Raw genomic sequence first — 57,671 nt, 5'->3', positions numbered from 1 at the left:
GCTGGAAGCGCTGGGTGACAAGACTGACCGCACGGCCACCGAGATCTCCACCCGCAAGGAAGAGAAGGCTGCCGTGCTGGCGCCCACGCTGGAGTCGATCACGGACGAAGTTCTCGACCCCGTGATCGTCCGCGTGTTCCGCCTTCTGGAACGCGCCGGCCGCATCCCGGACCCACCGCAGGTGCTGGCGGACCTGCCCCTGAAGATCGAGTACACCAGCATCCTGGCGCAGGCGGCCAAGGCCGCAGCAGTCGGCTCCATCGAGCGCACGGTGCAGTTCGTTGCCGGCGTCGCCCAGGCAACCGGCGATCCCTCGGTGATGGACAAGCTGGACGCGGACCAGGTAGTCGACGAGTACACCACTGCGGTCGGTGGTCCTGCTTCGATCATCCGCAGCGACGATGCGGTGGCCAGTATTCGTGCCGATCGCGCCCAGCAGCAGCGCCAGCAGCAGCTCGCGGCGGCCGCGCAGCCGCTGAAGGACGCAACCCAAGCACTGAAGACCGCCAGCGATACGGTGCCCGAGGAAGGCTCGGCGGCCCAGGCGCTGATTGACGCCATGCAGGGTGCCGCATGAGCAGGCCGGGGCGTAGCCAAGAGGACATCGACCAGGAACGGCGCGAGCACCAGCTGGCCGCGCTGGAGCTTCGCCAGCTGCGCGAGGACATCCGCAGCGTACTGGCGGAGCCTGTCGGCCGCCGCGTGGTCTGGGCGTTCCTGCAAGCAATGGGCGTGGACGCCAGCGCCTTCAACACCAACGCGATGGCCCAGTCCCGCGCCATCGGCCGGCAGGAGGCCGCCCTGTGGTGGCTGCTGGCAATCCGTGACAACTGCCCGGAGCGCGAAGCTCAAATGCGCGCTGAGGCCAACAGTGCACTGAAGCGGCTGCAGTCGCAGCTGCAGCAACCCGAGGAAAGTGAACATGTCGACTGAAACCGCCACCGAGACCAGCACCCAAAATTCTGGCGACGGCGAGGGCAAGACCACCACCAGCACCACGGAACAGCAGGGCACCGGCGGCAGTGGCCAGCCGGCAACCGAGGGTACGGGGAACGGAGGTGATGCGAAGGGCACCACCAGCACGGGCACCAAGGACGAAGGCGGCGAGGCCGGCAAGTCCAAGGGCGACACCAGCGATGGCGCACCGGAGCAATACGAGGCGTTCAAGGTGCCGGAGGGATTCACCCTCGAAGGCGACCGCCTCGGGCAGGCGACCGAGTTCTTCAAGGCCAAAGGTTGGACGCAGGAACAGGCCCAGGAGGCCGTGGACCTGTATACCCAGATGGCCGGACAGGACGCGGCGGCACTGCAGCAAGCCGTGGAGGCTCAGCGCCTGCAGCAGCTGGAACAGTGGGGCGTGGATGCCAAGCAGCAGCTGGGCGCCAAGTACGACGAAACTGTCGGCCTGGCCACCACCGCGGTAAAGGCCATCAACGACCCCGGGCTGACCAAGGCGTTCAACGAACTGGGCTGGGGCAACCACCCGACCATGATCAAGGCGTTCGCCTTCTTCGGCGAGTTCCTTCGCGACAGCAAGGTGGACGGTCTGGGCGGTACCACCACCAGCGGCACGCAGAGCACCGGTGACCGCATGTACCAGTATGCCGACCGCCCGGCCGCACGCCAGCGCGACTGAGCCAACACAACAACCCATCCCACGGCCGCCGATTGGCGGCTTTTTCGTATCCAGAGGACTGAACAATGGCAACTCTGACCCGTGATGTTCCGAACATCACCGACATCTCCACCCGCTACACCCAGGACGGCAAGCCGCTGCCGATCGCGGAGATCCTGACCAAGCGCAAGCCGGTCTTCCAGGACATCCCGTGGGTTGAAGCCAACACCACGAACGGTCATCGCATCGGCGTCGAAACGCAGCTGCCCGAGGCCGTTCTGCGCAAGCTCAACGCTGGTGTGAAGCCGTCGACCGGTAAGGCCGCCGACATCACCGAAGCCACTGCCGAGTTCGCGTCGCTGGGCCAGGTCGACAAGGTGCTGGCTGAGCTGTCGACCAACGTCTCCGACTTCCGCGTGAAGAAGAACGGCCGCCACATCGAGGCGATCGGCCAGAGCTTCGAGTCGCAGTTCTTCAATGGCTCCAAGATCCAGTCGGCCGGATTCGTGGGCCTGAAGGAGCGCTACGCCAACGCCACCGGTGACCTGTCGCGCCAGATCATCAAGCTGTCGGGCACTGGCAGCAACCTGACCTCGATCTGGGTCGTTGGCTGGGGCGATGACTCGGTGTATGGCATCTACGCCAAGGGCACCAAGGCCGGCATCCAGCACACCGATTACGGCGACGAGCTGGTCGACGACGACAACGGCGGCAAGTACCCGGCCTACCGCGACTGGTTTGCGCTGCAGGCTGGCCTGGCGGTTGAGGACCCGCGTTGCATCGCCCGCGTGGCGAACATCAAGGTCAGCAATCTGAAGGTCGATCCCGAGCCGAACACCGAGCTGGTGCTGATCAACGAGCTGATCAAGGCGACGCACCGCATCGAGCGCCTGGAGAGCTTGAACACGGTGATCTACGTCAACCGCGACATTTACGAGTGGCTGGACATCCAGGCCAACAACCGCCGCATCCTGGCCCTGAAGCAGACCGAACTGAACGGCCAGCCGGTGAACACCTTCCGTGGCATCCCGATCCGCGTCAGCGACGCGCTCGCCTGGGACGAATCCGCCGTCGCGTAACTGACCGACCCCGCTTCGGCGGGTGCCGAAAGAAAACCCACAAACCTGGAGCAAGATCCATGTCCCACATTGACGCACGCGCCGAGTTCTCCTCGGCGCAGGCGGTCACCGCGACCGCCATTTCGACCAACGTGATGAACCTGAAGGGCACCGGCCTTGCGCCGAATGCCACCGAAAACTTGGGCGCTCCGGCGATTACCTATCTGGTGATCGTCGCCACCCAGGCTGCAGCAGCGGCAGGCGCTGCCACCGTCGTCGCGTCCCTGGAGTCGGCCGACAACGCCGCCCTGTCCACCAACCCGAAGGTGCACTACGCCACCGGCGCCCTGGCACTGGCCGACATGACCGCCGGTGCGGTTCTGGCGGTCGTGCCGCTGCCGGCGGGCGACTACAAGCAGTATCTGGGCGTGCGCTACACGGTGGCGACCGGACCGCTGACGGCTGGTGCCTTCAACGCGTATCTGACGCTCGACCCGAGCATCTGGCGCGTGTACGCAGACGGCAAGCCGACCACCCCGGCGTCCTGATCGCACCACTGGCAACACAAGGCCGCCTTCGGGCGGCCTTCTTCTTTCTGGGTGAGCCATGACCTCCCAAGTTGAAATCTGCAACCTGGCCTTGGGCAAGCTGGCCCAGGACATCACGATCACCTCGCTCACCGAGCGCTCCAAGGAGGCGCGCGTGTTCTCGCGCCTGTGGGAGCCGATGCGCGATTTGGTGCTGGCCGACCGGCTGTGGCCGTGGGCGATGAAGGCCCAGCGCCTGGCCGTCGCCGCTGAGGCACCGATGCCGGGTTGGGAGATCCGCTACGCCCGTCCGGCGGATTGCATCACCGTGCTGGCCATCACCGACGACCAGGGCATGCGCGCTGGCCGCCGCCTGTCGCGCTGGTGCGCGCCGCAGTTCCGCCAGTGCCATGGCATCCAATTCGAGCAGGCGATGGGCACGGACGGCACCTCGCTGTTGTGCGATCAGGCCGAGGCCTATCTGATCTACGTCGCACGCGTTGAAGACCCGGAGCGCTATCCGGCGCATTTCGTCGATGCGCTGGCCTGCAAGCTGGCCGAGGAATCGGCACCGACGATCATCGGGGCAAATGGCTTCTCCAATAAGTCGGGCCTGAAGCAGCTGTACCAGCTCGCGCTCAGCCAGGCCGCGGCGCATGACTTCAACGAGGCCGACGAGGACGAGCGCCAGCCGTCCATGGCCCAGATGGTGAGGGGCTGACCATGGCACGCCTGCTGCAACCGTCCATGTCCGGCGGCGAGCTGTCGCCCGGGCTTCAGGGCCGCGTCGACCTGGTGCGCTACGCCATCAGCCTGAAGACCTGCCGCAACGTCATCACCAAGCCCACCGGCGGCGCGGAGAAGCGCCCGGGCTATCTGTTCCGCGGCGGCGCCAAGCATAACGACCGCGCCACCCGCTTTATCCCGTTTATCTACTCGACCACGGTCAAGTACGCGATCGAGATGGGCGACGGCTACATGCGGTTCTGGGTAGGCGGCGCGCTACTGCGCAACGGGGCAGGGGAGATCGTCGAGGTGGCCACGCCATACACCGGCGAGGACATCTACAAGGTGCGGCACACGCAGTCGGCCGACGTGCTGTTCCTGGTGCACCCGTGGATCCCGCCGAAGGAGCTGCGCCGCGTTGCCGTCGACCAGTTCGAACTGCGCGACTTCGAGTACCGGCGTGGCCCATTCCGCCCGTTCAACAACGACGAGGCCGCGCTGCTGGCGGTGTCCGGTACCCAGGGCGTGGTGACCGTGACCACCAACGTCCCGACCTTCACCGCGGAGATGGTCGGCTCGCTGCTGTACGCCGAGGAAAAGGAACTGCGCTCGGTGAAACCCTGGGTGGCGGCGGAGAAGAACGTGCTGCTGGGTGCCCTCCGCCGAAGCGACCAGAAGGTCTACCGCTGCGTGAGCGTCCCCGTGTTGACCGGCCTGGAAGGAACGCCGTACTACGTTTGCGGCAGCGTGCGCCCCGTGCACGACAGCGGCCGTGCGTTCGACGGCCCGCAGGACGTGAAGTTCGACAACGTTAACGACTACGCCGTCGGGGTCGAATGGGAATACGTGCACGGCGGGTTCGGGATCATGAAGATCACCGCGTTCACCAGCGCGTTCGAGGTCACCGCCACGGTGATCGAGCGGATCCCGGACAGCATCGTGGGCAACGTGCCGCCGCCGGTGGCGGGTCCGTGGACGTTCAGCGGCGACGGCACCACGAAACAGTTCTCCATCCCTGGCGCGACCAGCAGCAGCTACCTGGACTACCAGGTCAAGATCGACGGCGTGCCGGTTCAATCCAATCCGTACTACCCGGGTGGCAGCGGCACTGGCGGCACCAGTGGTGGCGGTATCGGTCGCGGCGGCAACGTCGCGCAGGAGGCTCAGTAATGGCACAGGGCTGGACGATCGATCCCGGCGCGGACCTGATCAACTTCTACGAGGCACCGCCGACCGGCACCAACAACATCGCGGTGACGCAGTACGCTGCCGGCGCTGTCGGTGGCACTGACGTCTGGGCTGTCGGCGCATGGTCGTATCGCTACGGCTACCCCGGTGAGGTCGAGTTCTTTGGCGACCGCCTGTGGTTCGCCGGCAGTCCTGGCGATCCGCAGACCGTGTGGGCGTCGAACATCGGCGATTACCCCAACTTCGGCCGCAGCTCGCCGATCGTCGACAGCGACGCGGTGTCGTTCACGATCAACGCGCGCCAGGTGAATGCGATTCGCGACCTGGTTCCGCTGGACAGCCTGCTGGTGCTGACGACTGGCGGCGAGTGGAAGGTCACCGGCGGGCAGGATTCAGTTGTGACGCCCAGCACCATCGGCATCAAGCCGCAGTCCGCGTATGGCACCGGCGACCTGCAGGCGCGGGTGCTGGGCGAGTCGGCGGTGTTCCTGCAGGCGCAGGGCCAGCGTGTACGCGATCTGGCTTACCAGTTCGAGAAGGACGGCTTCCGCGGCAACGAGATCAGCATCTGGGCCGATCACCTGGTGCAGGGCTACACGTTCCGCGGCATCGAATACAGCACGGCGCCCTGGCCGATTCTGTGGATGCCACGCACGGACGGTGTGCTGATCGGCTGCACGTATATGCCCGAGCAGGAGGTCACTGGCTGGCATCCGCACGAAACCGACGGCCAGGTGCTGGACGTCTGTTGCCTACCTGGCGAGATCGAAACCGAGGTCTACCTGCTGGTGCGCCGCCTCATCAACGGCGAATGGGTCCAGTACGTGGAGCAGATGGCGCCGACCCGGTACGACGATCCACTCGACTGGAAGTATGCGGACAGCATGCTGACCTACGACGGCCGGCGTCCGAACGGCTCGTCGATGACCCTGACCAGCACCGATGGGTGGAACGAGGGCGCAGTGATCACGGCCACGACCGGCGCGGCAATCTTCAGCGGAGCGGGGGACGTGGGCAACATTCTGCGGCTGGCAGCTGGCGATGAACACGTGCGCGTGCGGGTCATGACTGTGGTGTCGCCCACGGTCGCGATGGTGGAATCGATTGGCTCAGTGCCGCTGGCGCTGCGCGGCGTCTCTGTGCAGGACTGGACCTACCAGCGCTCGGCGATCGCCGGCATGGGCCATCTGGAGGGCAAAGCCGTGGTGGCCCTGGTCGACGGCAACGTGCAGAAGGATCTGCAGGTGGTCGACGGCAAGGTGCAGCTGCAGCGCCCTGGCGGAGTGGTGCACATCGGCCTGCCATACACCGCCCACATCGAGACGCTGGAGGTGAATGCCAACGGTGGCGACCCGCTGCGGCCGATGAAGAAACTCGCCTTCGAGGTAGCGCTGCTGGTGCGCAATACCCGCGGCGTCTACGTCGGCACCACGCTGGACACGCTGGATCCCATCGCACAGCGGGAGTTCGAGAACTACGACGAGCCCACGGGTGCGTACACCGGCGTCCTGACGAAGAACATGTCCTGCCGGTGGGGCGTGGACAGTGGTCACTTCCACATCATCAGCGACGACCCGCTGCCGATGGAGATCCTGTCCTTGATGCCACAGGTGGTGGCGTCCTGATGAAGATCACCGCAGAGCTGGTGCCGGCAGAGGCTGGGCACATCGAAGTAATCGCGGCCGCGGCACGGCCCGCAGATGTGGTCGAGCTATGGGCATGCGGCCGCACCACGCCGGCGGAGGCCCTGCAGCGCGGCCTGGCCGGGAGCGCTGAGGCATGGACGGCGATGGTGCGCGGCGTGCCGGTGTGCATGTTCGGGGCCACGCCTTACTCGATCCTCGGCGGCATCGGCACGCCCTGGATGGTCGGCTCGACCGGCCTTAACCCGCTGTCGGTCCAGAAGGAGCTGCTGCGCCTGTCCCGCCCGGCGCTGGCACGCATGCAGCAGGCGTTCCCCTCGATGCTGTTCAACGTTGTCGATCAGCGCAACGAAGCCGCACAGCGCTGGTTGCATTGGCTGGGCTTCCACTTCCTCGCGCCGGTGCCGGTCGGACCGGACAGCGCCCCTTTCCTTCCGTTCTACTGGAGCGCCGACCGTGCATAGCTTCCGCCACCAAGATCACGGGTACATCAGCCCGTGCCACATTCCGCTGAAGCGCAGCGGGGACGACTGCTCCCTCGACCGTGATGGATATTCTCGGGCCAGCTCCGCTGCCGACAGATCGCAGCGCATGCATCGTCTGGTCTATCAGCGCCTGCACGGCCAGGTGCCGGACGGAATGGTGCTGGATCATCTGTGCGGCAACCGTGCCTGCTGCAACCCGGCGCACCTGGAGCCCGTGACTCAGGCCGTCAATGTGCGTCGCAGCCGCCTCGCGCAGCTCTCGCCCGAGCAGGTGGCCCGCATCAAGGAACTGCGGAAGGCCGGCATGCGCCCCACGGCGATTGGCCGGCTGTTCGGCGTGACCCAGAGCCATGTGTCGCACATCTGCTCCAACCGCTACTGGCGCACCGACGGCGCTCCGTCCTATCGAACCATCAAGCTGCGGCAGGCCAAGGCCTGCGCCGGGCAGTAAGGAGAAAGTGTCATCTGCAACCCAGCCGTAGCACTCATTGCTGCCACGCTCGTCACCGGCGCCTACCAGGCGAACGTGCAAAACCAGCAGGGCAAGGCCAACGCTCAGATCGCCGAGAACAACGCGATGCTGGCGCAGCAGGACGCCGACGCCAGCAACGCCCTGGCCACCCGCGAAATGGAGCAGCAGTCCTGGCGCACGCGCATTGCGCTGGGCCAGCAGCGCGCCGCGATCGCCGCCAACAACATCGACCCCACGCTCGGCACGCCAGCGGAGATTCTGGGCGAAACCGCGATGTTCGGTGAGGTCGATCAGCAGACGATCCGCATGAACGCTGCGCGGCAGGCCTGGGGCTTCAACGCACAGGCCCAGAACCAGCGCACCCAGGGCGAGTTGGCCCGCTGGAGCGGCAACGCACAGGCGACCGGTACGATCCTGGGCTCGCTTGCCAGCGCAGCCAGTATGGGGATCGGCGGTATGGGCAGGGCGGGGGCGGCCGGTGCTGGGAACCTGTCGTCCCAGGCCAACAGCATCACCATGCGCAACAACGCGCGCATTTCGCGCGGTTGGGGGCTGTGACATGGCGACCATGATCCCCCGCACCAGCGGGCCGCAGGTGCAGGCCGAACTTGGCCCACAGGTCCGCAACACCGCACAGGTCGACCTGTCGCCGCTCACCCGAACCGCTGGTGCGGTTGGCCAGGCGGCCGCCGATCTGTTCCAGCAGCAGAAGCAGCGCGCCGACCTGACCGCCGTCATGGAAGCACGACGCGAACTGTCGGACTGGGAGGGCGCCACCTTTAACCCGGCCAATGCCGACGGCATCGCCAAGTACAAGGGCAGGGAATCCCTCAACGCCCCGCCAGCGCTGCTTGGTGATCTCGATCAACGCGTATCCGCAATCCGCGGCCGTCTGTCGCCGGACCAGCAGCAGCGCTTCGATCAAGTCGCTTTCAGCTTCCGCGATTCAGTGCAGACCCGCCTCAACGGCTATGCCGACCGCGAGTACAGCATCTACGAGAGGGAAGAACAAAAGGCTGCACTCGACAACATCGGCCAGGACGCCGTCAGCGCCGGCATGTCCGGTGACTTTGGCCTGTCCGACACGCGGCTACAGGAGGCCATCGGCATTGCGGCAGCTGCGGACGCTGCGAACGGATTGGGCCCCGAGGCCATGAAAGCCAGCGAGCGCGGCGTCGTATCGTCCGTCCGCAAGCAGATTGCAGCGGGACTGGCCACCCGTGATCCGTTTGCGGCAGAGGACTACTACCACCGCTATGCGGACCAGATGACGCCAGAGGACCGTGCGCAGGTCGAGCGCACGCTCTACCCGGTGGTGAAGGACCGCGCCGCCTACGAGCTGGCGCAGTCGCTGGCCGATGGTCGTGGTGCTGTCGAGCCACTGCCGGCGCCGGCTTCGCGGGGCGTGCCTTCGGCCGCGGTGGCCAAGGCGATCGATGACGCAGCGAAGGCCGAGGGACTGGATGCAGCCGGCCGCGCGGACCTGTATGCACTGGCTGAGCAGGAATCTGGCTTCCGACCGGGAGTGGTGAACCCCGAGGTTCTGGACGACGGCGACCAGGCCACCGGCCTTTTCCAATACCGTGCCACCAGTGCCGGCGGCATCGACCGCAAGGACGCTGCGGCGTCTGCCCGTCGCGCTGCTCGCGAGTACAAAGAGCGGCTGGCCAAGGGTGGCCGGGCCTTCGCCATTGCCGCGCACTTCGCAGGTGAGGGCGGTGCCGACGCGGTGGTGAATCGCGGCCGCTCGGCGCAAAACCCGAAGACGGCGCTGTACGTGCGGCAGGTCATGGGCCGCTCTGCACGCTGGGCATCCACCGCAGGGCAGGGTGCTGCATCCGGGGCACCGGTCGCCGCCGGCGCGACTGCCGCACCTTCGACGCTGGCGGATGCCATTGCAGCGATCCCGCGCACGATGCCGCCGGATCAGCGTGCTGCTGCTGAAGGCTATCTGCGCGACATCTACGCGCAGCGCAAAGACAGGCTGGAGCAGGCGAAGAAGGCTGCGGCCATGTCGATCTACGACAAGGTGGCTGCCGCAGGCGCGAGCGTGCCGCTGTCGCAGGTGCTGGCGCCGGCCGAGCTGGCGCTGATGGGACAGGACCCGACGCTGTATGAGTCGGTAAATCGCTATCGAAAGATCGTCGCCGAGGGAGCGACCGTGCAGGACGATCCCGCGACGCTGGAGAACATTCAGCGCATGCAGGCGCTGCGCCCCAATGAGTTCGCCAAGCTGCCGCTCGGCCAGTACGCCGACAAGCTCAGCGGCAAGACCCTGAAGTCATTGGCTGAAGACCAGACGAAGGCGAACGACCCGTCGAAGCGCGCCGACTGGATGACCGACAACGAGCGCCTGGAGCGCGGGTTCCAGATGCTTGGTTTCGGGAAGGACACGGATGTGTCGGGCAGCGGTTCTCAGGCCAAGAACGCGCCGCGCGACGCACTGCGAGGCGAGTTCCGCATCGCCTACCAGAATGCACAGACCGAATTTGTGCAGTCCACTGGCAAGAAGCCGACCCCTGAGCAGGCGGACGTGCTGCTGTCGGCCACGGCCAGGCAGTTTGCCCAGAACCTTCAGGCTGGCCGACTCGGCGCGATCCAGGAGAAGGACGGGAAGTTCAAGAACAACCCGAAGGTGAAGGTGGGTCTCTACAGCAGCGCAGCGCAGTTCGACCTGAGGGTTACGCAGGAAGAACGAGACGAAGCGCGACAGACCTACATCGCGAAGTATGGGCGCAACCCGACCGACGCCGACATTACCCGCGGCATCATCAAGCAGAGGGGCAGCAGCAAATGAAGGACTGGGACACCGTTTGGGACGAGGTGGAGGTCGAGCGCAAGACTGCCCTGCGTGCCGCCTACACCGGCACCAGCCAGAAGCCGGAAGAAGCCGCGCGCGCGAACCAGCTGTCGGACCAGCTTGGCCAGCCCTTCGGCGTGGTGGCGGCGAACCTGGGCGATTACGAGCAGGACGCCCGGCGGCAGGAGATCGACGACGCCGGCCGGGCATCGCCGCACGTGGGCGACTTCCTGAGCGATCCGCGACGCATGGCACTGGCCAGTGACGAAGCCCCGAAGCTGGCCACCTATGCCAACGCGCTGGTGACTGGTGAGGCCCGTGCCACCGCCGAGCCGAACATCTTGGAGCAGGTCATCGGAGGCATCGTCAGCGGCTGGCAGCGCGGCAAGGCCAATGCGCTCTCGCTGCTGCCGGATGGCCCTGCGGTCATGGATCCGGCGACCGGCCGGCTGACCTTCGACCGTTCGGCCGAGGAAGCGGCGCTGCGTGCTGACCAGGAACGCCGGGCACAGGCCGCGGACGTGACCAGCGCCAGCACCGAACGCGGGTTCCAGGCCTTCGACCGGGCGAACAAGGCGGGCAGCTTCACCGGTGCTGTGCGGGAACTGGCCGGCGGCGGCTCCGACACGCTGGGCGCCATCGCCGTCACTCTAGGACAGTCGATCGGCATGGGCGCACCGGGCCTGGCACTGACTGCGGCCACCGGCGGCGGTAGCCGTGTGGTGACCGCTGCCTCGGCCGGCACCGGTTCGGGCCTTACCGAGTTCGGCGCCAGCATCGCCGACGCCATGCAGGACGCGAAGGTCGACCCTACCGACGCCTATGCGGTAGGTCAGTTCCTGCGTGACCCGCAGAAGATGGCCGCCGCACGCGACAAGGCCGCCAAGCGCGGCGTGGCCATCGGCGTGTTCGACGCGCTGACTGCCGGCGTGGCTGGCCACTTCATCAACAACGCCCGCCGCAGCGCATCCTCGGCCATTCTTCGCACGGGTGCCGAGGCCGGCGTGCAGCTGGGTGGCGGCGCCGCCGGCGAGGCCACGGCGCAGCTGCTGACCGAGGAACGCCTGAAGTGGGGCGACATCATCATGGAGGGCCTGGCCGAGGTCCCCACCGGCGCGGTCGAGGTGCATGCCAACTACCGCGCCGCGCGCGCGTCCGGGCAGGTGCGGTGGATCAACGAGCGCCTGGACCAGGTGATGCAGTCGGGCCGGAGCAACGACCGCCTGCGCGCCGCCACCGAGCTTGCAGGAGAGCTGAAGCTAGGCGAGCGCTCGCCGGAGGACATGAAGGCGCTTACCGCGCAGGTGGCGGGCGAAGACGCGCGCGTGTACCTGGACGCGGAACAGGCACAGACGCTGTTCCAGTCCGCACCGCAGGTGCTGCAGGACATGGTCGGCGGTGAGTCGGCGCTGGCGGAGCAGCTGGCCACCGGCCAGGTGGTGATCCCAATGGCGGAGTGGATGGCCGCCGTGCCGCGGCTACCGAACCGCGACGAGATCCTGCGCAACGCGCGCACCACTGCCGACGGGCTGTCGCCGGCAGAGCTGGAAACGCTCGACATCGATGCCATGGCCCGCGAGCTGGGTGTGCCGCTGGATGCACCTGCACCGGACGCGACCGCGGCGACCGCCCGCGCACAGGTGCAGCAGTCGGTCATGGCGCAGCTGGTCGGCACTGAGCGTTACACCGCGGCGCAGGCCGAGAGCCAGGCGCAGCTGTGGGGCGCCATGTTCGGCCGGCTGGGTGAGGTCACTGGGCAGGATCCAGTGGCGCTGTACGAGCGCTACGCGGCCGGCATCGATGCTGCTGAAGCGCCGGTAGAGGGTGCCGAGGCGCAGCCGCGCACGCTTAGGCAGCGCGGCATGGATGCACTACGTGGCCTGTTCGGCCGGCCGCAGGTCGCTACCGACGCCCGTGGCCAGCAGGTCATCGAGCGCGAGGGCAGCGCCTACGTGCCGCGCGCGGGGCAGTGGCTGCTGGCCGACGACCAGGGCCAGGCCCGTGACTTCCTCACGCTGGACCAGGCTCGCACTGAAGCCGAGCGCACCGGCGGCGAGATCGTGCAGGACGACCCGATCGAAGGCCAGCGGCAGACCTGGAGCGTGGCACTGCCGGATACCGCTGCGCGCGAGGTGTTGGCCGGAGACATCCTGTTCCAGCCGACCCGCACCGACGAAGTACCCACCGGCCTTGCGCCCGACACACCGGTGCCGGTGATCGAGCTGGAGCCGACCACCGGGAACCCGGCCGAGTGGTTCGCCGAGTCGAACGAGCTGATGCGCACCCAGCAGGACGGCATCGAGGTCACTGCGCCGGACGGTCAGCCTGTCCGGTTCGCCTCGCGTGGACGCAAGAAGGTCATGTCCAAGGGTCGGCGGGATCCGCTGCGCCAGGCAGTCGCCCGCGAGCTACCGGCGCTGGTGGAATCTGCGCCGATCCATTCCACCTCGGTGGATACCGATGACAAGACCGTGTCCTACGCCTATGCCGCATCGGCTGTGCAGTACGACGGCCGCGTGTATCCGGTGCGCCTGGTGTACCGCGTCGGCAATGATGGTGTGCGCCGCGCCTACGATTTCGAGGGCTTTGAAATAGGAAACCCCGACGGCCTCGGCAGCGAATCGCTGCGCCAATCGGGGTCTGACGTCGGTGCCATGGAGCGGGCCGGCACGGCCGAGTCCGAGTTGCGTACCCGCGGTCTGCCGACGTCGGCGCTGACGCTAGCAGAGGTTCTGCCGGCTTTCAACGCCCGGCCGTTCTTCCAGTCATCCGAGGCGGCTCCCCGGGGCCAGATTCAGATTGGCCCGGGTCGATCCATGCAGATCAGCCTGTTCAGGGGGGCGGACCTGTCGACCTTCCTGCACGAATCCGGGCATTTCTTCCTGGAGGTCTACCGCGACTTGGCCGCCGCTGAAGATGCGGCGCCGCAGATCCGCTCCGACTTGGACAGCCTGCTGAAATGGTTCGGCGTCGAGTCGGCGGACCAGATCGGCGTCGACCAGCACGAACAGTTCGCCCGGGGCTTCGAGGCGTACCTGGGCGAGGGCAAGGCGCCGACGCCGGAGCTGCAGTCGGTGTTCAGCCAGTTCAAACAGTGGATTCTCGGCGTCTACCGCAGCCTGCGGAATCTGGATGTGGAGCTGACCGACGAAGTGCGCGGTGTGTTCGACCGGATGCTGGCCAGCCAGGAAGAAATCGACGCGGCGCAGGCACGGGTGGGCTTCGAGCCGATCGCGCGTGATCTGGCCGAGGCCCAGGCGCTGGGGATGACCGAACGGCAGTTCTCCGACTACCAGGCGCAGGTTGCTGCGGCGCGCGAGCAGGCCGAGGTCGACCTGATGGCCCAGCTGCAGGAAGCGGATGCACGGGCACGCGAGCGATGGTGGAAGGACGAGCTGGCCACCATCCGCGGCGAGGTCGAGGCGGAGGTCGAGGCCACGCCCATCGTGCGTGCCTACCGTGTGCTGACCGGCCGCAAGGAAGCCGGCGGCGAGCCGGTGCCCGAGCAGCTGCAGGGCCTGAAGCTTGACCGCGCCGTGCTGGCGGCTACCTACGGCGACGGCCTGCTCGACAAGATGGGCCGTGTCTACGCCCGCAAGGGCGGCACCCATCCCGAAGAGGCGGCCACCCTGCTGGGCTTCAGTTCCGCCGACGAGCTGGTGCAGGGCCTGTGGACGGTACGGCAGACCCTGGCCGGCGTGAACGCGGAGGCCGATGCGCGGATGCAGGCCCGCCACGGCGACCCGATGACCGACGGAACGCTGCCGCAGCGCGCACTGGATGCGGTCCACGGCAGCCGGAAGATCCAGCTGCTGGAGCGCGAACTGGGCGTTCTGGCAGACCTGGCAAAGGAGCCCCGGCCGAACCGGCGCGAGCTGAAGGCCGTTGCGCAGGCGCTCCTGGCTGAGAAGACCGCGCGCCAGATCCGACCGAACGAATACCTGGTAGCCGAGCGAAAGGCTGCCCGCGCGGCGGCGCAGGCGGCGGCCAAGGGGAAGTTTGCCGATGCCCTGCAGGCGAAGCGGCAGCAGGCCCTGAACGCCGTTCTGTTCGCCGAATCCCGCGCCGTGCAGCAGGAGGTCGAGTCGAAGGTCGGCTATATCCGCCGGCAGATGACGCCGCAGGCCCGCGAGCGGCTGGGCAAGGCCGGTGCCGATTACTTGGAGGCCATGGACACCATCGCCGACACCTACGAGTTCCGCGACGTGTCCGGCCGGGCCGTTGCGCGCCGCCAAAGCCTGCGGCAGTGGGTGGAAGCTCGCCAGGCCGAGGACGATCTGACCGCCGTAAGCGACGCGCTGCTGGCCCGGGTCGAGGCGGAAAGCGTAACGAACTACGCCGACCTGCCGATTACCGAGTTCCGCGAGCTGCACGACGCGGTGACCAACATCGCGCGTCTGGCCAAGCTGAAGAACAAGCTGCTGAGCAACAAGGACCAGCGCGACTGGGAGAGCGCGCAGGCAGAGCTGGCCGGCGCCATCCGCGGTGCGATCGCGGAAGGCAAGCCGCTGCCGCTTTCCGATGCGGACCTGACGGCGATGCAGAAGGTGGGCGCGACCTACACCGGCCTGATGGACTGGGTGTTGCGGCCGGAGACCGTCGTGGAGTGGCTGGACGGTGGCGAGACCGGGCCGTGGCACGACTTCCTCTGGAACCAGGCCGAGGCGGCGCAGCAGCAGCGGATTGAGCTGCGCAACCGCGTCGGCGGCATGCTGGAGCAAACGATGAAGGCGCTGACGCCGGCGCAGCGGTCGGACCTCAACCGCCTGGTGTACGTGCCAAGCCTGGGGCGTTCGCTGTCGAAAAACACGATCGTGGCGGTGGCGCTGAACATGGGCAACGCCGGCAACCGCGACAAGCTGATGCGCGGCGGGTTCATCGGCAAGAACGCCGAAGTGGTCCAGTTCACCCCGCAGAACATCGCGGAAATGCTCGGCCACCTCACGCCGGCAGACGCGCAGATGGTGCAGGGCATCTGGGATGCGGTGAACAGCCTATGGCCGGACATCGTCGAGCAGCAGCGCCGACTGTCGGGTGTCGCGCCTGAGCAGATCGAGCCGATGCCGCTGATCTTCACCGCTGCCGATGGCTCGACGGTCAGCCTGCGCGGCGGCTACTACCCGGCGGTGTACGACCCCCGGGCGGGTGCCGGCGGCGTCAAGCAGGCGCGCGCGGCTGAGGAACAGATCATGGGCGGCACCTTCAGCCGTGCCATGACCAGCAAGGGCCACACGAAGGAGCGCACCGAGTACGCAGCGCCGATGCTGCTGGACTACCACCGCGTTCTGTCGCGCCACCTCAATGACGTGATCACCGACGTTTCGCACCGCGGCTACGTGAAGCAGGCGCTGCGGGTGCTGGAAGACCAGGAGCTGAAGAACCTGATCCAGCAGCGGCTGTCGGAGGGGGCCTACCACTCGCTCTACGGCAGCGTGAAGAACGCGGTGCGCGGCGCGTCGGTGTCGGAGCCAGGCTCCAGCATGGCCGAGAAGATCGGCGATGCCGTGCTGACCAACACCGCCGTGGCTGCCCTCGGCTTCCGCTTGCCGCTGGTGTTCGCCAACACCGTGGTGGCACCCATCCAGGCGGCGGCGCGCGTTGATCCGAAGTACCTGGCCACCGGCTATGCGGCGTACTACCGCAGCCCGGGCAAGATGACGGAAATGATCCACTCGTTGTCGCCCTTCATGGAAGAACGTGCCAACTCGCTGGATTCCTCCTATCAGGTGGTGCTGGGCAAACTGTCGGGAAAGCGTGGCATCCGGGCTGCTGCGATGAAGATGGCCATGGAGGTGCACCGCTGGACGGTCCCGCTGGCCGAGCGCGCCATCTGGCTGGGCCGCTACCAGCAGGCCCAAGCGCAGGGCGTCAGCATCGACGAGGCGGTGCGCTTGGCCGACAAGTCGATCCGCACCACCCAGCAGGCCGGTGCGCCGAAGGATCTCAGCGCTGCCGAGCGTGACCCGCGCTACAAGTGGGTGCGCATGTTCATCGGCCCGATGATCATCATGAACAACCGCCTGCAGGAATCGGGCCTGCGTGGGCTGTACCTGGGGCGCGTGCAGTCCCCGGCCCGGGCGTTGGGCACCTGGCTGTCGGCTGGTGTGTTATCCAACGCGGTGTTCGAGCTGCTGATGATGCGCGGCCCGGATGGTGGCGACGACGACGAAAAGGGCTGGGACGACTGGAGCGCTTGGCTTGCACGCAAGACTCTGCTGTTCCCGTTCCAGACGATCCCCCTGCTGCGCGATGTGGCCGGTGGCATCGATGCGGCGATTGAGGGAAAGCCCAGCATGGGGCGCCCTAATCCAATCGTGGATGCCGGCGTTGCGCTGGCGAAGTTCGGCCAGACGGCATGGAAGGAGGGGCGCGACTGGATCGCCGACGACGACGAGCCCGACGCGGAGAAGCTGATCAAGACCGGCGTGCGCGCTGCCGGCCCGCTGACCGGAATCCCCAGCAATCAGATGCTGACCACCGGCGAATACCTCTACGACGTTGGTACCGGCCAGTACACCCCAGACAACCCAGCAGAGGCGGCCGCATACCTCATGTACCGCCGACCCAAGGACGAGCAGTAATCGACCACGCCCAGCCCCGCAGATGCGGGGCTTCTTCTTTCTGGAGCCGATGCACCCATGACCATTTCCGCCAATGACCGCCGCAAGACCTACGTGGGGAACGGCGTCGCCACCGCGTTCAACGGGCCGAGGGCGTTCCTGTCCAGCCACATCCAGGTGTTCACCGGCACGCACCCGGTCTACAACCTGGTGCCGGCGGCTCAGTACACCGTGACAGGGCTGCGGGCGAACGCCAGCACGATCACCTTCAACGCTGCGCCTGCCTTGAACCTGGACATCTTGATCCTTCGTACGGTGCCGCTCGATCAGCCAGCCGACATCACCAACCAGGGTGCGTTCCTTCCGGAGATCCACGAAGACGCCTTCGACTACCGCGTGATGCAGCTGCAGCAGTTGATGGATAGCGGCATGCAGCTGGTGCAGGACCCCAGCACCGGCGAATTTGTGTGGGACGCAAAGGGTAACCGGATCGCCAACGTGGGCGATGCCACCGCCGATGCCGATGCGCTCAATCTCCGTTCTGCCCTGATGCTAATCGAGCGGGTACTGGGCGGTGGCGGCAGTGTAGGTGTCACGCCGAAGTTCTGGGAGTTTGATGGCGATGGTGAAGTGACCGACTTCCCTCTGGCCGGCGCGGACGTGCTGGATCCCCTGTTCTATGACACCGCCGCGGAGCTGGCCGCAGGCGTGGGCAATTACAAAGTGTCCCGGCCGGTGGATGCCAACGGCGTTGGGGAGTTCATGATCGTGCCAGGCACGGAAGGGGCGCCGCCAGCCATCCGCTTTAATCCGCCGCTCGGCGACGGCGTGCGTGGCTTCACGACCCTGCGCGGCTACGCCCGCCCGTGGATTGGCCAGCCCCCTGTCTACACGGTTGCGCCACGGATCGTCAGCATCACCGGCAACACCATGCTGGCCGGGGACATGCACAACACTCTGATCCTGGCCAACTCGGCCTCGCCGATCACCCTGACCATCCGGGCGAATACCGGTGGCAGTGCGGACTGGAAGGAAGGACAGTTCTTCTCTGTGCTGCAGGTTGGCGCCGGTCAGGTGACGCTCGTTGTGGAAGGAGGCGGCCCGATCACGATCCCGCCGAGCTTCCAGGCCAAGACCCGTGCACAAGGCTGCATCATCAGCGGCACCTGCCTTGCGCCTGATGCCGACGCATGGGTGGCCGCGGGTGACCTGCTGCGGGTGGCCGCGGCGGTCGACCTGCAGTGCTTCGACCTGATCGACCGTTCCGCGCTGATCAGCGCCAATATCGCCGCTGGCACTGGTAAAGACAGCCTGATCCTGCCCTATGGCCTGGTGCTGGATACGGTGGCCAATGGTGGCATCTACGCCACCGTGGCGACCGCGCAGGCCACCGGTCTGGTACTGACCGTGGACGTCAACCGAAACGGGACCAGCATCCTGTCCACGAAGCTGACCTTCGACAACAACGAGCGCAGCACGCTAACTGCGGCAACTCCCCCTGTGCTTGTACCCGGCGGCGAGATTCTGGCGAAGGGCGACGAGATCACCATCGACGTTGACCAGATCGGCACCGCCAACGCCAAGGGTCTGCGGGTGTACCTGGTCGGTCAGAGGGCAAGCTGACATGACTGCACGCATTTACGATCGGCCTGATCTGGATCAGTCCGTTTCTCGCCTGGGACTGTACGTCTCCGGTCAGTTTTCCAATGGAAAACCAAGGGTGGCCTACGAGGGAAGGCTGCAGATTCACAATGCCGTTGGGGCGTGCACTGTGAGACAGATCGACGGAGACTCGCTGCCGCTCGGCCATCGATTGTATGTCGATCAAGCGACTCGAGAAGTTGTGCTTGCTTGGCCTGACTACGAGACCAATGCTGCGCCTATCGCAAATCCAGGCTTTGAAAGCGGGGCAACTGCATGGGAGGCTGGTGCCGGATGGGTGATCGCGACGGAGAATCCTCCGAGCGGAATGTGGGCTGCCGGCTATAACAACAACCGAGGGGAGTCGGTCATCTCGAGCACCTCGAGGTATCCGGTCTACCCCGGACAGGTCACCAACGCGAAATGCAAGGTGCGCCAAGGGGCTTCATCGGAAGGCAACGCAGGAGCGTCTGTCCTGCTGGAATACCGAAACCAGATCGGGGATGTGGTGGCCCGCTTCGAGGGCAATCGTGTCATGTCGGCAAGCAAGAATCGTGTGTACGACTCGAACGTCAGAGGGGTTGCGCCGGATACCGCTGATTCAGTCAATGTTGCTGCAAACGGAATTCGCTATCGCGAGAACAAGATTCTTTTTGTCGATGACTTTGAATGGGATCACGTTGTCGCGGCCGCCGGTGTTGGCCAAGACAGCCTGTTCCAGATAACCCTGCAGGTGTCCGATTCCGCAGGAAGATCGGCAATATGGAAAGGTTCGGTGCGGGTGGTAGATGTTCTTTACTGGAATCCAACGGATGCGCATCCGCTGGTGGTGCTGAGCGACCAAGATCGCCGCATGGAGGCCGTGAACAACAATCCAGTCAGTGCGATGGGTGGTTCTGTCAGGGCTTACCAGGCTCGCAGCTCAGGGCGCCGATACGTCGAGTTCGAATGGGCCCGATTCAATGATGCGGCGAGGGCATTCGCTGGATTGTTCAGAGCGAACACAAGTTTGTCGTTGTTCCCGGGTGACTATCCCACGGCAAACGACTGTAGCGGCGTGTTCCAGAACGGGCAGTTCATGGTTGTAGGTACTACGAGTTTCGACTCAGGGTTCGCTCCCACTGCGGGGTCGAGAGTGGGCGTTGCCATTGACTTCGGTACGGGCCGGGCGTGGATCAGGCTTGATGGCCATTGGTTCAGAAATGCGAACCCACAGAATACGCCGGGCGGTCTGTTCGGAAATGTAGTACCGGCTGGCGATCTTTTCCCCGCTGCGTTTGCTGAGGATCGTGCGGCGGACCTTTCGAATCAGATCAGATTGCTTGTAAAGGCGGAGGAAATGCTTTTCCGGCCGGACGGGTTCATGGCGTGGGGTGAGTAGGCGGTTGCACGGTCGAGCCTGGCTCGACCCTGGCCGAACGGTTCAGGGAGGTGGCCGGCTCGTTCGCAGGATCTGAGACGGCCGGCCGTATCCTCCCTGCCATGCCGCTCCCCGCCGATTTCCGCTGGACGACCAGGTCTGCCAGCCTCCCGAATGACTCGTTGACCGTGATCGCCTGCCACAGCGTGTGGGTGGTGGCTATGGCCCAGCGGGTGAACGACGGGATCTGGATCGCCTCGCTGGACCGGCATCGGCATGGCCCCGGCGGGCCGTTCCGTTGGTGCAGCAACTACGAGCAGGGCCGGGCAGGGGCCGAGCTGTGGGTGGCCAGGCACGAGGACAGGCTGCGGGAGGATGTGGCCAAGATCCTGACATGGCAGGAGAAGGTCCGGGGGAACCGGCTGGCCAAGGCTGACCAGGATCCGCCTTTCGGCTGGATTGGGTAGGGGCTTTGGGGCGCTCCGCAACGAGAAACGGCGCCAAGCCACACAAGGGTTTCAGGGCGCCGTTGCAGATGGTGTTGCGGAGCGGGAATCAGGGTGAAAGCCTTGTGCCGCAATGGTTCTTCGTCAGACTTTTAATCTTTTGGTCGAAGGTTCGAATCCTTCACGGCCCACCAATTGCATCAACGACTTAGGCGCCCTTGCGGCGCCTTTTTCATATTTCCGGAAAAACTAAGTGGTTCCACGCTCGAGCACGTGCAGCTTATGAGGCGGTTGAACCACCGGCAGTTCGTGGTCGTATCGCTGTCGCATCTCTTCGGTGACGTGACCACATGCGGTCTTGCGGCCGCCTTCGGTGACGCCCCGATGTTGTGGCCCACAAGGCCAAACGCTTGGCCTCGGATGTGACCGACGCGGATACCTCGGTGATGACGCGCTGGAGCATCCCCCCCAGTGGGTGAAGCTACCTGCCTGCGCCGCTGCTTGCCTATATCTTCATTTCCCGTCTGAAGAATCAAAATTCTGCCGACATTGGCGGAATTCCTCCGCATGTGCCACTACCCATGTCCACATGGGAATCATCAGTACAAGAAGGTCCTTGCCCAGCGCTGTGATGCTGTACTCCACATGTGGCGGTACTTCGTGGAAATCCTGCCGGCTGATCAACCCGTCACGTTCCAATTGCCGGAGGGTGCGCGTAAGCATGCGCTGGGTGATTCCCTTCATCCGTCGCGCGACCTCGGCATGACGCAGCGTTCCATACACGCCAAGCGCATGGATGATACCCAGGGACCATCGGCTACCGGCGTGCGCTAAAACCTCCCGGCGCAGTCCATCTTCGTCCTCGCTCATCCCGTCACATATGGCTTGAGAGTGCCTTAGGAGTTCTTCCGGACTCATGAACGGTGCGGTCGGTATCATCGATGTGCCTTCTTACGTGTGGGCCATTAGGCGAGCAGAATCGCCGCCATCGTACACACACAAGGCGATTTCCATGTCATCTCATATCAGCACTACCCCCTCTCGGTCGATCCTGGTGCTCGGCGCAGGCGAGCTTGGAATGCCTGTCATCCGGAACCTTGCACGTTTGGCCGTAAGTCATCCAGGCACACGGATCAGTGTGATGCTACGGGCGACGTCGATCGACTCAGAACTGCCGGAGAAGCAGCGGGTGGTCGATGAAATCCGCGCCTTGGGGGTGAATATCGTTGCTGGCGATCTGGTAACTGAATCAGTAGAAGCGTTGGCGGCTACCTTCGCGCAGTTCGACACAGTGATTGGATGCACCGGCTATGCCGCAGGCCGCGATACGCCAATGAAGGTTGCGCGTGCGGCGGTGAAGTCTGGTATTCCCCGCTACTTCCCTTGGCAGTTTGGTGTCGATTTCGATGCCATTGGGCGCGGTGGCCCCCAGGATCTGTTCGACGCCCAGCTGGACGTGCGAGAGTATCTGCGTTCGCAGACTGCGATGGATTGGGTGATCATCTCCACTGGGATGTTCACCAGCTACCTCTTCGAGCCCGACTTCGGCGTGGTCGACCTGATTGGGCATAAAGTGAACGCCCTGGGCTCGGCGAGCAACGCTGTCACCTTGACCACGCCGGATGATATCGGCGCAATGACAGCGCGCATCGTGTTCCACACACCTACTATCCGCAACGAGATCGTGTATCTGGCAGGCGACACCGTCCGCTACGGTGACCTTCCGGATATTCTGCAGAAGGCGTTCGGCGAACCTTTCGAGCTGACGGTCTGGGGTGTGCCCCAGCTCATGCAGGAACTGGCTAACGACCCGGGCAACATGATCAAGAAGTATCGCGCGGCCTTTGCCCAAGGGAGGGGCGTTGCGTGGGATGTGGAGCGAACCTTCAATGCGAAGATCGGGGCCGAGTTGCAGGGCGTGCAGGCGTGGCTGGATTCCAACGTGCAGCGCTCCTGATTTGCCGCTGGATTGTGAGGAGGCGCCTGGGCGCCTTTCTCATTGCCGTTCCCGACCGCACGCTCACGATGGTTGTACGTCGCGGCACACCAGTTCGCCAACGGCTCGGCAACCGACGTCAAACGGTGGAGTCTTGGTCGTGGATCCCGTGCATATCGCTTGAGACGCCGGAAAAATTGTCGAGTGAGCTTAGGACCTGCAATGGTTCCACGCTCGATGGGCGGAAAAATAGAGCGGCGCAACCGGTTGTTTTCAAAGGAAGCGCCAGCTTTCATTTAATCTTTTGGTCGAAGGTTCGAATCCTTCACGGCCCACCATTGCATCCAATGACCCAGGTCATTCAGAAAGGCACCGCAATGCGGTGCCTTTTTTGTGGCGCTCGTCCAGGTCAACTACTTCGTCCGCGCATTCTTCGCTTTAGCCGCCGCCGCGTCGGCAGCCTCCTGTGCGGCCGTTGCTGCCGCATTCGCAGAACGTGCCGCCTCCGCTCTTGCCGCCTCGAAATAGGTGAGCCGCTGCAGACTGGTTCTGCGTTCCAGTTCCATTGCTGCGGCGAAGCTCTCCGGATGCTTTGCAGCACAGGCCTCCTGCACCAGTTGCACGGCACGATCAGACAGCCCGGGCTGGATGTTGCCGAGCAGGCAATCGGCATACGGTACGGGCGCGGCCGGGCTGGCGGCCAGCGCGGCGATGAGCACGGCACTCAACATGCAAACCTCCTTGTAGGTTTCGAAGGGACTGGCGACCAGCCCGTCCCAAGTATGGACCGGCTCTGGGTACAACGGCGGGTACGCCGGCCGGATATCCCGGCACACCCATTCCGCCAGCCTGCGGCAGGCAAAGAACAACCCATCGCCCCCCCTTCATCCAGATGGCAGTCGGGCGTGGCCATCGACCGGCAGCGCTCAGCGGCGTGCAGCATTTCCGCCACGGTCAGCATGCCAACGGCGGCACGCTTCTCGCGTGCCATCGCGGATGCGCTTGAGGCATCCCCAGAATGCGCATCCACGCATGGCGTGGATCTACTTTCGCCTGAGGACAATCGCTGCGATGACGGCTGCGATGCCGACCGGGATCAGGACGACCGCCAGAAGAATGATCCAGTGCCAAATGCTGAAGCCCCCCATGTCCCAACTCCTTGTAGGAAACGACGAATGCTAGCAAACGCGATTGCAGTCATTTCCCGATATAGTTCAAGCATCGCGCAGCGCCATAGCATACGTGCAGGCATGCCGAATCGGCCGACGCCTTGGCCTTGGCGTTATGCTCGGCACTTTCCCAGGATGGGCCGCTCCATGCGCTTGATCGTGCTGTCGCTGTTGTTGTCCGCTGTCTCCGCCGCGCCGTTGATGGCCGCCGAGCCGGCGCCGTCCGCACAGGCCGCCGCCGCAACCCCGCTGGTCATCGGCGAGACCTTCACCATTGAATCGAAGGCGCTGGGCGAAACCCGCCGCATCAATGTCTACCGCCCGCAGCCGTGGGGCCTGGACCCGAAGGCACCATTGCCGGTGCTGTACATGGCCGATGGCGGCATCGGCGAGGACTTCCTGCATGTGGCAGGGCTGGTGCAGGTGCTGAGCGGCAACGGCAGCATGCGTCCGTTCCTGCTGGTAGGCATCGAGAACACCGAGCGCCGCCGCGACATGACGGGCCCCAGCAGCGACCCGCAAGACCAGAAGATCGCGCCCCGCATCGGCGGTTCAGCGGCCTACCGCAGCTTCCTGCGCGATGAACTGATGCCGCAGGTGCGCCAACGCTACCCGACCACCGACGAGCGCGCGCTGATCGGTGAATCGCTGGCCGGCTTGTTCGTGGTCGAGACGTTGCTGCAGGAGCCGACACTGTTCAACAGCTACATCGCGCTGGACCCCAGCCTGTGGTGGAACCGGGGCACGATGTTGGCCGCTGCGGCCAAGCAGTTGCCGGCGGTGACGCGTGCGCAGCCGCGCGTGTTCCTGGCCAGCAGTGGGCAGCCGGAGCTGGCTGCGTCCGCCGCGCAGTTGGCCACGCTGCTGCAGCAGGCGTCGCCGTCGCCGCTGGTGAAGTACCTGCCGCTGCCGGAGGAAACCCACGCCACGATCTATCACCCAGCCGCCTTGCAGGCGCTGCGCACGCTGTTCCCGGCACCGCCGCCGGCGTCGCCCTGATCCGGCGTGGCACTGCACCGCACGACGTGTGAGGATGCGGTAGCGGCGCCACCTGAGGGCGTCGCCCGCAACGGGAGAGCGTGGATGCAGCGTGTGCGTGGATGGAGTGTGGCGGCCTGCCTGGCCGTGAGTGGCTGTGCGATGTCGGTGGCACCACCGGCAACGCAGAGTGAAGTGAAGGAGGGCGCGGCAGCCGCTGCGCCAGGCGTGGTGCTGCCGGATACGGAAGCGTTGCGCATACATGACCCCGTGGGCCGCGACTATCCGATCTGGGTGGCGCTGCCGGCCGACTATGCGGCGCATCCGGAAAAGCACTATCCGGTGCTGTACGTGACCGATGCGCTGTACAGCTTCCCGCTGGTGCGCAGCGTGCGCAATCTGGTGGGGCAGCAGGGCGTCAACATCGAGGATTTCATCCTGGTCGGTCTGCCGCCGCAGGAAGGCCTGACTTCAAAGCAGAGCCGCTCGCGCGACTACACGCCCAGCAATCCGGCGCGCACGGTCGATGGCTATTACAGTGATGACGTCACCTACGGCGGTGCCGCGCACTACCGTGATTTCCTGGCGACACAGGTGCTGCCGATGGTCGATGCGCGTTATCGCACCGATCCCGCCCGGCGCATGTTCGCGGGTCATTCCTATGGCGCGCTGTTCGGCGCCTATGTGCTGACCACACAACCGGACATGTTCAGCACCTACATCCTGTCCAGTCCTTCGCTGTGGTTCGACCAGCTTCTGCTGCCGCGCATGCAGGATGCCGCTGTGGTTCCGGCTCAGCCTACGCGCGTGCTGCTGTCGGTGGGTAGCTACGAGACGGACAAGCCAGGGCCACGTTATTCCACCGGCAACGACATGCTGAGGCAGGCCGCGGACTTCACTGCCCAGCTGAAGCGCACGGGGCGCAAGTTGAAGGTGGACAACGTGGTGATTGACGGCGAGGACCATCTCACGGTCTACCCGCGGGTGATCACTCGCGCACTGCTGGAGGTGATGCCGGGTGAAGGGCCGTACACCGGCGGTTGATAGGGGGGCTGCATCCACGCATGGCGTGGATCTACCGGTGGTGTTGACGTGGATCCATGCCGAAGAGAAACGGAATCAGTAGATCCACACCAGGCGTGGATGATTGCCTCAGGCCGCGCTGGCCTGCGGCGGCGGTATCAGCGTGGCATCCGCTGCGTGCCGGAAGCACAGCCGGATGGCATCGAGCAGCTCGCTCATGCTGTACGGCTTGGGCAGGAAGTGGATGCCGGCGCGCAGCTGCGGCAGCACGCGGTGCTGGTCCATGCCGGAGGTGACCAGGATCGGCAGCTGCGGCAGGTGCTCACGCACGCGGTTGGCGGTTTCGATGCCGCTGATGCCGCCCAGGCAGACGTCGGTGAACAGCAGGTCGAACGGTTCGCCGGCGTTGAGCAGGCCCAGTGCGGCCTCGGCGCTGCTGACAGCGGTGACCTGGCAGGCCTGGCTTTCCAGGGCGAGGCGACTGAGTTCCTGGGTTTCCTCGGCGTCCTCGATCAGCAGGACGCGCGGTTCCACAAAGCGCTTGGACAGCAACATGACGCGGCAACTCCGGACAACAGGGGGAGCGAAAGGCGCGCAAGTATGCGCAAGCCGGTAGTGATCCCGGCGTGCACGGCAAGCTAAGTGGGCGTTACAGCTGTCTGCGTCGCTGGCGGCGCACGTACCAGGCCAGGATTGCCACCGCGAGCAGGGCGGTGCCGATGCGCAGGCTGGTGGCCTGCCAGCCGAGCGCGACGGCGTCATCAAGGCTGAACACATTCCAGGCCAGGTTCATCGAAACGTGCAGGACCAGGCCGCACCACAGGGTGTCACCGTCGAGGTGGTCGAGCCAGGCGAAGATGAAGCCGCCGAGGGCGATCACCGCGCCGACGAACAGCGCGATGCCGCCACCGTCGAACCCACCGAAGCCCAGCCAGTGCACCATGCCGAACAGCAGCGCCTGCGGCAGCGCGAGCAGCGGCCACGGACCACGCACGATCTTCACCAGCAGCACGAAGCCCAGGCCGCGGAACAGCACTTCCTCGGCCAGTGGGAACAGCACGGCCAGCATGGTGGCGTCCAGCGCGGTCAGCGCGGTGTTCGGGGTGCCGAGCAGCGCCAGGCCCAGCCAGCACGGCAGGCTGGCCAGCAACACCCACATCGGGCCGCCCCAACCATTCCCGCGCAGCCCGAGGCTGGCCAGCAGGCCCATGCCACGGGGCCGCAGCAGCGTGGCCAGCAGTAGTGCCACCAGCACCGCCAGCGCGTTGTCCAGCAGGCTGCCGCCGTAGGGCATGGGCAGGGCGGGAATCGGAGTCCCTGCGGCCGCCGCGATATCGCGCAGGTTCAGGCCCAGGCCAACGCCCAGCAGGACCAGCAGCAGGTGCGCGGCGGTGGGCAGGCGGGACAACGCGGTCATGTACGCACTCCCTGCGGAACAGGGGCCCAGTGTGTGCGACTGCTGCCGCATCGGCACGCGTCGGAAGTCCCTGTGCCATCGGTCATGCGTTGCCGCACAGTCATCACCGCACAGGTACAGTCGATGCAGGACCGACAGGAGCAATGCCGATGCTGTGCCCCGTGTGCAAGACCCAGACCCTGCAGATGGCCGAACGCCATGGCATCGAGATCGACTATTGCCCCGGCTGCCGGGGCGTGTGGCTGGATCGTGGTGAACTGGACAAGATCATCGAGCGTGCCGGTGCCGGTGCCGGTGCGGCCGTGCCGCCGCCCGCGCCTGTGCAGCAGCATCCGGCATCCTCTCCGCCGCCGGTGATGCACCGTGATACCCGCCACTTGGGCCAGCGCTACGAGGACAATCGGGGCCACGGATACAAGAAAAAGAAGAAGGACAGCTTCCTGTCGGAGCTGTTCGATTTCTGAGGCGCTGTAGAGTCGAGCTTGCTCGACTGGCTCTTGTTACCAATAGTCGAGCAAGCTCGACTCTACGGATCAGGTGCAGTCGAGCATGGCTCGACTCTATATGGAGCGCGTGATCACGGCCGCCGCAGGATGAACTCGCGGTCGTGGGTGTCGCCGACGATGAAGTCGTACTCGCCAACCTTGCTGCAGCCGTAACGCGCATAGAAGCGCTGTGCACCGAAATTCTCTTCCCACACGCCCACCCACAGGGTGCGGCGCTGCGGCTGGTCCAGCCAGGCCATGAACGCGTCCATCAGGCGTGCACCGTGGCCGTCGTTCTGGTGTGCGGCCAGGATGTAGAACCGCTTCAGTTCGATGTCGCCGTCGCGTGCATCCGTGTGCGGCAGGGTGTTGGCACCGGCGGCCAGATAGCCGACCACGGCGTCACCGTCCATCAACAGCCAGATGGCACTGCGTGGATCGGACAGTTCGATGCGCTGCGGCTCGCTGCTGTAGTGCGCCTGCAGGAAATCGTGCAGCTCCTGCGGCGGATAGGAATCGCCCCAGGTTTCGTTGTAGGTGGCAATCGCGATGGCCGACAGCGCGTCGACGTCGGCAAGGTTGGCGCGGCGGATCTGCAACGACATGGCGGTGCCTGCATTGGAACGTGGCGCAGTGTAGCCGGCCCCGGCGGCTGCCGGGGCTGGCCATTGCTCACGATCTGCTGCTCAGAACCACATGCGCACGCCAGCCACCCAGCGCGTGTCGCGCGCGTGGTCACCGGCATAGTCGGCGGTGTCACCAAACGTGCGTTCGTGGCTGATGCCGATGTAGGGCGCGAAGCGGCGGCTGAACTCATAGCGCAGTCGCAGCCCGGCTTCGACCTTGTTCAGGCCACGACCGATGCCGTACTCCTTCTCGTCCTTGGCCGCGACGGTGGCTTCCAGCAGCGGCTGCAGGATCAGGCGGTTGGTCAGCAGCACGTCGTACTCGACTTCGGCCTTGGCCAGCACCTGGCCGCCGGAGCCCATGTACAGCGTGGCCGAGCTCTCGAACTTGTACGGCGCCAGGCCCTGGATGCCGACCGCCGCCCACGTGCGCGAGTCGGCCGGGCGGAAGTCCTGGCGCACGCCGACCAGCACGTCCCACCATGGCGACACGCTGCGACCATACAGTGCTTCCAGTGACGACGATTCCGTGCGGCCACGGCTGCGTTCGCCATCGGTGCGCAGCCACAGGCGGTTGATGTTGCCGCCGATCCAACCGGTCGCCTCCCAGGCCTGACCATTGCTGCTCTTGCCATCCCAATGTTCCAGACGGTCGATCAGCAGCAGGCTGTTGATCTCCGGCGCATGCTCCATCGCACCGTGGGCGATGGGCGGGAAGGCCGCGGCGCGGTCGGCGTCGGTCGGCACCGGGATGGGTTCGCGCGGTTCGGTCGGTGCAGGCGATCCGTGGCCCATCGCGGCGTGGTCCATCTGCGAATGGTCCATCGCCGCTGGCTGCATCGTGCCATGGTCCATCTTCGAGTGGTCCATCGTGGAGTGGTCCATGCCGGCCTGATCCGCCGCACCCATGTCCATCTCCGAATGATCCATCTTTGAATGATCGACCGGTTCGGCCGGGGTCTTCGTGCTCTTCGCAGGCGCGTTCATCGCGCCCATGTCATGGCCGGCGTGCGACTGCGCGAACACCGGCAACGCGGCGGCGAGGCCCAGGGCCAGCAGGCTGGGGGAAAGCAGTGAGTGGCTCATTCTTCGATCCTCACTTCGCGCATCATGCCCGCTTCCATGTGGTACAGCAGATGGCAGTGGTAGGCCCAGCGGCCGAGTGCATCGGCGCGCACGCGATAGCTGCGGCGGGTGCCCGGCGGCATGTCGATGGTGTGCTTGCGGACCTGGAACTCACCTTGCGCGTTTTCCAGATCGCTCCACACGCCGTGCAGGTGGATCGGGTGCTGCATCATGGTGTCGTTGACCAGCACGATGCGCATGCGCTCGCCGTAGTTCAGCCGCAGCGGCTCGGCGCTGGCGAACGGGATGCCGTCGAACGACCAGGAGAATTTCTCCATGTGGCCGGTCAGGTGCAGCTCGACCTCACGACTGGGCTCGCGGCCATCCGGGTCTTCGAACAGGCTGCGCATCGCGCCGTAGGTCAGCACCTGGCGGCCGTTGTCGCGCAGGCCGATGCCGGGGTCGTCCAGCTTCGGTTCGGAGGCCGAACTCTGCATGTCCACCAGCGGGTTGTTGCGTTCGCTGGCCGGATGCTTCGGTGCCTTGCTGGCGGTATCGCCGCCGTGCGCACCGTGGCCCATGCTGGCGCCGCAGCTACCTTCCGTGCTCTTCATCGCGGCCATGTCGTGGCCACCATGGCCACCACTGCCCATGTCGTGCCCCATGTCGCTCATCGTCAGCAACGGGCGTGGGTCGCGCGCGGGAATCGGTGCCTGCAGTCCGTGGCGTACCGCCAGCGTGCCGGCGGCGTAGCCGGTGCGACCCATGTCCTGGCAGAAAATGGTGAACGCATCCTGGCCGGTGGGTTCGACCAGCACGTCGTAGGTTTCGGCGGGAGCGATGCGGAATTCGTCGATGCTGACCGGGTGGATGTACTGGCCGTCAGCGGCCACCACGGTCATCTTCAAACCGGGGATGCGCACGTCGAAGTAGGTCATCGACCCGCCGTTGATGAAGCGCAGCAGCACCTTTTCGCCACTGCGGAACAGGCCGGTCCAGTTGCCGGCCGGGGCGGTGCCGTTCATCAGGTAGGTGTAGGTATGCGCGTTGATATCGGAGATATCGGTGGGCGTCATCCGCATCCGGCCCCACATGCCACGGTCGGACAGCGCCGCCGACCAGCCGTCGCGTTTCGCGTCGCGCAGGAAGTCGGGCAGGGTGCGCTTGTAGTAGTTGTCGTGCTCGGCCAGCTTCTTCATGCGGCGGAACAGCGCGCCCGGGTCCATGTCGGTCCAGTCCGACAGCATGATCACGTGCTCGCGGTCGTGGTGGTACGGCGACGGTTCGGCCGGGTCGATGATCAGCGCGCCGTACAGACCAGCCTGCTCCTGGAACATGGAGTGGCTGTGGTACCAGTAGGTGCCCGACTGCTTCAGCTCGAAGTGGTAGTGGTAGGTCTCGCCGGGGCCGATGCCGTTGAAGCTCAGGCCGGGCACGCCGTCCATGTTGGCGGGCAGCAGGATGCCGTGCCAGTGGATCGAGGTCGGGTGGCGTTCCAGCGTGTTGCGCACGAACAGGTCGACGGTCTGGCCTTCGCGCCAGCGCAGGATCGGTGCCGGCAGCGAGCCGTTGACGGTGATCGCCGGGCGGGTGCGGCCGGTGAAGTTGGCCAGCGATTCGCCGATGGCCAGTTCGATGCGGGTGTCGCTGAGCACGGCGGGGGCGCCGGCCAGCCGTGGGGCGGCCGTGGCGGCGGCGAGCGCGCGCTGCGGCACGCCGACAGCGGCGATGCCGGCAACCACGCCGCCGGCGGCCAGGCCCTGCACGAACAGGCGGCGCGACGGCATGGGCACAGCGCCCGGACCGGGGGGAATGCGGGTATTCATGGTGGTGACTCCAGACACGTAAAGACGCCGGCAGGCGGCCGGCTGCGGTGCGCAGGGCGCACGATGCGTGTGGAATCAGCCGATGGGAGGACGCGAGATCGGCGGCAGCGGCGGCGCCGGGCGGCCATTAGCCGGCATCGGCTGCGGGGCCAGCGACAATGCCGGGCCGGCCATGACCGGCAACGGCAGCACTACCAGCAGCGGGTGCTGGGCACAGCTGCGCACGCAGTCCTTGATCTGGCAATGAGCGTCATGGGCGGGGGCCTTGGCCTGCGGAGCCTCGTCGGCCTGCATGCCGGCGTGGTGGTGGCAGTCGGCGGTGCCGCCGTCAACAGCAGTGGCTACGGCGTGCGCCATCCGGCCCATTTCCTCGTGACCACTGGCCATGGCCGCGTTCAGCCCGTTGAGCAACAGGCTGAGCATGAGCACGACACGGAGCAGGGTCGAGGCCAGGGACATGGCGCTAATCTAGCTGCAAGCGGGCGCGGATGCACTTCCGGCTGAATGGCCGGTTCAAGGTTGGACCAGCACCAATGTAGAGCCGCTACCCTTCTTCGCGCACGATCTCGACCAGGCGCGGGCCGTAGCGGCTCAGCTTGGTGCCACCGATGCCGCCGACCCGGGCCAGTTCGTCCAGGCTGGTCGGGCGCTGTTCGGCGATGTTGCGCAGAGTGCTGTCGTGGAAGATCACGAAGGCCGGCACGTTCTGTTCGCGGGCCAGTTCGGCACGCAGGCCGCGCAGCGCGTTGAACAGCGCCAGATCCTGCGGCAGCACCGACAGGCCGGTGCGCTGCGCGCTGCGCTCGCGCCCGCTGGTGCTGCTGGCCGGGTCGCGGCGCATGCTGATCTGGCGGCGGCCGGTCAGCACGTCGCGGCTTGCATCGGTCAGGCGCAGGCCACCGTGGCCCTCGCTGTCCACCTCCAGCAGGCTGGCGGCGACCAGCTGGCGGAACACGCTGCGCCAGGTGCGTGCATCCAGGTCACGGCCGATCGCATAGGTGCTGAGCTTGTCGTGGCCCTGCTGCTTCACCTTTTCGTTCTCGCTGCCGCGCAGGACGTCGATCAGGTGACCGACGCCGAAGCGCTGGCCGCTGCGATAGACACAGCTCAGCGCCTTCTGCGCCGGAATGGTCGCGTCCCACGAGGCCGGCGGCGTCAGGCAGTTGTCGCAGTTGCCGCAGGGCTGGGGATAGGTCTCGCCGAAACCGGCCAGCAGCACCTGGCGGCGGCACTGCATGGATTCGCAGTAGCCCAACAGATGGTCCAGCTTGGACCGCTCCAGCTGCTTGCGCTCTTCGCCGGCTTCGGACTGCTCGATCATCTGCTTGAGCAGCACCACGTCACCCAGGCCGTAGCACAGCCAGGCCTCGGCGGCCTCGCCATCGCGGCCGGCGCGACCGGTTTCCTGGTAGTAGCCTTCCATCGACTTGGGCAGGTCGGTATGCGCGACGAAGCGCACGTCCGGCTTGTCGATGCCCATTCCGAAGGCGATGGTGGCGCACATCACGATGCCATCCTCGCGCAGGAAGCGGCGCTGGTTGCTGGCGCGTACTTCCGGTGGCAGGCCGGCATGGTAGGGCAGGGCGTTGAAGCCCTGGCCGCAGAGGAATTCGGCGGTCTCTTCGACCTTGCGCCGCGACATGCAGTAGACGATGCCGGCCTCGCCGCGGTGGCCGCGCAGGAAATCGGTCAGCTGCTTGCGGGCGTTGTCCTTCTGCACCACGGTATAGCGGATGTTGGGGCGGTCGAAGGAGCTGACGAAGTGGCGTGCTTCCTGCAGATCGAGGCGCTCGGCGATCTCGCGCTGGGTCGGCGGATCGGCGGTGGCGGTGAGCGCGATCCGCGGGATCTGTGGCCAACGCTCGTGCAGCACGGTCAGCTGGCGGTATTCGGGGCGGAAATCATGGCCCCACTGCGACACGCAGTGTGCTTCGTCGATGGCGAACAGGGCGATCTGGCTGCGCGACAACAGCGACAGGAAGCGACCGGTCAGCAGCCGCTCGGGAGCGACATAGAGCATGTCCAGCTCGCCCGCGAGCAGTTCGCGCTCGACGCGGCCGGCGGTCTCGGCGTCCAGGGTCGAGTTCAGGTACTCGGCACGCACGCCGAGCTGGCGCAGGGCTTCGACCTGGTCCTGCATCAGCGCGATCAGCGGCGAGATGACGATGCCACAACCGTCACGCAGCAGGGCCGGCACCTGGTAGCAGAGCGACTTGCCACCGCCGGTGGGCATCAGCACCAGGGCATCATGACCGGCAGCCACATGCTCCACGATGTCCTGCTGGGGACCACGGAAATCGTCGTAACCAAAGACGCGTTGAAGCAGGTCGTGCGCGGGACGGGAAGCCATCCGGCTAGTTTACCCCGGCGGGGGTTCGGCAGGGCTGCGCCCTGCACCTGCAGAAGCCTTCAAGCCAGAGCAACGTCAAAGGCAACAGCCGGCTCTGGGGTGATCCGTGGGTTGGCGGGGCGGTGTCGGATTGCGGGGACGCCGCAAGTACGTCCGTGTAGGCTTGGCAGCCGCATCCATGCGGCTGACACCCCGCAATCCGACACCGCCTCGCCCTCGACAGGTTCACGCGGCTGTTGGTAGGTGTCGACCTTGGTCGACACATCTTTCAGATATCGAGTGAATTCATCCGTGTCGACCAAGGTCGACACCTACCAGAGCGGACCCCACCCCGCCAACCCACAGATAGCCAGCTTCTGCTCTGGCTCTGGCCTTGGCTTCAAGGCCTCTGCGGGTGCAGGGCGCAGCCCTGCCGGGGCCCCCAAACTCTTACTGAAGCAGCGAGCGCAGCATCCAGGCGTACTTCTCGTGGGTCTGCAGGCGCTGGGTCATCAGATCCTCGGTCGGGGCGTCGTCACCCTTGGCCGCCACGTCCAGCACTTCACGTGCCGTACGACAGACCGCTTCGTTGGCGACCACCAACTGGCGTACCATTTCACGCCAGTCCGCACTGTCGGTCAGGCCCGGTTCCTCGGCGATCGAGGTCAGCGCAGCGAATTCCCGGTAGGAGCCCGGGGCATTGAAGCCCAGCGCGCGGATGCGCTCGGCCACGTCGTCCAGTGCCGCCCACTGCTCGGTGTACTGCGTCTCGAACATGGTGTGCAGCGAGTTGAACATCGACCCGGTCACGTTCCAGTGGAAGTTGTGCGTCTTCAGGTAGAGCGTGAACGCATCGGCCTGGAAGCGCGACAGACCGTCGGCGATCTTCTTGCGGTCGCCCTGGGTGATCCCGATATCGATGTTCGGCGCCGACGGTGCCGCCGCTGCAAGCTTCTGCTTGCCGGTCTTGGCCTTGGTCGTGCTCTTGGTCTTCGCCATGGGGTTCCTCCTTGTGGAATCGTTGGCCTTCACAATAAACCGGTCGTGATGACTGGTCGCTTTCAAAGTTTTGAACGAACCGATTGATGAACTCTATCGATAAAAATCCATCGCCCCGCCTGCGCCAACAGCGCGCCGCCATCGACGGCGCCATGAGCCGCGACCGGGGCCGTTTGCTGGGGATGCTCTCGCGTTGCCAGGCCAAGCCACAGGATGCGGCATTGGCCGCCACTTTCGAGCAGGCCTTGCAGGCGTCGGTGCAGCGCCGGATGACACGGGCGCAGCAGCAGCCGTCCATTACTCTGGACCCGCAGCTGCCGATTGCGCGTGAAGCCGACGCCATCATCGGGCTGATCCGCGACCACCAGGTCGTGGTGATCGCTGGTGAAACCGGCTCGGGCAAGACCACCCAGCTGCCGAAACTGTGCCTGGCCGCAGGCCGTGGCCAGGCCGGCATGATCGGCTGCACCCAGCCGCGACGGATTGCCGCACGTGCGGTGGCCAGCCGCGTGGCGCAGGAACTGCAGAGCGAACTGGGCCAGCTGGTCGGCTACCAGGTGCGCTTCAACGACAAGGTCAGCGAAGACAGCCGCATCAAGTTCATGACCGACGGCATCCTGCTGGCGGAAATTGCCAGTGACCGCTGGTTGTCGAACTACGACACGATCATCGTCGACGAGGCGCACGAACGCAGCCTCAACATCGACTTCCTGCTGGGCTACCTGAAGCAGCTGCTGCGCAAGCGGCCGGACCTGAAGCTGATCGTCACCTCGGCCACCATCGACACCGAACGCTTCGCCCAGCATTTCGACAATGCGCCGGTGATCAGCGTCGAAGGCCGTACCTATCCGGTGGAAGTGCGCTACCGCGCGCTGGAAGGCGAGGGCGAAGACCAGGGCGAACGCACCGTCAACGACGCCATCGTGTCGGCCATTGACGAGATCACCCGCCTGGATGCGCGCGGCGACGTACTGATCTTCCTGCCGGGCGAGCGCGAGATCCGCGATGCGCACCAGTCGCTGGAGCGCCGCAAGTACCGCAACACCGAGGTGCTGCCGCTGTACGCGCGCCTGTCCAACCAGGACCAGGACCGGGTGTTCAACCCCGGGCCGAACCGGCGCATCGTGCTGGCCACCAACGTGGCGGAAACCTCGCTGACGGTGCCGCGCATCCGTTACGTGGTCGATCCGGGCTTCGCCCGCGTCAAGCGCTACAGCCCGCGCAACAAGCTGGACCGCTTGCACATCGAGCCGATCTCGCAGGCCAGCGCCAACCAGCGCAAGGGCCGCTGCGGACGTATCGCCGAAGGTATCTGTTACCGCCTGTACGCCGAAGCTGATTTCCAGGCGCGGCCCGAATTCACCGATCCGGAAATCCGCCGCTCCAGCCTGGCCGGGGTGATCCTGCGCATGCTGCAGCTGGGCCTGGGCCGCATCGAGGATTTCCCGTTCCTGGAAGCGCCGGACGAGCGTGCGGTGGCCGATGGCTGGCAGCAACTGACCGAACTGGGCGCGATCGACGCCGAGCGGCGCATGACTACCATCGGCAAGCAGATGGCACGCCTGCCGGTGGACGTGAAGCTTGCGCGCATGCTGGTGGCCGCGCAGGCCGCAGGCTGCCTGCGGCCGATGCTGGTGATCGCCTCGTTCCTGGGCATCCAGGACCCGCGCGAACGCCCACCCGAAGCGCGTGGTGCGGCCGACAGCGCGCACGCGCAGTTCGCCGATGGCCGCTCCGAGTTCGTTGGCGTGCTGCGCCTGTGGGATGCCTACCGGCAGGCCCATGAAGACCTGACCCAATCCAAGCTGCGCGACTGGTGCGGACGTCATTTCCTCGGCTTCCTGCGCATGCGCGAGTGGCGCGAGCTGCATCGCCAGCTGCGGCTGCTGTGCGAGGAACTGGGCTGGAAGGAGGAGGCCAGCGAGGCGTCGATGGCGCCGTTGCTGGCCGGCAGCAGTACGCCGGCACCGGCGCGTGACGACGCGGCGGCGGTGAAAGCCACCCGGGGCCAGCTGCACCGCGCCGCGCGCCTGGCCCGCGAAGGCAAGGCCGAGGCCGCACCGGCGCCGGTGGCCGTGCGCGCGCAGAAGGAACAGGCGCCGGTTGGCGACGGTTTCAGCGAACGCATGCGCGCCGCCGCCTACCAGACCCTGCACCGGGCGCTGGTGGCGGGCCTGCCGACGCAGATCGGCCACCGCACCGAGAAGGGCGATTTCCAGGCGCCACGCCAGCGCCGCTTCCTGCCGTTCCCGGGTTCGGCGCTGTCCAAGCGGCCGCCGCCGTGGCTGCTGGTGGCCAATCTGCTGGATACGCAGAAGGTGTGGGGCATGACCCTGGCCGCGATCGAGCCGGACTGGGTCATCGCCGAACTGCCGCATCTGCTGCTGCGCAAGCACTTCGACCCGCACTGGTCGCGCGCGCAGGGCCAGGTGCTGGCTTCCGAGCAGATCAGCCTGTTCGGCCTGGTGCTGGCGCCGAAGAAGCCGGTGCACTACGGCCGCATCGCGCCGGGCGAAGCGCACGACATCTTCGTGCGCCAGGCACTGGTGACCGGTGAGATCAACACCCGCGCCAGCTTCGTGGCCGACAACCAGAAAGTGCTGGAGATCGCCCGCGAGGAAGAAGCCAAGCTGCGCCGTGCTGGCATCGTTGCCGACGAGGACTGGCAGGCGCGCTGGTACCTGGACCGGGTGCCGCCGCAGATCCATTCGGCCGCGGGGCTGGATACCTGGTGGAAGGGGCTGGCGCCGGAACAGCGCAAGACCCTGCACTGGTCGCTGGTCGATCTGTTGCCGGGTGAGGGCAGCGAACAGGAGCGCTATCCGAAGTACCTGCCGCTGGGCCAGGCGCGCCTGCCACTGCATTACCGCTTCGAACCGGGTGCCGACGACGATGGCGTGACCCTGGACGTACCGCTGCACCTGCTCAACGCACTGGACCCGGTGCAGCTGGGCTGGCTGGCGCCGGGTTTCGTCGCCGACAAGGCCTCGGCACTGATCCGCAGCCTGCCCAAGGCGATGCGCCGCAACTACGTGCCGGCACCGGACTTCGGCCGCGCGTTCTACGAGGCGTTCCCGCAGCCCAGCGCCGATGCCATTACCGGCGAACTGGCGCGCTTCCTGTCACGTGCGACCGGCGCAACGGTGACCGCGCTCGATTTCGAGCCTGGTTCGATCGAACCGCACCTGCACATGAACCTGCGGCTGCGCGACGAGCAGGGCAAGGTGCTGGCGACCTCGCGCGATCTGGACACGCTGCGCGCGAAATTCGGTGGTCGTGCCGGCGATGCGTTCGCTGCACGCGCTGGGCGCGAGATGGCCGCCGATGGCCTTCGCACGTTCCCGGCCACGCCGATTCCGCTGCAGGTACCCGGTGAAGCGGGCGTGCCGGCTTATCCGGCGCTGCTGGACGAGGGCGACAGCGTGGCGCTGCGCATCTTCGCCGATCGCCAGCAGGCGCTGGAGGCCCATCCGCTGGGCGTGCGCCGTCTGCTGGAGATTGCCCTGGCCGAGAAGGTGAAGCAGGCACGCAAGCAGCTGCCGGTCGGTGCCAAGACCGGCCTGTTGTATGCGGCGATCGAGTCGCAGGAGCGCCTGCGTGGTGACCTGGTCGATGCGGCGATGAACGCGGTGCTGGCCGAGGGGCTGGAAGACATCCGCGATGCGGCAGCCTTCGAGCAGCGTCGTGAGCATGCGGCCAAGGCGCTGTTCGGCGAGGCCATGTCGCGGCTGAAGCTGGCCGAAACCATCCTGGCGCTGGTGGCGGAACTGAAGCCGATGCTGGAAGCACCGTTGATGGGCTGGGCGCGCGGCAATCTGGACGACATGGAAGCGCAGCTGGTCGGGCTGATCCATCCCGGCTTCCTGCGTGACACGCCGGCCGACGCGCTGGCGCAGTACCCGCGCTACCTGAAGGCGATGATCCTGCGTACCGAGCGTGCCAAGCGTGATCCGCCACGTGACCAGGCACGCATGCTGGAACTGCATCCGTTCCTGGAGGCGTTGGCAGCGGGGGAGCAGCAGGGACTGCGCGAACGCCCGCAATGGCAGGCCCTGCGCTGGGACCTGGAAGAGCTGCGGGTATCGCTGTTCGCGCAGGAGCTGGGTGCGCGCACCGGCATCTCGGCGAAGAAGCTGGCGCAGCGGGTGACCGCATTGCGCCAGGCGTGACGTCGTTGCTGCAGAGCCGAGCCCACGCTCGGCTCTGCAGCAACGTCACGGCGTTACTTGGTTCGGCGCACCTTCGGCTGGGTGTTCACGCCGTCGACCTTCAGGTACCACACGCCCATCACACCGGGCTTGATGCTGACGGCGGGGGACTGCTTGCGCACACCGGCCAGGGTGCTTGCATCGGTCTGCTCCCATTCCTGGCCGTTGTCCAGCACGTAGACGCGGCCCTTGCCGAAGCCGCGGAACTCGCCCTGCAGCACGCCGGTGATCGGCTCGCTGCTGCCGAAATCGAAGAAGCCGCGATTCTTCACGATCACTTCCTGACGGCCTTCCTCGCGCGCCGTTTCCCGTACGGCCGCAACCGCCTGGGTAGTGGCCGCTTCGACCTTGCCCTGCAGCCAGCGGTTCAGCGTGGCCAGTTCCTGCGCGTTGAGCTTGTCCAGGCCGGCCGCCTTGAACTCGGCCGGTGACATCTGCTGCTGCAGGTCACCCTCCACCACGCGCTGGGCCAGCGCAGGCGCCGACAGGGACAGCAACAGTGCGGCACAGGCCAGCAGCCGTAGGCGGAAACGCGGGACGATCGAGGACATGTCGGGACTCTCCTGGGTTTGCCCGCGAGTGTAGCGGCATGTCTTCATGCCGGGTGATGGTGGCCGCGGTGATTGTCCCTGAACGGCGCCGGCGCTAGTGTAGGGGCCTCTGTCTTGCCTGCTCGATGCTGTGAACCGCGCTTCCGTCCCCGGCCTGGATGCCTTGTTGAACCGCCCCTCGGCAGCCGTGCTGCCTGCTCCGCTGCGCCAGGCCCTGCGCGGGCACTGGGAAGCGCCGGACTGCGACCATCAGATGCGCGCCAGCTGGTCGGTGCTGGGCGACACCCTCGACGCACTGGCGATGCTCTCGGCCGACGAAGGCGCGGTGGTCGCGGCCCTGCTGTTCGATCTGCCCGGCCTGCGCGCCAGCCTGGAGCAACTGCCGCTGGGCAACCACAAGGCCGCAGTGATCGGCCTGCTGGATGGCCAGGATGCGGCCGATCCGGTGTGGGCGCTGCACGCCGGCCGCGAGGCCGGGCGCAACAGCGAGGGCCTGCGCCGCCTGCTGCTGGCGATCATCCGTGACCTGCGCGTGGTGCCCATCCTGCTGGCGCGGCAGCTGGCGCGCATGCGCGCGGCCGACAAGCTGGACGACGAGCAACGCCGCGCGCTGGCGCAGCTGACCCGCGACATCCATGCGCCGTTGGCCAACCGCCTGGGCATCTGGCAGCTGAAGTGGGAGCTGGAGGACCTGGCGTTCCGCCACCTGGAACCGGAGACCTACCGGCGCATTGCGCGGGAGGTGGACGAAACCCGCATCGCCCGCGAGCGCTACGTCGAGAACGTCAAGAAGGTGCTGTCGCGCGAACTGGTCGCGCAGGGCATCAAGGCCGAGGTCAGTGGCCGCCCGAAGCACATCTACAGCATCTGGCGGAAGATGCAGAAGAAGCGGCTGGCGTTCGACCAGCTGTACGACATCCGTGCGGTGCGCGTCATGGTCGACGATGTCGCCGCCTGCTACGCCGCGCTGGGCGTGGTGCATGCACTGTGGGCGCCGGTGCCCAGCGAGTTCGACGACTACATCGCCCGGCCCAAGGCCAACGACTATCGCTCGTTGCATACCGCCGTGGTCGGCCCGGAAGGGCGCACCATCGAAGTGCAGATCCGTACCCACGAGATGCATTCGCAGGCCGAGCTGGGCGTGGCCGCGCACTGGAAGTACAAGGAAGGCGGCAAGGGCGCGGAGAAGTCCTTCGACCGCAAGATCACCTGGATGCGCCAGCTGCTGGAGCAGGCGCAGGACGGGCAGGGCAATGAACTGGCCGGGGCGCTCGATGCCGAGCTGACCGAGGACCGGGTCTATGCACTGAGCCCGAAGGACGAGGTGCTGGACCTGCCGCAGGGCGCCACGCCGCTCGATTTCGCATACCAGGTGCACACGATGGTGGGCCACCGCTGCCGTGGTGCGAAGGTCAATGGCCGTATCGTGCCGCTGACCTACCGCCTGCGCAGCGGCGACCGCGTCGAGATCCTGACCGGCAAGGAGGCCGATCCGCGCCGCGACTGGCTGATGCCGGCCAACGGCTTCCTGGCCAGCAACCGCTCGCGCGAAAAAGTACGCAGCTGGTTCCACAAGCTCGACCGCGCGCGCAACGTGCAGGCCGGGCGCGAACTGCTCGAGCGCGAGCTGAAGCGTCTGGGCCTGCAGCATTCTGATCTGGCGGTGGCGGCGAAGAAGTTCCATGCCGACAGCGTTGACGACCTCTACATCCAGGTGGCGCTGGGTGACACCGGCCCGAACCAGGTCAGTCGTACCCTGCTGGAAGCCGAACGTGCAGCGAGCCAGCCGGCGCCCGCGCCAGCCCTGCCGCGGCCGACCGCGCGCCGCGAGAACCTGGGCAAGTCCAAGTTCACCGTGCAGGGCGTGGGCAACCTGCTGGTGCAGCTGGCGCGTTGCTGCCAGCCAGTGGCCGGTGAACCGATCGTCGGCTACCTGACCCGTAGCCGGGGTGTCACCGTGCATCGTGCAGACTGTGCCGCGCTGGCCCGGCTGGCAGCCACCAGCCCGCAGCGCATCCTGCCGGTGGAGTGGGGCCAGGCCGGTGGCGGCTACGAAGTGGACGTGGTGGTCACTGCGGTCGACCGCCGCTGGCTGCTGAAGGACATCACCAACCTGATCGCCCAGGAAGACGCCTACGTGCTCGACATCCACAGTGACAACGTGCGCAACAGTGGCCGTGCCCACCTGCGCCTGCGCCTGAAGGTGAGCGACTACGGCCAGCTGTCGACCCTGCTGGGCAAGCTGGATGCGCTGCCCGGCGTGAGCGAGGCGCGTCGCCTCGGCTGAGCTTCACGCTGCCCCGGCTACCCTGCACGCATGGAACGCGAGCCTCCGCATCGCCCGCATGGCGCTGAACATCCTGCGCTGGACCGCGTCCGCCGCGAAGGCCGTTGGTGGTGGCTGCAGGCACGTCACGCGCGCCGGGTGTGGCGCTGGGCGTTGGTCGCCGCGCTGGCGGTGTTCGTGCTGCTGGTGCTGCTGCGCAAGCCGCTGGCCGACTGGTTCTGGGATGAGCCTCAGATTGAACAGTTGCTGGCCGAAGGCGATCGCGCACTGGCGGCCGGGCGGCTGAGTGCCGCCGATGGCAGTGGTGCGCGTGAGCGCTACCAGGCCGTGCTGGCGCTGGATGGTGATCGTCCGCAGGCCCGTGAGGGGCTGGCCCGTACCGGCGCCGCGGCCCTGCAGCAGGCCAGCGAAAAACTGCAGGCCAACGACCTCGAAGGCAGCGCGCAGGCACTGGCACTGGCCCGGGAACTGCAGGTGCCGCAGGGCGATGCGGACGCCGTGGCACGCCAGCTGCAGGCCCGGCGCAGCGCAGGCGCCGGCATCGGTGCACTGCTGGCGCAGGCGCGCAACGCCTTTGCAGCGGGCCGGCTGGACGACGGTGACAGCAGCGCGCTGCCCCTGTTCCAGCGCATCCTGGTACTGCAGCCGGACAATCTGCCGGCGCTGGAAGGTCGCGAGGACGCACTGAGCGATCTGCTGCAGCAGGCCCGCATCCTGGCCGGGCGCGGCGAGCTGGCCCAGGCAGCCGCGATGCTGCAGCGTGCGCGCCAGTTCGATGCCGGCCACGCCGATCTGCCCGCCAGCCAGGAAGCATTGGCACAGGCCGTCGACCAGCGCCTGCGCCAGGCCCAGCGCGCCTTGCAGCGTCGGCAGCTGGAATCCGCAGCGAAGGGATTCCTCGCCGTGCTGGCAGTGGCGGTTGATGATTCCAGTGCCCAGCGCGGCCGCGAACAGACCTTGCAGGCGGTGCTGGCACGCAGCCAGAAGCAGGCCGACGATTTCCAGTTCGAAGCGGCGCAGGCCGATGCCGCACTGGCAGTGGAACTGGGTGCTTCGCCGGCGGCGCAACAGCAGCTCGCGCAACGCCTGCAGCGCGCCCAACAGGCGCAGAAGGCGCTGCAGCAGCCGGCGGTCAGCAACACGCAGCGCGAGCGCCAACTGCGCGACCACCTGCGCAGGATCGAGCGCGCCGAACGTGCCGGGCAATGGATCAGCCCCCCCGGGCACAGTGCGTTCGACGCGTTGCGCGAAGCGCAGTCACTGGCGCCACGCGATGCACGGGTGAAGGCTGCCGCAGCGCGGCTGCTGCCTGCCAGTCGCCGCTGCTTCGACGACAACCTGCGGCAGAACCGCGTGCAGGCCGCAGGTGCCTGCCTGCAGGCGTGGCAGACCCTGTCGCCGACCGCGGCCGGGCTTCCCTCGGCACGCCTGCGCCTGGCCCAGCGCTGGCTGGCGATCGGCAGCGAACGGCTCGGCAACGGCGATCTGGCTTTCGCGGCACACGCCGCCGAACAGGCCCGGTTGCTGCAACCGGACCTGGCCGAGCTGCCGGCGTTCGAAGACCGCCTGCGCCGCGCCGGCGGTCGCCCGGATTAGGTGAAGAACACCCGCTGCACGGTCGCGCGGGCAGCGTCGAGGGAGAAGTGCTCTGCGATGTTGGCCAGGCCGGCGTCGGACAACTGCTGCCACAGCTGCGGATCCTGGTACAGGCGGACCACCGCATGGGCGAAGCCCGCCGCATCATCGGCCACCAGCACGTCCTGGCCCGGGTGCAGGTGCATTCCTTCCACGGCGCAGGTGGTACCTACCACTGGCTGGCCATGGGCCATGCTCAGGTTGATCTTGCCCTTCACGCCGGCGCCGAAACGCAGCGGCGCGATGGAAATGCGTGCGCCGTCCATGTAGGGCGTGATGTCCTCGACGAAACCGTGCATCTGCACGCCGGGTTGGCGTGCGGCCAATGCCAGCAGCGATTCCGGTGTGGCGGCACCGATGCAGTGCAGGCGTACCTCGGGCAGGCGGGCGCGGATGCCGGCAAAGACTTCGCCGATGAACCACTCCATGGCATCCAGGTTCGGCGGATGGCGGAAGCCGCCGACAAACACCAGATCATGGCGCTGTTCGAACGGTTTGCCGGCGCCGGCGACGTCGTGCAGGTTGGAGATCAGCTCCACCTGCACGGAAGGGGCGTCGGCCTGCAGCTGCTCGCGCTCGGCGGCACTGACCAGCACGGTGACGTCGCACTGCTCCATCACCGCCAGCTCGCTGGCGCGGGTGCGCTCGGCGGCGCGCAGCAACCCGGCATCACCGGCGACTTCGGCACCACGACGTTCGCGCAGGTAGTGCAGGTCCACGGTGTCGAACACAGTGCGGGCCTGCGGCGCATAGCGCTTCAGCAGCGGCAGGCACTCGTGGGCGACATGGTGGCGGACCAGCAGCGCCACGTGGAAACGCGCACCGTGCGTTCGCAGCCAGCTGGCGACGCCATCGAGGAACGGCGCATACCAGACTTCCACGCCCATCCGCTGCAGTGCTTCGGTGGCGGCACCGCCATGTTCGCGGCGGGTGGGAACAAACACCACATGAGCGCCGCCCTGCAGCAGCAGGCGGATCAGGTTCACCTGGCGCAGTGACGCCGAATCGCGATCCGGCTGGGGTACTTCCTCGTCCAGGATCAACACCTGGCGTCGGCCACGCAGCAGCAGCGCGGGTGACGGCACTTCGCCCACCGCCGGATGGTGGGCCAGCTCGGTGGCCCAGCGGGCGGCGAAGATGGCCTGGTTGCGCACCTGGTAGGCCTTCACCCCGCTGCCGGTATCGGTGCCGTTGCTGGTGCCTTCATCGTGGATCACCCGGCTGGCTGGTTGCACCAGCACACGCAGGCCCTGGGCGCGAACGCGGAAGGCCAGATCGGTGTCCTCGTAGTACGCCGGCTTGTAACGGGTATCGAAGCCGCCCAGCTGCTGCCAGAGGGCGCGCGGCAGCATCAGCGCCGCGCCGGAGCAGTAGTCGACGTCGCGCAGGCTGGCAAAGCGTGGGTCGTCCGCCGCCTCGAAACGGCCGTAGCTCCAGCCGCTGCCGTTGGCGAAGATCACACCCCCTGATTCCTGCAGGCGGCCATCCGGGTACAGCAGCTGGCTGCCGACCAGGCCGGCGTCGGGCGTGCTGGCGAACGTGTCCAGCAGGGCATCCAGCCAGCCCGGCTGCGGCACCGTATCGTTGTTGAGCAGCACCACATAGCGGCCGCGTGCGCGCGACACGCCATCGTTGCAGGCCTCGATGAAGCCGCCGTTGTGCTCGCGCACCTCATAGCGCAGTCCGGCGACCTGCGGCATCCACTGCACGGTGGCGTCGCTGCTGCCGTCATCCACGACCAGGATCTCGCACGCCGCCAGCGGCGGATGTGCCGCCAGGGCGCGCAGGCAGGCCAGGGTATGGCCGACGTGGTTGTAGACCGGGATGACGATACTCACTTCCGGCGTTTCGCTGAACGGCACCGTGAAGGGGGCGAAATCCTGTGCCGGCGGCAGGAACAGCGGCGTTCGCGGCGCGGGAACGGCGCGCTGGGTATGCACGCGGATGCGCTGCCAGGTCGCCCGCCACCCACGGGTACGCAGGCTGGCCAGGCTCCGGCGGGCCAGGCCCGTGAGGCGGTTGATCAGGTATCGGATCTCGGCCAGGGACATCGCCATCCGGTTGCAACTCCAGCTTAAGCAGGGGAACCCGGGAGAATTCGCCAGCCGCAGCGGCTGGGGTAGACTCGCCAGACCCTACATTCTCGCATTCCCGTGCCCCGACGCTACGATTCCGACGACATCGACGATTTCGACGACGACGACCAGCAGGACAACGGCCCGCTGTGGCGGCGCCGGCTGATCACCTGGAGCATGGCTGCGGTCGCGTTGGGATTGGGTTTCCTCATTCCCTATACGCTGTACCTGAACCAGCAGGTGACCCAGCGTTTCGGCGAGCTGCGCTGGCAGATCCCGACGCGCGTCTACGCGCGCCCGCTGGTGCTCACCCCCGGCAAGGCGATGGATGCGTCCACGCTGAAGACCGAGCTGGCCGCCTCCGCCTACCGCGATGACGGCCAGGGCAAGGACCCGGCCACCTATGCGGTGAACGGCGGGCGCTTCGTCATCTCCAGCCGCGGCTACAACGACGTCGATGGCCGGGTTGCCCCGCGCCGGCTCGAGCTGTCACTGGCCGATGGTGCGGTCGCCTCGCTGCGCGACGCCGACAACCGCAAGGCCTTGAAGGCCGCGCGGTTGGACCCGGCCCGCATCGCCACCCTGTACGGCCAGAAGCAGGAAGAACGCCGCCTGATCCGCATGGACGAGGCGCCGGACCTGCTGGTGACCGGCCTGCAGGCGGTGGAGGACAAGGACTTCAACCGCCACCACGGCATCGACCTGTCCGGCATCGCGCGCGCGGTGTGGGTAACCATCCGCTCCGGTGGCCAGAGCCGCCAGGGCGCCTCTACGCTGACCCAGCAGCTGGCCCGCAGCGGCCTGCTCGGCATCGGCAAGGAGCAGACGGTTACCCGCAAATTCAACGAAGTGCTCTACGCGCTGATCATGGAAGCGCGCTACGACAAGCGCACCATCTTCGAGGCCTACCTCAACCAGGTGTACCTGGGCCAGCGTGGCAGCCAGGCCATCCATGGCATGTCCTCTGGCGCCGAGTTCTGGTTCGGTCGCGACCTGCAGTCGCTGGAGACCGAGCAGATCGCGCTGCTGATCGGCCTGGTCAAGGGCCCGTCCTTCTACGACCCGCGGCGCAATCCGGAACGCGCGCTGGATCGCCGCAACTTCGTGCTGGGCAAACTCCACGAAGCCACGCTGATCGATGACGCCGAGTACCAGCGTGCGTTGAAGGCCCCGCTGGGCGTGCCCAAGACGCCGGGCCTGGTTGCCGCCAACCGCTTCCCCGCCTATGTTGATCTGGTCCGCCGCCAACTGGGTCACGACTATCCGGAATCTGCCCTGCAGGGCGCCGGCCTGAGCGTGATGACCGGTATGTCGCCGTCCGCGCAGGCCTATGCCGAAGGCGCGGTGACCCGCACCATCAAGTCGCTGGAGAGCAAGCGTCGCCCCGAACTGCAGGCCGGCATGGTGCTGACCGACGTGCACAACGGTGACGTGCTGGCGGTGATCGGCAGCCGTGAAGTGTCCGAGGTCGGCTTCAACCGTGCGATCGAAGCACAGCGCCCGGTCGGCTCGTTGCTGAAGCCGTTCGTGTACCTGCTCGCGTTGGCGCAGCCGGACCGCTACTCGCTGGCCAGCTGGGTCGACGATTCACCGGTGACCGTCCAGCTCGGCCGCGGCCGCAACTGGAACCCGGGCAACGCGGACAACCGCAGCCACGGCACCGTGCGCCTGATCGACGCGCTGGCGCATTCCTACAACCAGGCCACGGTGCGCGTGGGCATGCAGGTCGGCCCCGAGCGTGTGACCCAGCTCATCCACGTGCTGGCCGGCATCAAGGCCGAGGCGAATCCGGCGGTGATTCTCGGTTCGACCGACCAGAGCCCGTACGCGATGGCCCAGCTGTACCAGTTCCTCGCGTCCGGTGGCGAAATCCAGCCGCTGCATGCGGTGCGTGGCGTGCTCGATCCGCAGGGCAAGCTGCTCAAGCGTTACGACAAGACCCCGGCACCGGCCCAGGAAGGCGACTCGATTGCCGCCAACCTGATCAGTGTCGGCCTGCAGCAGGTGGTTGCCAGCGGCACCGCGCAGCGCCTGAACGCCGATGGCCTCGGCCGCCTGCAGCCGGCCGGCAAGACCGGTACCACCAACGATGGCCGCGACAGCTGGTACGCCGGTTACACCGGCGATCATCTGGCGGTGATCTGGATCGGCAACGACCAGAACGAGCAGGCCGGCCTGTACGGTGCCACCGGCGCGATGCGGGTCTGGTCGGGCATCTTCCAGCGCCTGCCGAGTGCGCCACTGCGGGTCAGCAACAAGGGCCTGGACTGGCAGTCGGTGGCGCCGACCGGACTCAACAGCACGGATGAAGGCTGCCCGGGCGCGCGTCGTTTCCCGTTCGTGGTGGGCTATTCACCGGCCTATGCACCGTGTGCGCCGGCGGTGTCGCCGGACGGGCAGGGTGCCGAAGGCGAGGGCGGTGGCTGGCGTAGCTGGTTCGGCCTGGACCGCAAGCCTGAGCCGCCTGCTGAACCTGCCGCGGCGCCCGCCGCCGCCACTCCTCCCCCCGAGCCGATGATGCCGATGAACATGCGATCCCTGCTGCAGCCCCTGGCCCTGACCGGCCTCAGCCTGGCCCTGGCCGCCTGCGTCAGCAGCGCACCGCCGGTGGCCAAGCCGCCGGTTGATACCACCACGCCGGCACAGCGCCTGGCTGCGGTGGATGCGGCCGCAGGTCCGGACGACAAGGAGCTGTCGGTGCAGCCTCTGCGTGATTCGCAGGTGGAAGACCTGCGGGTGACCGCACAGACGCAGCGCCAGGCCAACGACCTGGCCGGTGCCGCCAGCAGCCTGGACCACGCGCTGGAAATCGTGGCCGGTGACCCGGCGGTGCTGCAGGAGCGTGCCGAGCTGGCGCTGTTGCAGGGCCAATGGGCACAGGCTGAGACGTTCGCGCGCAAGGCGGTGGATCTGGGCTCGAAGACCGGGCCGCTGTGCCGCCGGCACTGGGCGACGATCGAGCAGTCGCGTCTGGCGCGCGGCGAGAAGGAAAATGCGGTGTCGGCGCATGCGCAGATTGAAGGTTGCACGGTGCCGGGGATCAAGCGGTACTGAGGTATTCCACTCCATCGGGCGCTGCCCCCTCTGCGGCGCGCGCTCGCACTGATGGATACAGGTGATGGGACGGGTAGGTGGGGCGTGCAGGACACGCCGTAAACCCATCCTTGGGGGCTCGATGGCGCCATCCATGGCGCCAACGGTCCTGCACGCCCCACCCACCCGGCCCGCTATACATCGCGCGGGCCGCAGGCAAGAACAAAATCAAAATCAAAAGCGGGTCGCGCGCTGCGCGCGCTCGCGGTAGTTCGTCCTCTTTTCCCGTTCCCTCAACCGCTTTTGACATCCCAGTCGAGCAAGCTCGACTCTACGAAGCGCGTGCCTCCGTCACCGGGGCACTGTCGAAGGTGGGGGACTGTGGGTTTGCGGGGTGTCCGCGGCATGGATGCCGCGGCCAAGCCCCCAAGGACGGGTTTACGGCGTCCCCGCAAACCCACAGTCCCCCACCCAGCCCTCAGTGCAACCCAGAGCCATGACCGCTGTTACCGTTGCTTGTGCTCTGGCTTGAAACGGGTGCCGGGCAGCGCCCGGCCGGGTATCCTTTCCCTCTGATGTCCGACCTTGTCCATGCCAGCCGCGAAGCCCTCAGCGACGGCGGCGCGCTCGCCTCGCACCTGGATGCATTCGTCCCGCGTCCGGCACAGCTGCACCTGACCGAAGCCATCGCCGATGCGCTGCAGCAGCGTGATCTGCTGCTGGCCGAGGCCGGTACCGGCACCGGCAAGACGTTTGCCTATCTGGTGCCGGTGCTGCTGTCCGGGTTGCGCACCATCATCTCCACAGGCACCCGCGCGCTGCAGGACCAGCTCTACCACCGCGATCTGCCACGGGTGCGCCAGGCACTCGGGGTCGGCCTGCGCAGTGCGCTGCTGAAAGGGCGTGCGAACTACCTGTGCCGCTATCGCCTGCAGCAGGCGCGCGGCGAACCGCGGTTTTCCAGTCCCGAGCAGGCCGCGCAGTTCCAGCGCATCCTGGCCTGGTCCGGTCGCTCGGAGTTCGGTGACATCGCCGAGCTCGACGGGCTGGCCGACGACTCCCCATTGCTGCCGATGGTCACCTCCACCGTCGACAACTGCCTGGGCACCGATTGCCCGTTCTGGGATGACTGCTTCGTGGTGCGTGCGCGGCAGCGTGCACAGGCTGCCGATGTGGTGGTGGTCAACCATCACCTGCTGCTGGCCGATCTGGCCCTGAAGCAGGATGGCTTCGGTGAACTGCTGCCGGGCGCCCAGGCCTTCGTCATCGACGAGGCGCACCAGTTGCCCGAACTGGCCGCGCAGTTCTTCGGCGAGGGTTTTGGCATGCGCCCGTGGCAGGAGCTCGGGCGCGATTGCCTGGCTGAAGCACGCGGTGTGGGCGGCGCGCAGTCGGCGCTGCAGGAACCGGTCGACCAGTTGCAGCAGGCGCTGCTGGCGCTGCGTTCGGCGATGGAGGGACTGCCGCCGCGTGGCACGCAATGGCGCGCGCTGGCGATGCCACAGGTGCGCGACGGATTCGATACGGTGATGGCAGGGTTGGTGACCCTGGAGCAGGCATTGCAGCCGCTGCGCGAAGCGGCGGCGGGTCTGGATGCCTGTCATGCGCGGGCGCGCGAGGCGGTCTCGCGGCTCAGCCGCTGGCTGGGCGATGACGAACCCACTCTCGATTTCGACACCGATCCGTCGGAAGCGAGCAGTGCGGCCGATGTGCTCTGGTACGAGCTTACGCCGCGTGGTTTCCGTTGCCAGCGCACGCCGATGGATGTGTCCGGTCCGCTGCGTGAGCATCGCGAGCGCAGCCGTGCCGCGTGGATCTTCACTTCGGCAACGCTGACCGTGGGCGGTGGTTTCGATCACATCGCCACCCGCCTGGGCCTGGACGATCCGCACACGCTGGTGCAGCCAAGTCCGTTCAATTGGCCCGAGCAGGCGCTGTGCTACCTGCCCGAAGGCCTGCCCGATCCGGCGGCGCGCGGGTTTGGCACCGCGCTGATCCAGACCTTGCGGCCGGTGTTGCAGGCCTCGCAGGGCAGGGCCTTCCTGTTGTTCGCCTCGCACCGTGCATTGCGTGAGGCCGCCGAGGCATTGCGCGACGGGCCGTGGCCGTTGTTCGTGCAGGGTGAGGCGCCGCGTGCGACGCTGCTGCAGCGCTTCCGTGAATCGGGCAATGGCGTGCTGCTGGGCTCGGCCAGTTTCCGCGAGGGCGTGGATGTGGTCGGCGAAGCGCTGAGCGTGGTGATGATCGACAAGCTGCCGTTTGCGGCGCCGGATGACCCGGTGTACGAGGCGCGGCTGGAGGCGATCCGCAGCCAGGGCGGCAATCCGTTCCGCGACGAGCAGTTGCCGCAGGCGGTGATCGCATTGAAGCAGGGTGTCGGCCGCCTGATCCGCAGCGAGAGCGACCGTGGCGTGCTGGTACTGTGCGACCCGCGCCTGCTCAACCGGGGCTATGGCCGGGTCTTCCTCGATTCGCTGCCGCCGTTCCGGCGTACTCGCAGCCTGGCCGATGTGCAGGCCTTCTTTACGCCACAATGGGCGCCCGTGTCCGATGATGCGGCTGCCCCAGTCGCTGTTGCGACCGGCCCTGAGCCGGCGCCCGGTGCCACGTTCCCCCTGTTCTGACCCGAACCGATGAAACTGCTCGCCTTTGAAACCGCCACCGAAGCCTGTTCCGTTGCCCTGCATGTCGATGGGCAGGTGCTGGAACGCTTCGAGATCGCCCCGCGCCGGCACGCCGAACTGAGCCTGCCGTGGGCGGAGGCGCTGCTGGCCGAAGCCGGCATCAGCCGCCGCCAGCTGGACGGCATCGCGCTCAGCCGCGGCCCGGGTGCGTTCACTGGCGTACGCCTGGCTATCGCGATTGCCCAGGGCATCGCACTGGCACTGGACCGTCCGCTGTTGCCGGTCTCGACGCTGCAGGTGCTGGCGTTGCGGGCACCGACGGAAGAAACGCAGATCCTGTCAGCGATCGATGCGCGGATGGGCGAACTCTACGTTGCCCGCTTCGAGCGCGTGGACGGCCTGCCGGTGGCGCGTGATGCTGAGCGCGTATGCGCACCCGCTGCGGAGTCGCTGCCGGAAGGGCTGTCCGCCTACGGTGTGGGTACCGGTTTCGGCGCAGCCGAGGGCGCACTGGTGGCGCAACTTGGGGCTGGCCTGCGTGGATTCGATGCCGCCGCATTGCCGCGCGCGTCGGACGTACTGGCACTGGCGGTGCGGGCCTTCGCGCGCGGCGAAGCCATCGCACCGGAGAAGGTCGAGCCGGCCTATCTGCGCGACAACGTGGCACTGACCCTGGTCGAGCAGCAGGCGGCGCGCGAGGCGAAGGCGAAGGCCAACGGCTGAGCCCCTCGTGGCGGGGGTGGTTGCGTAGATCAAAAGCCGTGGTTTGGCCGGGCGGGTGGGCTGCGCAGGGGGCGCTGCAAGTACGTCCCTGTAAGCTCGGTCGCCGCTTGCCCGTGTGCGCTGTCCTGCGCACACGGCAAGACCGGGGTTGGGCGTCCTGCCCAACCCGCCCGAGGCATGCCTCGGGCCCATGCGGCTCACGCCCCTGCGCAGCCCACCCGCCCGGCCTCTGACAGTTCCCGTGTGCGTCCGCCACGGAAAATCAAAAAAAGAAAAGTCAAAGTCAAAAGCGGGTCGCTTCGCTCGCATCCACGCGTGGCGTGGATGTGTGTCGACCAAGGTCGACACCTACCAATAGCAAAAATGCGCCGTGATCTGTCAAAGGTGGGGCGGTGTGGGCTTGCAGGACCGTTGGCGCCATGGATGGCGCCATCGAGCCCCCAGGGACGGGTTTACGGCGTGTCCTGCAAGCCCACACCGCCCCGCCAAACCCAAAGCCCAACCGCAGCTCTTGATCTTGCTGTTGCAGTTGCTTGGGCTTGCAGCGGGTCCCGGGCCGCAGGCCCGGGCAACAAACCCTACCGGTCGTCGTGCAGGGTGCCGCCCGGCAGGAACACCCACGTGCGCGTGACCTGCAGGATATCGATCTCATCCTCGGTCTTCGGCAACGGCGGGAACGGCTGCGCCAGCTTCACCACCCGCAGAGCCGCCTCATCCAGCAACGGCGTCCCGCTCGAACGCAGGATCCGGCTGCTTTCCACGCTGCCATCGCGGCGCACACCCACGCTGATCACCACCTGGCCACCCAGGCGGCGCTGCCGGGCCTCGTCCGGGTAGTTCAGGTTGCCGACGCGCTCGGCGCGATCGACCCAGGCACGCAGGTAGTTGGCATAGGCATATTCGCGCGTGCTGGCCGACACGAACTTGCGGTTCGGACGCTTGGCGTACTGCGCCGAGCGCAGGTGCACTTCGGCGGCCAGGCGCGCCATCTCCACGTCGCGCTGTTCGCGTGCGCTCAAGGGCGCATCCGGTTCGGGCTGATCCGGCGTGGGCCGGGACTGTGCCTGCGCGACCACCTCTTCGCCATTGCGGCTGCTGACCACCCGCGCCTGCGGCGGCGGAACCGGTGCGGCCGATTGCTGCTGCTGTGGCACCGGGCTGATTCCGGATTGCGCCTGCGGCACGATGCCGGCCTGGTTGTCGCGCGGACGCTGCGCGCGGTCATGCTCGCCACCGCCTTCCTGGTTGGCCGCGGCCAGGAAATCGGCCTGCTTCGGCGTCAATGCGGTGCGGGTCTGGCTGAAGATCACTTCCAGCGTCGGCACCAGCGGTGCATCGCCCTTCACGGCGAAGCCCACGCCCAGGATCAGCAGGGCGTGGACCAGCACCGACAGCGCGATGGTCGCCCCCAGCCGTTGCGCTTCGCGCGGCGGCGGGGGCAGTACGGCAGATGCGGCAGACATCAGCGCAGGCCGGCCTCGAGTGCGTCGAACAGGGTGCCGGCAATGTTCAGGCCGTACTGTGCGTCCAGTTCGCGCACGCAGGTCGGGCTGGTCACGTTGACCTCGGTCAGGTAATCACCGATCACGTCCAGGCCGACGAAGCGCATGCCGCGACGCTTCATCTCCGGCCCGACCTGGGCGGCGATCCAGCGGTCGCGCTCGCTCAGCGGGCGGCCTTCGCCGCGGCCACCGGCGGCGAGGTTGCCGCGGAATTCATCACCCTGCGGGATGCGCGCCAAGCAGTAGTCGACGGGTTCGCCATCGACCAGCAGGATGCGCTTGTCGCCAGCGGTGATGTCGGGAATGAACTTCTGTGCCAGCGCCATCCTGTGGCCGCCGTCGGTCAGGGTTTCCAGGATCACATTCAGGTTCGGATCGCCCTGGCCGCTGCGGAAGATCGAGCGGCCGCCCATGCCATCCAGCGGCTTCAGAACCGCCTGGCCGTGTTCCAGGGCAAAGGCCTTCAGCGCCTTGGCATCGCGGCTGACCAGGGTCGGCGGGCAGCACTGCGGGAACAGCAGGGCGGCCAGCTTCTCGTTGTAGTCGCGCAGGCCCCGCGGGTTGTTGACCACGCAGGCACCGGCAGCGGCGGCCACGTCCAGCACCTGGGTGTCGTAGATGTACTCGGCGTCGACCGGCGGGTCCTTGCGCATCAGCACGATCTGGCCGGGACCGAACTCGGTACGGCTGAACGCACCCAGCTCATACCAGCCGGCCGGGTCGTCGCGCACCTGCAGCGGTGCGGTCTGGGCCACCGCCACGCCACCTTCCAGGGCCAACCCGCCCGGGCGCACGTAGTGCAGGGCATGGCCGCGGCGCTGGGCTTCCAGCAACATGGCGAAGGTGGTGTCCTTGGCGATCTTGATGTGGGCGATGGGGTCCATCACCACGATGACGTTCAACGGCATGGGCGCACCTGTCTGGCAAGGCGTTGATGGTAGCGGCAACGCCGGTCGCGCGCCTCCCTGCCGTACTGCAACGCAGCGTCCGCCCGGCGGTCGCGCACGCATTGCGAAACCCGTCACGTTCAGGAGGGTGCCATGCCCCGCGCCATGGGGCGGCCTTGAAGCGGGCGCGGAAAGTGCGATATAGATACGCTTTCGTAGCGGCCCCCGCCAGAGATCGGGCCGTGCGCTTGGGGATAGGCAATGACTGAAAACACGACTGCGGGCGGGGAACTCGCAGGACTCCGGGTGATGGTCATCGATGATTCGAAGACCATCCGCAGGACTGCGGAAACGCTGCTCAAGCGCGAAGGTTGCGAGGTGGTCACCGCCACCGACGGCTTCGAAGCGCTTGCGAAGATCGCAGACCAGCAACCGCAGATCATCTTCGTCGACATCATGATGCCGCGCCTGGACGGGTACCAGACCTGTGCGCTGATCAAGGGCAACCAGCTGTTCAAGGCGACCCCGGTCATCATGCTGTCGTCCAAGGATGGCCTGTTCGACAAGGCGCGGGGACGCATCGTCGGCTCGGAGCAGTACCTGACGAAGCCTTTCACGCGTGAAGAACTGCTGGGTGCCATCCGCACATACGTCAACGCCTGACCAGGGGGGAAAGGCACAATGGCTCGTATCGTTCTGATCGAGGATTCACCGACCGACCGCGCGGTGTTCACCCAGTGGCTGCGCCGTGCCGGCCATGAGGTGCTGGAAGCAGACAACGCCGAGGATGGACTGCAGCTGGTCCGCGACCAGGTGCCGCAGCTGGTGCTGATGGACGTGGTCCTGCCCGGCATGAGCGGCTTCCAGGCCACCCGCGCGATGGCCCGTGACGCGGCGATCAAGCACATCCCGGTGATCATCGTCAGCACCAAGGCGATGGAAACCGACAAGGCATGGGGCCTGCGCCAGGGCGCAGCCGATTACATCGTCAAGCCGCCGCGCGAGGATGAACTGATCGCGCGGATCAACGAACTGGTGGCCTGATGCGCTCGCCCTTCGACATTCTCGAAGCCTACGAACGGCGCAGCCTGGCCCATGCGGTGCAGCTGCCCGAGCGGCAGTTCGCCCAGGACCTCTGGCGTGGCGTGGGCTACCGCGTCGGCCAGCGCCGGCTGGTGTCCGATTTCCGCGAAGTGGTGGAAATCGTGCCGATGCCGCCGGTGACCCCGGTGCCGTGCGCGCAGCCCTGGCTGCTGGGCGTGGGCAACCTGCGCGGCAACCTGTTCCCGGTGGTCGACCTGAAGTACTTCCTGGAAGGCACGCGTACCGTGCAGCAGGAAGGCCAGCGCGTGCTGATCATGCGCCAGGCCGGCGGCGACGTCGCGCTGACCATCGATGAACTGTTCGGCCAGCGCAGCTTCGAACTGGACCAGCAGATCGCGGCCGGCACGCTGGCCGAAGGACGTTACGGCCACTTCGTCGATCGCGCCTTCCACGCCGACGGCCACGACTGGGGCGTGTTCTCGCTCTCGCTGCTGTCGCGTACCCCTGAATTCCGGCAAGCCGCGGCCTGAGGCCGGGCATCGCCCCCTGCATTGAAGATCGAGGTTGAACGATGAGTACTGCTTCGGACGCCACCAAGACCGGCAAGCTGCGGCTGGGCGGCAGCAACCTCTGGTTGTTCCTGCTGCTGGCATCGATGATCCTGTTCGGCGTCAACACCGGCGTCGCCACCTGGCAGGGCAGTCGCCTGGCCGATGCCGGCTCCAAGGCGGCCGATCTGCAGGTGCTGTCACAGCAGCTGGCCAACCAGGGCCGTGATGCGGTGGGCGGCAACGCGCAGGCGTTCACCGCCTTCAAGGCGACCCGCAACGCGATCGAACAGAACGTGTCGACCCTGCAGGGGCGCTACGGCAAGGAGCCGGGCGTGTCGGGTGCGATCGCCACCCTGGCCGAAACCTGGGCGCCGCTGGGCAAGCAGGCCGGGCAGCTGGTCGCCAGTGAACCGGCGGTGCTGGCGCTGGCCGGCAATGCCAACAACTTCACCGGCGCGGTGCCGGGCCTGCAGGCCCAGCTGAACGAGCTGGTGCGTGCGATGTCCGCCTCGGGCGCGCCGTCGTCGCAGGTGTACAGCGCCCTGCAGCAGGTGGTGGTGGCCGGCTCCATGGCCCGTCGCGTGACCGAAATGCGCGCCGGTGGCAGCGCTGCGGCGACGTCCGGCGATGCACTGGCACGCGACATCACCGTGTTCTCGCAGGTGCTCGACGGCCTGCGCAACGGCAACGAGGAACTGGGCATCACCGCCGTGCGTGGTGCTGCCGCCGTGGCCGCGCTGGAGCAGTCGCAGCAGAAGTGGGAAGCGATGAAGCAGGACGCCGACGCGATCCTGGCCAGCTCGCGCCAGCTGTTCGCCGCACAGTCGGCGGCCACTGCGCTGGGCCAGGGGTCGGCACACATGCTGGACGACAGCCGCAAGCTGTTCGAGGCGTTCTCCTCGTTCGGCTCGGTGTCCGATACCCGCCTGTTCCCGAACTTCTGGATCGGCGTGGTCTCCGGTGCGCTGTCGCTGATCGCGATCATCGGCTTCGTATCCACCAACGTGCGCAGCCGCTCGCGCGAGCAGGAACTGCGCTACCAGACACAGGTGGAATTCAACAGCCGCAACCAGCAGGCGATCATGCGGTTGCTGGACGAAATCTCCTCGCTGGGTGAGGGCGACCTGACCGTGAAGGCCTCGGTGACCGAGGACATGACCGGCGCCATCGCCGACGCGATCAACTACGCGGTGGACGAGCTGCGCCACCTGGTGACCACCATCAACGACACCTCGGCCAAGGTCGCGCTGTCCACCCAGGAAACCCAGGCCACCGCCATGCAGCTGGCAGAGGCGGCGGGCCATCAGGCCAACCAGATCACCTCGGCCTCGGACCGCATCGGTGAAATCGCGGCGAGCATCGAACAGGTGTCGCGCAACTCGGCCGAGTCGGCCGACGTGGCACAGCGCTCGGTGGTGATCGCCGCCGAAGGTGCCGGCGTGGTGCGCGAGACCATCCAGGGCATGGACCAGATCCGTGACCAGATCCAGGAAACCTCCAAGCGCATCAAGCGCCTGGGCGAGTCGTCGCAGGAAATCGGCTCGATCGTGGAACTGATCAACGACATTTCCGAGCAGACCAACATCCTGGCATTGAACGCAGCGGTGCAGGCGGCTTCGGCCGGTGAAGCGGGCCGCGGTTTCGCGGTCGTGGCCGACGAAGTGCAGCGCCTGGCAGAACGCACCTCGGGCGCAACCCGACGCATCGAGAACCTGGTGCAGGCGATCCAGGCCGATACCAACGAAGCGGTCACCTCGATGGAACAGACCACCGCCGAAGTGGTGTCCGGTGCACGCCTGGCCGAGGACGCCGGCACCGCGCTGACCGAAATCGAGCGCGTCTCCAACGCCCTGAACACCCTCATCAAGAACATCTCCATCGCCGCCCAGCAGCAGTCGGCTGCGGCCTCGGACATCACCCGCACCATGGGCGTGATCCGGCAGATCACCGGCCAGACCTCGCAGGGTGCCGGGCAGACCGCCGAATCGATCGGCCACCTCGCGCAGCTGGCGGCCGACCTGCGTCGTTCGGTCGCCGACTTCAAGCTGCCGGCGTGACGCGGGCAGGGCGGCGAGCAAGGAACCAGTCGATGAAGCATTTCCATTCCCCACGCCAGAACTCGCGCGGCTTCCGCGCGGCGGCGAACGGAGCGCGTCCATGAGCAGTCTGCGCGATGC

General features: G+C 66.8%; 45 protein-coding genes and 1 pseudogene (2 of these 46 only partly in view). 32 read left to right on the top strand and 14 right to left on the bottom strand.

Going from position 1 to position 57,671, the window contains the following annotated elements:
- The 16 genes from ACZK3J_RS17570 to ACZK3J_RS17495 form a co-directional block, all read left to right on the top strand.
- Window positions 1–577: the end of a portal protein gene (locus ACZK3J_RS17570; RefSeq protein ID WP_478476111.1), read on the top strand. The gene continues 1,130 nt to the left of window position 1, outside the view; 577 of the gene's 1,707 nt are visible here — the last part of the coding sequence; its start codon lies off the left edge, out of view; its stop codon occupies window positions 575–577.
- Entirely contained in the window at window positions 574–933 is a 360-nt protein-coding gene (locus ACZK3J_RS17565) for a hypothetical protein (protein ID WP_049446579.1), read from the top strand. The genes ACZK3J_RS17570 and ACZK3J_RS17565 overlap by 4 nt, the downstream gene beginning before the upstream one ends.
- Window positions 923–1,636 (top strand): hypothetical protein, encoded by a 714-nt coding sequence (locus ACZK3J_RS17560; RefSeq protein ID WP_049446581.1) that lies wholly within the window; start codon window positions 923–925, stop codon window positions 1,634–1,636. The genes ACZK3J_RS17565 and ACZK3J_RS17560 overlap by 11 nt, the downstream gene beginning before the upstream one ends.
- 65 nt (window positions 1,637–1,701) lie before the next feature.
- Complete coding sequence (locus ACZK3J_RS17555; RefSeq protein ID WP_478476110.1) at window positions 1,702–2,694, top strand: major capsid protein; 993 nt, start codon at window positions 1,702–1,704, stop codon at window positions 2,692–2,694.
- 59 nt (window positions 2,695–2,753) lie between these two features.
- Entirely contained in the window at window positions 2,754–3,221 is a 468-nt protein-coding gene (locus ACZK3J_RS17550; RefSeq protein WP_049446585.1) for a Bbp16 family capsid cement protein, read from the top strand.
- Window positions 3,222–3,279: 58 nt separating this feature from the next.
- Window positions 3,280–3,921: a phage connector family protein gene (locus ACZK3J_RS17545; RefSeq protein ID WP_049446587.1), complete on the top strand. Its 642-nt coding sequence runs from the start codon at window positions 3,280–3,282 to the stop codon at window positions 3,919–3,921.
- A 2-nt stretch (window positions 3,922–3,923) separates the two neighbouring features.
- On the top strand, window positions 3,924–5,096 hold the full coding sequence (locus ACZK3J_RS17540; protein WP_049446589.1) for a phage tail protein: 1,173 nt from the start codon (window positions 3,924–3,926) through the stop codon (window positions 5,094–5,096).
- Window positions 5,096–6,739 (top strand): phage tail protein, encoded by a 1,644-nt coding sequence (locus ACZK3J_RS17535; RefSeq protein WP_478476109.1) that lies wholly within the window; start codon window positions 5,096–5,098, stop codon window positions 6,737–6,739. The genes ACZK3J_RS17540 and ACZK3J_RS17535 overlap by 1 nt, the downstream gene beginning before the upstream one ends.
- Entirely contained in the window at window positions 6,739–7,221 is a 483-nt protein-coding gene (locus ACZK3J_RS17530; RefSeq protein ID WP_049446593.1) for a hypothetical protein, read from the top strand. Before ACZK3J_RS17535 ends, ACZK3J_RS17530 begins: the two co-directional genes overlap by 1 nt.
- A 127-nt stretch (window positions 7,222–7,348) precedes the next feature.
- Entirely contained in the window at window positions 7,349–7,693 is a 345-nt protein-coding gene (locus tag ACZK3J_RS17525; RefSeq protein WP_049446595.1) for an HNH endonuclease, read from the top strand.
- 75 nt (window positions 7,694–7,768) lie between these two features.
- Entirely contained in the window at window positions 7,769–8,272 is a 504-nt protein-coding gene (locus ACZK3J_RS17520) for a hypothetical protein (RefSeq protein WP_053091892.1), read from the top strand.
- Between the two features lies 1 nt (window position 8,273).
- On the top strand, window positions 8,274–10,511 hold the full coding sequence (locus ACZK3J_RS17515) for a hypothetical protein (protein WP_478476108.1): 2,238 nt from the start codon (window positions 8,274–8,276) through the stop codon (window positions 10,509–10,511).
- Window positions 10,508–17,095, top strand: coding sequence for an LPD3 domain-containing protein (locus ACZK3J_RS17510; protein WP_478476107.1), 6,588 nt, complete (start codon window positions 10,508–10,510; stop codon window positions 17,093–17,095). Before ACZK3J_RS17515 ends, ACZK3J_RS17510 begins: the two co-directional genes overlap by 4 nt.
- Before the next feature lie 156 nt (window positions 17,096–17,251).
- Window positions 17,252–18,697 carry a hypothetical protein gene (locus tag ACZK3J_RS17505; RefSeq protein WP_478476106.1) on the top strand — a complete coding sequence of 482 codons (1,446 nt, stop codon included), beginning with the start codon at window positions 17,252–17,254 and terminating at the stop codon, window positions 18,695–18,697.
- A gap of 1 nt (window position 18,698) precedes the next feature.
- The gene (locus ACZK3J_RS17500) at window positions 18,699–20,096 is read left to right on the top strand and encodes a hypothetical protein (protein WP_152906656.1); all 1,398 of its coding nucleotides are present in this window, start codon (window positions 18,699–18,701) and stop codon (window positions 20,094–20,096) included.
- 161 nt (window positions 20,097–20,257) lie between these two features.
- The gene (locus ACZK3J_RS17495) at window positions 20,258–20,542 is read left to right on the top strand and encodes a hypothetical protein (protein ID WP_239508882.1); all 285 of its coding nucleotides are present in this window, start codon (window positions 20,258–20,260) and stop codon (window positions 20,540–20,542) included.
- 492 nt (window positions 20,543–21,034) lie between these two features.
- Here the strand turns inward: ACZK3J_RS17495 and ACZK3J_RS17490 are convergent, their stop codons facing one another.
- Complete coding sequence (locus ACZK3J_RS17490; protein ID WP_227416532.1) at window positions 21,035–21,391, bottom strand: winged helix-turn-helix transcriptional regulator; 357 nt, start codon at window positions 21,389–21,391, stop codon at window positions 21,035–21,037.
- A gap of 142 nt (window positions 21,392–21,533) precedes the next feature.
- Between ACZK3J_RS17490 and ACZK3J_RS17485 the strand changes: the two genes are divergently transcribed.
- Window positions 21,534–22,478 (top strand): aromatic alcohol reductase, encoded by a 945-nt coding sequence (locus ACZK3J_RS17485; RefSeq protein WP_049463256.1) that lies wholly within the window; start codon window positions 21,534–21,536, stop codon window positions 22,476–22,478.
- Between the two features lie 392 nt (window positions 22,479–22,870).
- Here the strand turns inward: ACZK3J_RS17485 and ACZK3J_RS17480 are convergent, their stop codons facing one another.
- Window positions 22,871–23,188 (bottom strand): hypothetical protein, encoded by a 318-nt coding sequence (locus ACZK3J_RS17480; RefSeq protein WP_049463266.1) that lies wholly within the window; start codon window positions 23,186–23,188, stop codon window positions 22,871–22,873.
- Between the two features lie 585 nt (window positions 23,189–23,773).
- Between ACZK3J_RS17480 and ACZK3J_RS17475 the strand changes: the two genes are divergently transcribed.
- Window positions 23,774–24,625, top strand: a complete 852-nt coding sequence (locus tag ACZK3J_RS17475; protein ID WP_049463257.1) for an alpha/beta hydrolase — start codon at window positions 23,774–23,776, stop codon at window positions 24,623–24,625.
- Window positions 24,626–24,709: 84 nt separating this feature from the next.
- Entirely contained in the window at window positions 24,710–25,648 is a 939-nt protein-coding gene (locus ACZK3J_RS17470; RefSeq protein ID WP_049463258.1) for an alpha/beta hydrolase, read from the top strand.
- Between the two features lie 108 nt (window positions 25,649–25,756).
- On the opposite strand, the gene ACZK3J_RS17465 is transcribed toward ACZK3J_RS17470, so the two are convergent.
- On the bottom strand, window positions 25,757–26,182 hold the full coding sequence (locus ACZK3J_RS17465) for a response regulator (protein WP_049400506.1): 426 nt from the start codon (window positions 26,180–26,182) through the stop codon (window positions 25,757–25,759).
- 94 nt (window positions 26,183–26,276) lie between these two features.
- Entirely contained in the window at window positions 26,277–27,044 is a 768-nt protein-coding gene (locus tag ACZK3J_RS17460; protein WP_134951604.1) for a CPBP family glutamic-type intramembrane protease, read from the bottom strand.
- Window positions 27,045–27,193: 149 nt separating this feature from the next.
- Here ACZK3J_RS17460 and ACZK3J_RS17455 point away from each other — a divergent pair, with 149 nt between their 5' ends.
- Window positions 27,194–27,508, top strand: coding sequence for a TFIIB-type zinc ribbon-containing protein (locus ACZK3J_RS17455; RefSeq protein ID WP_032128518.1), 315 nt, complete (start codon window positions 27,194–27,196; stop codon window positions 27,506–27,508).
- A 113-nt stretch (window positions 27,509–27,621) separates the two neighbouring features.
- Here the strand turns inward: ACZK3J_RS17455 and ACZK3J_RS17450 are convergent, their stop codons facing one another.
- The 6 genes from ACZK3J_RS17450 to ACZK3J_RS17425 form a co-directional block, all read right to left on the bottom strand.
- Entirely contained in the window at window positions 27,622–28,134 is a 513-nt protein-coding gene (locus ACZK3J_RS17450) for a GNAT family N-acetyltransferase (protein WP_049463261.1), read from the bottom strand.
- Between the two features lie 81 nt (window positions 28,135–28,215).
- Complete coding sequence (locus tag ACZK3J_RS17445) at window positions 28,216–29,241, bottom strand: copper resistance protein B (RefSeq protein WP_049463262.1); 1,026 nt, start codon at window positions 29,239–29,241, stop codon at window positions 28,216–28,218.
- Window positions 29,238–31,046 carry a copper resistance system multicopper oxidase gene (locus ACZK3J_RS17440; protein WP_049463263.1) on the bottom strand — a complete coding sequence of 603 codons (1,809 nt, stop codon included), beginning with the start codon at window positions 31,044–31,046 and terminating at the stop codon, window positions 29,238–29,240. The genes ACZK3J_RS17445 and ACZK3J_RS17440 overlap by 4 nt, the downstream gene beginning before the upstream one ends.
- A 75-nt stretch (window positions 31,047–31,121) precedes the next feature.
- Window positions 31,122–31,505 (bottom strand): CopL family metal-binding regulatory protein, encoded by a 384-nt coding sequence (locus ACZK3J_RS17435; RefSeq protein ID WP_049400501.1) that lies wholly within the window; start codon window positions 31,503–31,505, stop codon window positions 31,122–31,124.
- 85 nt (window positions 31,506–31,590) lie between these two features.
- Window positions 31,591–33,396, bottom strand: a complete 1,806-nt coding sequence (recQ, locus tag ACZK3J_RS17430; RefSeq protein ID WP_049463264.1) for a DNA helicase RecQ — start codon at window positions 33,394–33,396, stop codon at window positions 31,591–31,593.
- A 429-nt stretch (window positions 33,397–33,825) separates the two neighbouring features.
- Complete coding sequence (locus ACZK3J_RS17425) at window positions 33,826–34,374, bottom strand: Dps family protein (protein WP_006439098.1); 549 nt, start codon at window positions 34,372–34,374, stop codon at window positions 33,826–33,828.
- An 86-nt stretch (window positions 34,375–34,460) separates the two neighbouring features.
- Between ACZK3J_RS17425 and hrpA the strand changes: the two genes are divergently transcribed.
- Window positions 34,461–38,543 carry an ATP-dependent RNA helicase HrpA gene (gene hrpA / locus ACZK3J_RS17420; protein ID WP_478476105.1) on the top strand — a complete coding sequence of 1,361 codons (4,083 nt, stop codon included), beginning with the start codon at window positions 34,461–34,463 and terminating at the stop codon, window positions 38,541–38,543.
- 53 nt (window positions 38,544–38,596) lie between these two features.
- On the opposite strand, the gene ACZK3J_RS17415 is transcribed toward hrpA, so the two are convergent.
- A complete protein-coding gene (locus tag ACZK3J_RS17415; protein WP_032130197.1) occupies window positions 38,597–39,133 on the bottom strand; it encodes a hypothetical protein in 537 nt (178 codons plus the stop codon).
- A gap of 130 nt (window positions 39,134–39,263) precedes the next feature.
- Here ACZK3J_RS17415 and ACZK3J_RS17410 point away from each other — a divergent pair, with 130 nt between their 5' ends.
- Together ACZK3J_RS17410 and ACZK3J_RS17405 are read left to right on the top strand one after the other, a co-directional pair.
- On the top strand, window positions 39,264–41,420 hold the full coding sequence (locus tag ACZK3J_RS17410; protein ID WP_032130198.1) for a RelA/SpoT family protein: 2,157 nt from the start codon (window positions 39,264–39,266) through the stop codon (window positions 41,418–41,420).
- A gap of 30 nt (window positions 41,421–41,450) precedes the next feature.
- On the top strand, window positions 41,451–43,016 hold the full coding sequence (locus ACZK3J_RS17405; protein WP_049462625.1) for a hypothetical protein: 1,566 nt from the start codon (window positions 41,451–41,453) through the stop codon (window positions 43,014–43,016).
- On the opposite strand, the gene ACZK3J_RS17400 is transcribed toward ACZK3J_RS17405, so the two are convergent.
- Window positions 43,013–45,112, bottom strand: a complete 2,100-nt coding sequence (locus ACZK3J_RS17400; RefSeq protein WP_049462626.1) for a glycosyltransferase — start codon at window positions 45,110–45,112, stop codon at window positions 43,013–43,015. The two genes, ACZK3J_RS17405 and ACZK3J_RS17400, sit on opposite strands and share 4 nt — an antisense overlap.
- A gap of 96 nt (window positions 45,113–45,208) precedes the next feature.
- On the opposite strand from ACZK3J_RS17400, the pseudogene mrcB reads away from it, so the two are divergent.
- From mrcB to tsaB, 4 genes and pseudogenes are all read left to right on the top strand, one after another.
- Window positions 45,209–47,638: pseudogene (mrcB, locus tag ACZK3J_RS17395) on the top strand (penicillin-binding protein 1B); the annotation flags it as partial.
- 6 nt (window positions 47,639–47,644) lie between these two features.
- Complete coding sequence (locus ACZK3J_RS17390) at window positions 47,645–48,184, top strand: hypothetical protein (RefSeq protein ID WP_080356554.1); 540 nt, start codon at window positions 47,645–47,647, stop codon at window positions 48,182–48,184.
- A 554-nt stretch (window positions 48,185–48,738) separates the two neighbouring features.
- Window positions 48,739–50,787 carry a DNA repair helicase YoaA gene (locus tag ACZK3J_RS17385; RefSeq protein ID WP_049461889.1) on the top strand — a complete coding sequence of 683 codons (2,049 nt, stop codon included), beginning with the start codon at window positions 48,739–48,741 and terminating at the stop codon, window positions 50,785–50,787.
- Window positions 50,788–50,796: 9 nt separating this feature from the next.
- Window positions 50,797–51,510: a tRNA (adenosine(37)-N6)-threonylcarbamoyltransferase complex dimerization subunit type 1 TsaB gene (gene tsaB, locus ACZK3J_RS17380; RefSeq protein ID WP_049461890.1), complete on the top strand. Its 714-nt coding sequence runs from the start codon at window positions 50,797–50,799 to the stop codon at window positions 51,508–51,510.
- Window positions 51,511–52,088: 578 nt separating this feature from the next.
- On the opposite strand, the gene ACZK3J_RS17375 is transcribed toward tsaB, so the two are convergent.
- Together ACZK3J_RS17375 and gshB are read right to left on the bottom strand one after the other, a co-directional pair.
- The gene (locus ACZK3J_RS17375) at window positions 52,089–52,973 is read right to left on the bottom strand and encodes an energy transducer TonB family protein (RefSeq protein ID WP_049463554.1); all 885 of its coding nucleotides are present in this window, start codon (window positions 52,971–52,973) and stop codon (window positions 52,089–52,091) included.
- Window positions 52,973–53,920, bottom strand: a complete 948-nt coding sequence (gene gshB / locus ACZK3J_RS17370) for a glutathione synthase (RefSeq protein ID WP_049463553.1) — start codon at window positions 53,918–53,920, stop codon at window positions 52,973–52,975. The genes ACZK3J_RS17375 and gshB overlap by 1 nt, the downstream gene beginning before the upstream one ends.
- 240 nt (window positions 53,921–54,160) lie before the next feature.
- Between gshB and pilG the strand changes: the two genes are divergently transcribed.
- The 5 genes from pilG to ACZK3J_RS17345 form a co-directional block, all read left to right on the top strand.
- The gene (gene pilG, locus ACZK3J_RS17365; RefSeq protein WP_005418455.1) at window positions 54,161–54,562 is read left to right on the top strand and encodes a twitching motility response regulator PilG; all 402 of its coding nucleotides are present in this window, start codon (window positions 54,161–54,163) and stop codon (window positions 54,560–54,562) included.
- A gap of 18 nt (window positions 54,563–54,580) precedes the next feature.
- Entirely contained in the window at window positions 54,581–54,943 is a 363-nt protein-coding gene (locus ACZK3J_RS17360) for a response regulator (protein WP_005410717.1), read from the top strand.
- Entirely contained in the window at window positions 54,943–55,473 is a 531-nt protein-coding gene (locus ACZK3J_RS17355; protein WP_005410716.1) for a chemotaxis protein CheW, read from the top strand. The genes ACZK3J_RS17360 and ACZK3J_RS17355 overlap by 1 nt, the downstream gene beginning before the upstream one ends.
- Before the next feature lie 41 nt (window positions 55,474–55,514).
- Window positions 55,515–57,551 carry a methyl-accepting chemotaxis protein gene (locus ACZK3J_RS17350; protein ID WP_032130100.1) on the top strand — a complete coding sequence of 679 codons (2,037 nt, stop codon included), beginning with the start codon at window positions 55,515–55,517 and terminating at the stop codon, window positions 57,549–57,551.
- A gap of 100 nt (window positions 57,552–57,651) precedes the next feature.
- Window positions 57,652–57,671: the start of an Hpt domain-containing protein gene (locus ACZK3J_RS17345; RefSeq protein WP_100437655.1), read on the top strand. 6,673 nt of this gene lie beyond the right edge of the window; only the first 20 of its 6,693 coding nucleotides appear in the window; the start codon lies at window positions 57,652–57,654; its stop codon lies off the right edge, out of view.

This window comes from Stenotrophomonas sp. 86428_Sma, from assembly GCF_056481585.1.
The sequence above is the reverse complement of the archived record's forward strand: the minus strand, read 5'-3'. Positions and strand labels throughout refer to the sequence as shown.

Bases quoted from the DNA above. Each gene is read 5' to 3' on its own strand.
- ACZK3J_RS17455 (WP_032128518.1), top strand. From the start codon at position 27,194: ATGCTGTGCCCCGTGTGCAAGACCCAGACCCTGCAGATGGCCGAACGC.
- ACZK3J_RS17435 (WP_049400501.1), bottom strand. From the start codon at position 31,505: ATGTCCCTGGCCTCGACCCTGCTCCGTGTCGTGCTCATGCTCAGCCTG.
- pilG (WP_005418455.1), top strand. From the start codon at position 54,161: ATGACTGAAAACACGACTGCGGGCGGGGAACTCGCAGGACTCCGGGTG.
- ACZK3J_RS17485 (WP_049463256.1), top strand. From the start codon at position 21,534: ATGTCATCTCATATCAGCACTACCCCCTCTCGGTCGATCCTGGTGCTC.
- ACZK3J_RS17465 (WP_049400506.1), bottom strand. From the start codon at position 26,182: ATGTTGCTGTCCAAGCGCTTTGTGGAACCGCGCGTCCTGCTGATCGAG.
- ACZK3J_RS17385 (WP_049461889.1), top strand. From the start codon at position 48,739: ATGTCCGACCTTGTCCATGCCAGCCGCGAAGCCCTCAGCGACGGCGGC.
- ACZK3J_RS17540 (WP_049446589.1), top strand. From the start codon at position 3,924: ATGGCACGCCTGCTGCAACCGTCCATGTCCGGCGGCGAGCTGTCGCCC.
- ACZK3J_RS17450 (WP_049463261.1), bottom strand. From the start codon at position 28,134: ATGTCGTTGCAGATCCGCCGCGCCAACCTTGCCGACGTCGACGCGCTG.
- ACZK3J_RS17425 (WP_006439098.1), bottom strand. From the start codon at position 34,374: ATGGCGAAGACCAAGAGCACGACCAAGGCCAAGACCGGCAAGCAGAAG.
- ACZK3J_RS17350 (WP_032130100.1), top strand. From the start codon at position 55,515: ATGAGTACTGCTTCGGACGCCACCAAGACCGGCAAGCTGCGGCTGGGC.
- ACZK3J_RS17545 (WP_049446587.1), top strand. From the start codon at position 3,280: ATGACCTCCCAAGTTGAAATCTGCAACCTGGCCTTGGGCAAGCTGGCC.
- ACZK3J_RS17555 (WP_478476110.1), top strand. From the start codon at position 1,702: ATGGCAACTCTGACCCGTGATGTTCCGAACATCACCGACATCTCCACC.
- ACZK3J_RS17515 (WP_478476108.1), top strand. From the start codon at position 8,274: ATGGCGACCATGATCCCCCGCACCAGCGGGCCGCAGGTGCAGGCCGAA.
- tsaB (WP_049461890.1), top strand. From the start codon at position 50,797: ATGAAACTGCTCGCCTTTGAAACCGCCACCGAAGCCTGTTCCGTTGCC.
- ACZK3J_RS17390 (WP_080356554.1), top strand. From the start codon at position 47,645: ATGATGCCGATGAACATGCGATCCCTGCTGCAGCCCCTGGCCCTGACC.
- ACZK3J_RS17550 (WP_049446585.1), top strand. From the start codon at position 2,754: ATGTCCCACATTGACGCACGCGCCGAGTTCTCCTCGGCGCAGGCGGTC.
- ACZK3J_RS17480 (WP_049463266.1), bottom strand. From the start codon at position 23,188: ATGTTGAGTGCCGTGCTCATCGCCGCGCTGGCCGCCAGCCCGGCCGCG.
- ACZK3J_RS17405 (WP_049462625.1), top strand. From the start codon at position 41,451: ATGGAACGCGAGCCTCCGCATCGCCCGCATGGCGCTGAACATCCTGCG.
- ACZK3J_RS17440 (WP_049463263.1), bottom strand. From the start codon at position 31,046: ATGAATACCCGCATTCCCCCCGGTCCGGGCGCTGTGCCCATGCCGTCG.
- ACZK3J_RS17560 (WP_049446581.1), top strand. From the start codon at position 923: ATGTCGACTGAAACCGCCACCGAGACCAGCACCCAAAATTCTGGCGAC.
- ACZK3J_RS17375 (WP_049463554.1), bottom strand. From the start codon at position 52,973: ATGTCTGCCGCATCTGCCGTACTGCCCCCGCCGCCGCGCGAAGCGCAA.
- recQ (WP_049463264.1), bottom strand. From the start codon at position 33,396: ATGGCTTCCCGTCCCGCGCACGACCTGCTTCAACGCGTCTTTGGTTAC.
- ACZK3J_RS17415 (WP_032130197.1), bottom strand. From the start codon at position 39,133: ATGTCCTCGATCGTCCCGCGTTTCCGCCTACGGCTGCTGGCCTGTGCC.
- ACZK3J_RS17500 (WP_152906656.1), top strand. From the start codon at position 18,699: ATGACTGCACGCATTTACGATCGGCCTGATCTGGATCAGTCCGTTTCT.
- ACZK3J_RS17400 (WP_049462626.1), bottom strand. From the start codon at position 45,112: ATGGCGATGTCCCTGGCCGAGATCCGATACCTGATCAACCGCCTCACG.
- ACZK3J_RS17445 (WP_049463262.1), bottom strand. From the start codon at position 29,241: ATGAGCCACTCACTGCTTTCCCCCAGCCTGCTGGCCCTGGGCCTCGCC.
- ACZK3J_RS17510 (WP_478476107.1), top strand. From the start codon at position 10,508: ATGAAGGACTGGGACACCGTTTGGGACGAGGTGGAGGTCGAGCGCAAG.
- hrpA (WP_478476105.1), top strand. From the start codon at position 34,461: ATGAACTCTATCGATAAAAATCCATCGCCCCGCCTGCGCCAACAGCGC.
- ACZK3J_RS17460 (WP_134951604.1), bottom strand. From the start codon at position 27,044: ATGACCGCGTTGTCCCGCCTGCCCACCGCCGCGCACCTGCTGCTGGTC.
- ACZK3J_RS17535 (WP_478476109.1), top strand. From the start codon at position 5,096: ATGGCACAGGGCTGGACGATCGATCCCGGCGCGGACCTGATCAACTTC.
- ACZK3J_RS17355 (WP_005410716.1), top strand. From the start codon at position 54,943: ATGCGCTCGCCCTTCGACATTCTCGAAGCCTACGAACGGCGCAGCCTG.
- ACZK3J_RS17530 (WP_049446593.1), top strand. From the start codon at position 6,739: ATGAAGATCACCGCAGAGCTGGTGCCGGCAGAGGCTGGGCACATCGAA.
- gshB (WP_049463553.1), bottom strand. From the start codon at position 53,920: ATGCCGTTGAACGTCATCGTGGTGATGGACCCCATCGCCCACATCAAG.
- ACZK3J_RS17475 (WP_049463257.1), top strand. From the start codon at position 23,774: ATGCGCTTGATCGTGCTGTCGCTGTTGTTGTCCGCTGTCTCCGCCGCG.
- ACZK3J_RS17470 (WP_049463258.1), top strand. From the start codon at position 24,710: ATGCAGCGTGTGCGTGGATGGAGTGTGGCGGCCTGCCTGGCCGTGAGT.
- ACZK3J_RS17360 (WP_005410717.1), top strand. From the start codon at position 54,581: ATGGCTCGTATCGTTCTGATCGAGGATTCACCGACCGACCGCGCGGTG.
- ACZK3J_RS17565 (WP_049446579.1), top strand. From the start codon at position 574: ATGAGCAGGCCGGGGCGTAGCCAAGAGGACATCGACCAGGAACGGCGC.
- ACZK3J_RS17490 (WP_227416532.1), bottom strand. From the start codon at position 21,391: ATGAGCGAGGACGAAGATGGACTGCGCCGGGAGGTTTTAGCGCACGCC.
- ACZK3J_RS17525 (WP_049446595.1), top strand. From the start codon at position 7,349: ATGCATCGTCTGGTCTATCAGCGCCTGCACGGCCAGGTGCCGGACGGA.